This window comes from Haloquadratum walsbyi J07HQW2 (genome assembly GCF_000415985.1).
Taxonomy (GTDB): Archaea; Halobacteriota; Halobacteria; order Halobacteriales; family Haloferacaceae; genus Haloquadratum; species Haloquadratum walsbyi_B.
This window is the reverse complement of record NZ_KE356561.1, coordinates 1,187,362-1,245,032: the sequence shown is the minus strand read 5'-3', so window position 1 is coordinate 1,245,032 and position 57,671 is coordinate 1,187,362. Positions and strand designations below refer to the sequence as shown.

54 protein-coding genes and 3 pseudogenes (1 of these 57 running past the window's edge) are annotated in these 57,671 nt (G+C 47.2%); 21 read left to right on the top strand and 36 right to left on the bottom strand.

The features are described from left to right. Together J07HQW2_RS05620 and J07HQW2_RS05615 are read right to left on the bottom strand one after the other, a co-directional pair. On the bottom strand, positions 1-752 hold the 5' portion of the coding sequence (locus J07HQW2_RS05620) for an amidohydrolase (RefSeq protein ID WP_021054449.1). 577 nt of this gene lie to the left of the window's left edge; 752 of the gene's 1,329 nt are visible here — the first part of the coding sequence; the start codon lies at positions 750-752; its stop codon lies beyond the left edge, outside the window. Positions 753-997: 245 nt separating this feature from the next. Beyond that, positions 998-1,330 carry an uS10/mL48 family ribosomal protein gene (locus J07HQW2_RS05615; RefSeq protein ID WP_021054448.1) on the bottom strand — a complete coding sequence of 111 codons (333 nt, stop codon included), beginning with the start codon at positions 1,328-1,330 and terminating at the stop codon, positions 998-1,000. 326 nt (positions 1,331-1,656) lie between these two features. On the opposite strand from J07HQW2_RS05615, the gene J07HQW2_RS17925 reads away from it, so the two are divergent. Then, complete coding sequence (locus J07HQW2_RS17925) at positions 1,657-2,046, top strand: carboxypeptidase-like regulatory domain-containing protein (RefSeq protein WP_303703986.1); 390 nt, start codon at positions 1,657-1,659, stop codon at positions 2,044-2,046. 34 nt (positions 2,047-2,080) lie between these two features. Continuing rightward, a complete protein-coding gene (locus tag J07HQW2_RS05610) occupies positions 2,081-3,817 on the top strand; it encodes a CapA family protein (RefSeq protein ID WP_021054446.1) in 1,737 nt (578 codons plus the stop codon). 260 nt (positions 3,818-4,077) lie between these two features. On the opposite strand, the gene J07HQW2_RS05605 is transcribed toward J07HQW2_RS05610, so the two are convergent. Further along, positions 4,078-4,266 carry a DUF8178 family membrane protein gene (locus J07HQW2_RS05605; RefSeq protein WP_021054445.1) on the bottom strand — a complete coding sequence of 63 codons (189 nt, stop codon included), beginning with the start codon at positions 4,264-4,266 and terminating at the stop codon, positions 4,078-4,080. A 116-nt stretch (positions 4,267-4,382) separates the two neighbouring features. After that, positions 4,383-5,039 (bottom strand): DUF1684 domain-containing protein, encoded by a 657-nt coding sequence (locus tag J07HQW2_RS05600; RefSeq protein WP_021054444.1) that lies wholly within the window; start codon positions 5,037-5,039, stop codon positions 4,383-4,385. Between the two features lie 225 nt (positions 5,040-5,264). Between J07HQW2_RS05600 and cmk the strand changes: the two genes are divergently transcribed. Both cmk and J07HQW2_RS05590 read left to right on the top strand, forming a co-directional pair. Continuing rightward, positions 5,265-5,879 (top strand): (d)CMP kinase, encoded by a 615-nt coding sequence (gene cmk, locus J07HQW2_RS05595; protein WP_021054442.1) that lies wholly within the window; start codon positions 5,265-5,267, stop codon positions 5,877-5,879. Positions 5,880-6,015: 136 nt separating this feature from the next. Further along, on the top strand, positions 6,016-6,420 hold the full coding sequence (locus tag J07HQW2_RS05590; RefSeq protein WP_021054441.1) for a DUF8072 family protein: 405 nt from the start codon (positions 6,016-6,018) through the stop codon (positions 6,418-6,420). 306 nt (positions 6,421-6,726) lie between these two features. On the opposite strand, the gene J07HQW2_RS05585 is transcribed toward J07HQW2_RS05590, so the two are convergent. Further along, positions 6,727-7,656 (bottom strand): DMT family transporter, encoded by a 930-nt coding sequence (locus J07HQW2_RS05585; RefSeq protein WP_048075507.1) that lies wholly within the window; start codon positions 7,654-7,656, stop codon positions 6,727-6,729. Between the two features lie 307 nt (positions 7,657-7,963). Between J07HQW2_RS05585 and J07HQW2_RS05580 the strand changes: the two genes are divergently transcribed. Next, on the top strand, positions 7,964-8,716 hold the full coding sequence (locus tag J07HQW2_RS05580; protein ID WP_048075165.1) for a ribonuclease H family protein: 753 nt from the start codon (positions 7,964-7,966) through the stop codon (positions 8,714-8,716). A 140-nt stretch (positions 8,717-8,856) separates the two neighbouring features. On the opposite strand, the gene J07HQW2_RS05575 is transcribed toward J07HQW2_RS05580, so the two are convergent. Further along, positions 8,857-11,103: an NADP-dependent malic enzyme gene (locus J07HQW2_RS05575; protein ID WP_021054438.1), complete on the bottom strand. Its 2,247-nt coding sequence runs from the start codon at positions 11,101-11,103 to the stop codon at positions 8,857-8,859. 113 nt (positions 11,104-11,216) lie between these two features. After that, a complete protein-coding gene (locus J07HQW2_RS05570) occupies positions 11,217-12,326 on the bottom strand; it encodes a M24 family metallopeptidase (RefSeq protein WP_021054437.1) in 1,110 nt (369 codons plus the stop codon). 413 nt (positions 12,327-12,739) lie between these two features. On the opposite strand from J07HQW2_RS05570, the gene J07HQW2_RS05565 reads away from it, so the two are divergent. The 4 genes from J07HQW2_RS05565 (at position 12,740) to J07HQW2_RS05550 (ending at position 16,386) form a co-directional block, all read left to right on the top strand. After that, positions 12,740-13,576 carry a COX15/CtaA family protein gene (locus J07HQW2_RS05565; RefSeq protein ID WP_021054436.1) on the top strand — a complete coding sequence of 279 codons (837 nt, stop codon included), beginning with the start codon at positions 12,740-12,742 and terminating at the stop codon, positions 13,574-13,576. Positions 13,577-13,814: 238 nt separating this feature from the next. After that, positions 13,815-14,714: a transporter substrate-binding domain-containing protein gene (locus J07HQW2_RS05560; RefSeq protein WP_021054435.1), complete on the top strand. Its 900-nt coding sequence runs from the start codon at positions 13,815-13,817 to the stop codon at positions 14,712-14,714. A gap of 90 nt (positions 14,715-14,804) precedes the next feature. Continuing rightward, the gene (locus J07HQW2_RS05555; RefSeq protein WP_021054434.1) at positions 14,805-15,659 is read left to right on the top strand and encodes an amino acid ABC transporter permease; all 855 of its coding nucleotides are present in this window, start codon (positions 14,805-14,807) and stop codon (positions 15,657-15,659) included. After that, positions 15,652-16,386, top strand: coding sequence for an amino acid ABC transporter ATP-binding protein (locus J07HQW2_RS05550; protein ID WP_021054433.1), 735 nt, complete (start codon positions 15,652-15,654; stop codon positions 16,384-16,386). Before J07HQW2_RS05555 ends, J07HQW2_RS05550 begins: the two co-directional genes overlap by 8 nt. A gap of 288 nt (positions 16,387-16,674) precedes the next feature. Here J07HQW2_RS05550 and J07HQW2_RS05545 read toward each other — a convergent pair whose 3' ends face one another. From J07HQW2_RS05545 to trmB, 3 genes are all read right to left on the bottom strand, one after another. Continuing rightward, complete coding sequence (locus J07HQW2_RS05545; protein ID WP_021054432.1) at positions 16,675-18,225, bottom strand: replication factor C large subunit; 1,551 nt, start codon at positions 18,223-18,225, stop codon at positions 16,675-16,677. Between the two features lie 455 nt (positions 18,226-18,680). Then, on the bottom strand, positions 18,681-19,109 hold the full coding sequence (locus tag J07HQW2_RS05540) for a ribbon-helix-helix domain-containing protein (protein WP_021054431.1): 429 nt from the start codon (positions 19,107-19,109) through the stop codon (positions 18,681-18,683). Between the two features lie 78 nt (positions 19,110-19,187). Beyond that, the gene (gene trmB / locus J07HQW2_RS05535; protein WP_048075163.1) at positions 19,188-20,249 is read right to left on the bottom strand and encodes an HTH-type sugar sensing transcriptional regulator TrmB; all 1,062 of its coding nucleotides are present in this window, start codon (positions 20,247-20,249) and stop codon (positions 19,188-19,190) included. A 515-nt stretch (positions 20,250-20,764) separates the two neighbouring features. Here trmB and J07HQW2_RS05530 point away from each other — a divergent pair. Continuing rightward, the gene (locus J07HQW2_RS05530) at positions 20,765-21,796 is read left to right on the top strand and encodes a mechanosensitive ion channel family protein (protein ID WP_394324608.1); all 1,032 of its coding nucleotides are present in this window, start codon (positions 20,765-20,767) and stop codon (positions 21,794-21,796) included. Between the two features lie 407 nt (positions 21,797-22,203). On the opposite strand, the gene J07HQW2_RS05525 is transcribed toward J07HQW2_RS05530, so the two are convergent. From J07HQW2_RS05525 to J07HQW2_RS05515, 3 genes are all read right to left on the bottom strand, one after another. Then, the gene (locus J07HQW2_RS05525; RefSeq protein ID WP_048075505.1) at positions 22,204-22,617 is read right to left on the bottom strand and encodes a universal stress protein; all 414 of its coding nucleotides are present in this window, start codon (positions 22,615-22,617) and stop codon (positions 22,204-22,206) included. A 194-nt stretch (positions 22,618-22,811) separates the two neighbouring features. Next, a complete protein-coding gene (locus J07HQW2_RS05520) occupies positions 22,812-24,209 on the bottom strand; it encodes a bifunctional metallophosphatase/5'-nucleotidase (protein ID WP_048075162.1) in 1,398 nt (465 codons plus the stop codon). A 143-nt stretch (positions 24,210-24,352) separates the two neighbouring features. After that, positions 24,353-25,363 carry a PAS domain-containing sensor histidine kinase gene (locus tag J07HQW2_RS05515; RefSeq protein ID WP_021054425.1) on the bottom strand — a complete coding sequence of 337 codons (1,011 nt, stop codon included), beginning with the start codon at positions 25,361-25,363 and terminating at the stop codon, positions 24,353-24,355. Between the two features lie 457 nt (positions 25,364-25,820). Between J07HQW2_RS05515 and J07HQW2_RS05510 the strand changes: the two genes are divergently transcribed. Further along, the gene (locus tag J07HQW2_RS05510; protein WP_021054424.1) at positions 25,821-26,225 is read left to right on the top strand and encodes a hypothetical protein; all 405 of its coding nucleotides are present in this window, start codon (positions 25,821-25,823) and stop codon (positions 26,223-26,225) included. 433 nt (positions 26,226-26,658) lie between these two features. On the opposite strand, the gene J07HQW2_RS05505 is transcribed toward J07HQW2_RS05510, so the two are convergent. The 6 genes and pseudogenes from J07HQW2_RS05505 to hisD form a co-directional block, all read right to left on the bottom strand. Beyond that, positions 26,659-27,021 carry a DUF7116 family protein gene (locus J07HQW2_RS05505; RefSeq protein WP_021054423.1) on the bottom strand — a complete coding sequence of 121 codons (363 nt, stop codon included), beginning with the start codon at positions 27,019-27,021 and terminating at the stop codon, positions 26,659-26,661. 363 nt (positions 27,022-27,384) lie between these two features. Beyond that, complete coding sequence (locus J07HQW2_RS17920) at positions 27,385-27,537, bottom strand: zinc ribbon domain-containing protein (RefSeq protein ID WP_303703985.1); 153 nt, start codon at positions 27,535-27,537, stop codon at positions 27,385-27,387. A gap of 166 nt (positions 27,538-27,703) precedes the next feature. Continuing rightward, a pseudogene (locus J07HQW2_RS17915) lies at positions 27,704-27,916 on the bottom strand (hypothetical protein); the annotation flags it as partial. Further along, on the bottom strand, positions 27,865-28,368 hold the full coding sequence (locus tag J07HQW2_RS17910) for a hypothetical protein (protein WP_303703984.1): 504 nt from the start codon (positions 28,366-28,368) through the stop codon (positions 27,865-27,867). The gene J07HQW2_RS17910 and the pseudogene J07HQW2_RS17915, both read right to left, overlap by 52 nt. A 504-nt stretch (positions 28,369-28,872) precedes the next feature. Next, positions 28,873-29,238: a HesB/IscA family protein gene (locus tag J07HQW2_RS05495; RefSeq protein ID WP_021054420.1), complete on the bottom strand. Its 366-nt coding sequence runs from the start codon at positions 29,236-29,238 to the stop codon at positions 28,873-28,875. 72 nt (positions 29,239-29,310) lie between these two features. Next, complete coding sequence (gene hisD, locus J07HQW2_RS05490) at positions 29,311-30,696, bottom strand: histidinol dehydrogenase (RefSeq protein ID WP_048075504.1); 1,386 nt, start codon at positions 30,694-30,696, stop codon at positions 29,311-29,313. A 190-nt stretch (positions 30,697-30,886) separates the two neighbouring features. Here hisD and priS point away from each other — a divergent pair, with 190 nt between their 5' ends. The 4 genes from priS to J07HQW2_RS05475 all read left to right on the top strand — a co-directional run bounded on the left by priS (position 30,887) and on the right by J07HQW2_RS05475 (position 34,133). Further along, positions 30,887-32,044 (top strand): DNA primase small subunit PriS, encoded by a 1,158-nt coding sequence (gene priS / locus J07HQW2_RS05485; RefSeq protein ID WP_021054418.1) that lies wholly within the window; start codon positions 30,887-30,889, stop codon positions 32,042-32,044. A gap of 246 nt (positions 32,045-32,290) precedes the next feature. Further along, positions 32,291-32,638 carry a hypothetical protein gene (locus J07HQW2_RS17905; protein WP_021054417.1) on the top strand — a complete coding sequence of 116 codons (348 nt, stop codon included), beginning with the start codon at positions 32,291-32,293 and terminating at the stop codon, positions 32,636-32,638. Positions 32,639-32,661: 23 nt separating this feature from the next. Next, on the top strand, positions 32,662-33,618 hold the full coding sequence (locus tag J07HQW2_RS05480) for a hypothetical protein (protein ID WP_021054416.1): 957 nt from the start codon (positions 32,662-32,664) through the stop codon (positions 33,616-33,618). 47 nt (positions 33,619-33,665) lie between these two features. After that, positions 33,666-34,133, top strand: coding sequence for a peroxiredoxin (locus J07HQW2_RS05475; RefSeq protein WP_021054415.1), 468 nt, complete (start codon positions 33,666-33,668; stop codon positions 34,131-34,133). 205 nt (positions 34,134-34,338) lie between these two features. Here the strand turns inward: J07HQW2_RS05475 and J07HQW2_RS05470 are convergent, their stop codons facing one another. Together J07HQW2_RS05470 and J07HQW2_RS05465 are read right to left on the bottom strand one after the other, a co-directional pair. Then, complete coding sequence (locus tag J07HQW2_RS05470) at positions 34,339-36,600, bottom strand: CDC48 family AAA ATPase (protein ID WP_021054414.1); 2,262 nt, start codon at positions 36,598-36,600, stop codon at positions 34,339-34,341. Next, complete coding sequence (locus J07HQW2_RS05465) at positions 36,597-36,845, bottom strand: DUF7127 family protein (protein ID WP_021054413.1); 249 nt, start codon at positions 36,843-36,845, stop codon at positions 36,597-36,599. The genes J07HQW2_RS05470 and J07HQW2_RS05465 overlap by 4 nt, the downstream gene beginning before the upstream one ends. A gap of 420 nt (positions 36,846-37,265) precedes the next feature. On the opposite strand from J07HQW2_RS05465, the pseudogene J07HQW2_RS19930 reads away from it, so the two are divergent. Together J07HQW2_RS19930 and J07HQW2_RS05455 are read left to right on the top strand one after the other, a co-directional pair. Continuing rightward, positions 37,266-37,430, top strand: a pseudogene (locus tag J07HQW2_RS19930) (DUF5822 domain-containing protein); the annotation flags it as partial. A 316-nt stretch (positions 37,431-37,746) separates the two neighbouring features. Then, entirely contained in the window at positions 37,747-38,595 is an 849-nt protein-coding gene (locus J07HQW2_RS05455) for an eIF2B alpha/beta/delta subunit family protein (RefSeq protein ID WP_021054411.1), read from the top strand. 68 nt (positions 38,596-38,663) lie between these two features. Here the strand turns inward: J07HQW2_RS05455 and J07HQW2_RS05450 are convergent, their stop codons facing one another. From J07HQW2_RS05450 to J07HQW2_RS05390, 13 genes are all read right to left on the bottom strand, one after another. Then, the gene (locus tag J07HQW2_RS05450; RefSeq protein ID WP_021054410.1) at positions 38,664-39,164 is read right to left on the bottom strand and encodes a hypothetical protein; all 501 of its coding nucleotides are present in this window, start codon (positions 39,162-39,164) and stop codon (positions 38,664-38,666) included. 512 nt (positions 39,165-39,676) lie between these two features. Further along, positions 39,677-40,156, bottom strand: coding sequence for a GNAT family N-acetyltransferase (locus J07HQW2_RS05445; protein ID WP_048075502.1), 480 nt, complete (start codon positions 40,154-40,156; stop codon positions 39,677-39,679). Positions 40,157-40,430: 274 nt separating this feature from the next. Further along, the gene (locus J07HQW2_RS17895) at positions 40,431-40,577 is read right to left on the bottom strand and encodes a DUF7557 family protein (RefSeq protein ID WP_303703983.1); all 147 of its coding nucleotides are present in this window, start codon (positions 40,575-40,577) and stop codon (positions 40,431-40,433) included. A gap of 206 nt (positions 40,578-40,783) precedes the next feature. After that, the gene (fba, locus tag J07HQW2_RS05440; protein WP_021054405.1) at positions 40,784-41,776 is read right to left on the bottom strand and encodes a class II fructose-bisphosphate aldolase; all 993 of its coding nucleotides are present in this window, start codon (positions 41,774-41,776) and stop codon (positions 40,784-40,786) included. A gap of 111 nt (positions 41,777-41,887) precedes the next feature. Then, entirely contained in the window at positions 41,888-43,597 is a 1,710-nt protein-coding gene (gene ptsP / locus J07HQW2_RS05435; protein ID WP_021054404.1) for a phosphoenolpyruvate--protein phosphotransferase, read from the bottom strand. Positions 43,598-43,601: 4 nt separating this feature from the next. Beyond that, positions 43,602-43,871: an HPr family phosphocarrier protein gene (locus J07HQW2_RS05430; protein ID WP_021054403.1), complete on the bottom strand. Its 270-nt coding sequence runs from the start codon at positions 43,869-43,871 to the stop codon at positions 43,602-43,604. 307 nt (positions 43,872-44,178) lie between these two features. After that, on the bottom strand, positions 44,179-45,177 hold the full coding sequence (locus tag J07HQW2_RS05425) for an isocitrate/isopropylmalate family dehydrogenase (protein ID WP_021054402.1): 999 nt from the start codon (positions 45,175-45,177) through the stop codon (positions 44,179-44,181). A gap of 3 nt (positions 45,178-45,180) precedes the next feature. Beyond that, the gene (gene leuD, locus J07HQW2_RS05420) at positions 45,181-45,789 is read right to left on the bottom strand and encodes a 3-isopropylmalate dehydratase small subunit (RefSeq protein WP_021054401.1); all 609 of its coding nucleotides are present in this window, start codon (positions 45,787-45,789) and stop codon (positions 45,181-45,183) included. Continuing rightward, complete coding sequence (leuC, locus tag J07HQW2_RS05415; protein ID WP_021054400.1) at positions 45,789-47,255, bottom strand: 3-isopropylmalate dehydratase large subunit; 1,467 nt, start codon at positions 47,253-47,255, stop codon at positions 45,789-45,791. The genes leuD and leuC overlap by 1 nt, the downstream gene beginning before the upstream one ends. A gap of 34 nt (positions 47,256-47,289) precedes the next feature. Next, complete coding sequence (ilvC, locus tag J07HQW2_RS05410) at positions 47,290-48,402, bottom strand: ketol-acid reductoisomerase (protein WP_021054399.1); 1,113 nt, start codon at positions 48,400-48,402, stop codon at positions 47,290-47,292. After that, positions 48,399-49,031, bottom strand: coding sequence for an acetolactate synthase small subunit (ilvN, locus tag J07HQW2_RS05405; protein WP_303704310.1), 633 nt, complete (start codon positions 49,029-49,031; stop codon positions 48,399-48,401). The genes ilvC and ilvN overlap by 4 nt, the downstream gene beginning before the upstream one ends. 155 nt (positions 49,032-49,186) lie before the next feature. Continuing rightward, positions 49,187-50,980, bottom strand: coding sequence for a biosynthetic-type acetolactate synthase large subunit (gene ilvB, locus J07HQW2_RS05400; protein WP_021054397.1), 1,794 nt, complete (start codon positions 50,978-50,980; stop codon positions 49,187-49,189). 652 nt (positions 50,981-51,632) lie between these two features. Beyond that, the gene (locus J07HQW2_RS05390; RefSeq protein WP_394324607.1) at positions 51,633-53,006 is read right to left on the bottom strand and encodes a LeuA family protein; all 1,374 of its coding nucleotides are present in this window, start codon (positions 53,004-53,006) and stop codon (positions 51,633-51,635) included. Between the two features lie 186 nt (positions 53,007-53,192). Here J07HQW2_RS05390 and J07HQW2_RS05385 point away from each other — a divergent pair, with 186 nt between their 5' ends. From J07HQW2_RS05385 to J07HQW2_RS05375, 3 genes are all read left to right on the top strand, one after another. Next, positions 53,193-53,489, top strand: a complete 297-nt coding sequence (locus tag J07HQW2_RS05385) for a DUF5779 family protein (RefSeq protein WP_048075498.1) — start codon at positions 53,193-53,195, stop codon at positions 53,487-53,489. A 340-nt stretch (positions 53,490-53,829) separates the two neighbouring features. Then, positions 53,830-54,525, top strand: a complete 696-nt coding sequence (locus tag J07HQW2_RS05380) for a hypothetical protein (RefSeq protein WP_048075160.1) — start codon at positions 53,830-53,832, stop codon at positions 54,523-54,525. Positions 54,526-54,681: 156 nt separating this feature from the next. After that, a complete protein-coding gene (locus J07HQW2_RS05375) occupies positions 54,682-55,113 on the top strand; it encodes a JAB/MPN domain protein-containing protein (protein ID WP_021054392.1) in 432 nt (143 codons plus the stop codon). Positions 55,114-55,382: 269 nt separating this feature from the next. Here the strand turns inward: J07HQW2_RS05375 and J07HQW2_RS05370 are convergent, their stop codons facing one another. Continuing rightward, complete coding sequence (locus J07HQW2_RS05370; RefSeq protein ID WP_021054391.1) at positions 55,383-55,595, bottom strand: ribbon-helix-helix domain-containing protein; 213 nt, start codon at positions 55,593-55,595, stop codon at positions 55,383-55,385. A 351-nt stretch (positions 55,596-55,946) separates the two neighbouring features. Here J07HQW2_RS05370 and J07HQW2_RS05365 point away from each other — a divergent pair, with 351 nt between their 5' ends. After that, the gene (locus tag J07HQW2_RS05365) at positions 55,947-56,273 is read left to right on the top strand and encodes a hypothetical protein (RefSeq protein WP_048075497.1); all 327 of its coding nucleotides are present in this window, start codon (positions 55,947-55,949) and stop codon (positions 56,271-56,273) included. A gap of 491 nt (positions 56,274-56,764) precedes the next feature. Here the strand turns inward: J07HQW2_RS05365 and aglJ are convergent. Further along, positions 56,765-57,667 (bottom strand): annotated as a pseudogene (aglJ, locus tag J07HQW2_RS05360) (S-layer glycoprotein N-glycosyltransferase AglJ); the annotation flags it as partial. Between the last annotated feature and the right edge of the window lie 4 nt (positions 57,668-57,671).

Below are 57,671 nucleotides of genomic sequence, written 5' to 3'. Positions count from 1 at the left end.
GGCCGGGCACCCGCATGTGCGGGCATTCCCGTGAACTCCGCCTCGAAATGAGAAACAGCAAGAAAGTCGTCTATCCCGGCAACCACTTCACCTGAAGGGTGATCAAGCCCAACATGCACAGCAAACAATGCGTCAATATCATCAAGTCGCCCGGATGCCGCCATTGGTTTTCCACCGACGATTTGCTCTTCACCAGGTTGGAAAAATACTTTTAATGTTCCTGTGAATCCAGTTTCATTATTGCCTGCCTCCTGTTGTGTCTCCTCAGCACCTGCGTTAGTCGTTTCAATAATCGCATCAAGAACCCCAACGCCAATTGCAGCATGGGCATCATGACCGCAGGCGTGCATGTGCCCTTCAGTTTTCGAGCGAAATCCCTCGCTCGCTGGATGGTGCTCATTATCCATCGACTCGGTGATAGGAAGTCCGTCGATGTCTACTCGAAGACCAACTGTTGGTCCAGGACCACACTCGATAACTGCACAGACGCCTGTCTGCCCTCCTGGGAGTTGCTCAAGTATATCTTCTCGGGCACCCGCTTGTTCTGCCCGAGCACGCCATGTGGCTATTTCCTCATCATCGGGCACGCCCCGTCTATTATCATCAAGTACCTCAGGTCCAATATAAATCCCATCAAGATCACGAGTCTCTAATTCATCAACTAACCGAGCTGTTGTATAAAATTCTCGCCATGCGGGCTCAGGATGTTGATGTAAATCACGACGTAATGTGACTAAATCAGCACGTGTCATCGAATATACTGTGTAGCCGAGAGACTTAATGTTCAGGCTTCAATTCACAGTTCACGTTCCAATACTGCTTACATGACACAGGATAACCAATCGACAGAGTGAGTATTATCAATTATGTTATGAATCTATAACATCGACACTTGCCGTTTTTTTAGCTATCTTTCCCTACATCCAATAGACCGACTTACTATACTGTTCGTTAACTTAATTTCGGAACTAGAGACCAGTATTATCGATTCAGTTAATCATGATTGCTTGTGACCTGCTGGTTTTCGTTGTTCAAGCTCAATCTCGACATGAATACTGTCCGGAAAGTCCATATGTCCGACTTCGCGGGCAATATGATCATTTCCATGAATCTCAAGATGGCGCGCATACACGATATATTGCCATGAATTGAATTGATCACCTGGGGAGAGATGTCGGTACTGTGGAACGGTTACCTCTCTCGGCGGATCGGCGTGTGGACCTTTGCACTCAGCACCTTTCTTCTCAAGCAGTGTTTTAAGACTTGAAACCTCTTTTTCGAGAACATACCGGTCGCCCGATTGAAAACTAAGCTTCGTAATAAATGTCATTGATTTGCTGTCGATATAGATTGTAGCAACACTGAAAAGAACATCTATCGCTTTGTGACAGAATGCTGGCGATTGCTATGGTATGCACTCACGACTCACAATCTATCCATACTGAATTTGTTTAGCGTGGCTATAGACGCCGCTCAATCTGTAATCCGGTCACTCTCTTTCGCTGCTCAGTCGAGGTACAATCCGGTAAATCTCTCAAGTTGTCGCAGTGGAACCGCGTCTCGTCGGAGTCTCTGGGTTTGTTGAACGAGTTTGTGGAGTGAATAGTAGAGATGATAATCCATCCTTTTTGTATCGAAGAGCCTTTTATTAGGTCAATGGATCAGTGGTCTCGTCGTGAATTTATTCGGATTGCAACGGTCGGAGCGGGAGCGGGAATCGCCGGATGTAACGCTCTTTCGCCGTCCGAGTCGACGGAAAACGATTCCCCGACAGAACAGACCAGTCAAAAACCCGCAGGTAGCTCCGAGCCCATATCGGGGCGAGTTGTCGACTTAGATGGCGAGGAGATAACCGGTGCGACGCTGAAAGCGATCGTCCCAGGGAGGGGATCCGTAGCCGAGACAACCACTGATGAGCAAGGACGGTTTGAATTAGTGGAGGGTGACGGACCCATCTGGCTTCGCGCAACGAAAACGGACTTTATCCGACGGACTGTCGCTGTGGCTCCGGGAACAAGTCCTCGTATCAGACTCTCACCCCCGTGAGGGAACAGTCGCGCTCAGTTTCGGTGGCGACGTAATGTTTGACCGTCGGTTCTACGAGGACGACCACCCTCTCGAACCGCACTTCCAGATTCGACCTGATGACCGGATGGGATCACACCAGACGATACTACAGTACATCTCCCCCCTGCTACAGGACGCCGATATCACGTCGGTGAATCTCGAAACACCGCTGACGACGACGCCATGGAGACACCCCTCCAAACGGTACCATTTCGTATCGCACCCGGACGCCGCACCCGCGATGGTTGATGCCGGGATCGACTATGTCGCACTGGGGAACAACCACACACTCGACGCGTTGATGCCGGGATTGGATGAGACGTTACAGACGCTCTCTGCTGCCGGGATCGAACGGTCTGGTGCCGGCAGATCCAGCACAGAAGCGTGGGAACCGACGTACTTCGAACGGCGGGGACTTACTATCGGCTTGGTCTCCTGTACAACCGTTACGGGCGACCAGTATGATATCGACTGGTCGGCCGACGACAAACAGTCCGAGACATACTCAGTGTCGGGGGACGACGTGGCCGAGGTATCCGACACTGAGCAACTGACGTTTTCCGGGAGTGTCGGGGTAGCAGCGGCGACTCGCGACAGAATATCTCGGACGGTATCGGAGGTGGATGCGAACGCGGACGTAACCGTCGTCCAGATCCACGGCGGCACCGAGTATCAACAGGAACCGATCGAGGAAATCAGACGCCTCACCGAAACGGCGAAGACAGCCGGTGCAGACCTCGTCGTCAATCACCATCCACACGTAACTGGTGGAGTAGAACTACAGGATGGGACACTGGTCGCGTGGACGCTTGGAAACCTCGTATTCGATCAAGAGTTCTGGTCGATGTTTCCATCGTATCTCTTGACTGTCCACGTCACCGACGATGGTATTACCAGAGCGTACGTTGATCCGCTCCTGATCGAAGGCTACGTTCCGAAAGGGGTGGTCGACAAACCGAGGACGTGGCAACTCCGGGAAACAGCTACGTTGTCGTCTGATGAGTTCTTACTCGACCACAACAGGCTGGAACATGTCGCAAAAGACGAGACACCAACCCAGATGGCAACCCGAACGCTGGACGGAGACGGGGCGATATACACGCGGAACTCGGGGTGGGTCAACCGAGTCATAGACGGAGCAGAATCTGCCGAACTGGGTCGCGACCTCCTTCCGACTGGAAGGTTCGACGAGCCAGATATCGACGACGAACGGTACGAAGGTCCGTTATGGCGGTTCAGTCGTGGATCGGATTCCAACGGTCTAGAGTTCGGATACGACGGGAGTGGCGGGATTCAACTTTCCCGAACCGCAGACGACTCACAGCGGTCGATCCTGACGACGACCGAGCCCGTTCCGGTGACCGGGCCGACGACACTTCTCGGCCAGTACCGCCATGAGACGGACACCCGACTGGAACTACTCGTGCGATGGTACGAGTCGACCAGTGGTTCGGCACTGGATTCAGCGTCGATCGACCTCGACCAGACGACCGGCTGGGAACGTATCGAACGGTCGCTGTCGACACCTGAGGAGGCTTTTTATATCCGGTTTTATTTCCGGCTCTACCCTCCCGACGAAGGAGAGAAACGCGTCGCCAACGTTGACAACATTCAGTTGGTCGAATGGACCGATTCAGCAGCCAGCGGTGGCAAAGACTACGATTACCTCCGCGTACACGAGTCCTGCACCATCGAGTTTAGATCAAGTAGCCAATCTGACGAGGCTATCTCGTGGGAAGCTCTCGATTAATATATCTCGGTCCGGAACGAGAGTGATATTGACGAATTTGGGCAAGTGGCGTTTGATTTCTACGGCCTCGAGGATTAAAAATACAGGAATACGTAAACAGGTACAACGGTCAGCACGACTCCGTTCGACCGCTGGAACTAGAGTAGCCTGTGTTTAACTACTATTAGTAGCTGTCTCACTCTACGAACATTGGACGCCGCTTTCGTGATGTTCGTACACTTCTTCGCGCAAATGTATGGATAGAAAGCTGGCCTCGGCACTCATACCGCTGGACCACTCTCTGAGGTTCCAACGAGCCATGTTCCATATACGAGTAGTGCAGCTCCGGGGAGAAGTGCATACGTGAACAACTCTCCAATATTTGGCAGCACTGCCGGTAATAAGAGGATTGTCCCAATGATCATAAATATCGCACCGATGAGCATTCGTCGGTTGCCGAGAAGTCCCATGTAGAAGGGATGCAAACCAGCGAACATGGTATTTGCGTTTTCTTAATTCTATGTATGAGCAATAATTCATCTATTCCATCGTTAAAATATGACAAATTCTGGCGATTACTATTCAGTCACTCGGTGAATACCGCTGTATCCCCCGTCCAGTCCTGCTCACCGGCCCGCACAGGAATATCAAGCCAGTTTTCCTCTGGTGGTCGTGGACATGAAAAAGCATCATTATATGCACAAAACGGCGTATATGCAAGATTAAAATCAATCACGACTGTCGAGCCATCCACAACTGATTTATTTGGGTGTAATTCAAGATACCGCCCACCAGCGTATGTTTCCTGCCCAGTCGTCTTATCACGAAATGGAACGAATAATGCTTCATCCTGATCGTCTGGGCGCTGTCGATAGCCAATGAGTTCATGCGTCGTGCCTCCCCGTTCAAATTTGAATTTGACGACACGAACGTATCGGACTGTCTCACCGGTTGAGGTTTCCATCGGGACTGGCTCATATTCCACGCAATCTGATGAATTCTGTTGCTGTTCATTAGCAGCTATATCTGTCTCATCGTCATCAGGATCAATATCAAGCGTTTCTGCTGTTGCTGTGATGCGCCATGATGAATCTGGCTCAAAATATGATAACCCATCAAATGTCTCACGCGCACTATCCGAAAGCGGCGATTGTGGGTGAGAGTCAAAGAATCCATCTTTCTCATCTCGATTGGCACGCAATTCAGTGATGTACTCGGTATCTGTTGAGTTATGATCGTCCATTAGTATAATTGATATACTCGATCAAGTCAGTAACTACTGACGATCATAAATCAAAAAAAGTATTTGATCTACATGTCTGAATGCGAATTGATATTTCAAGTATAATTGAGATGGCATATTTATTTGAGTTATACATTCGATTATTTACACTTAATACTGTACACTTGAAATTTTATCGTATGTATTTCCACGGGTTTTTTACGATGACGGGAATCCTCAAATACTATGACAGACAAGAGTGCCTCAACCTCGCGGTCAGTTGATAGTAATCTCTTCATTACAGTCTCCGGACCGCCGGGTTGTGGTGCCACGACTCTCTGTGATGGGCTATCAGAGGCGCTTAATTGTGGATATGTCTCTGGCGGGGACATCTTCCGAGATCTTGCTGATGAACGAGGCATGTCTTTATCCCAGCTAATTGCGAAGAGTGACGAGACCGACGACATTGACCGCGCGCTTGACCGTCGACTCCGGACAATTGCAGAAAAATGGGGTGCAGCAAATAATCCATTCATTCTTGAAGCACGTCTTGCTGGATGGCTTGCTGGTAATCGTGCAGACCTTCGCATCTGGCTTGACGCACCGGATGAAGTTCGCGTTGACCGAACGAGCGATCGTAAAGAAATGGAGGCTGAAATGCGTGTTCGTGAGGTAAGTGAAGCTGGTCGGTATAAATCATATTATAATGTTGATGTTTCCGATCAATCGTTCTATGACCTCTCAGTGAATACTGCACGATGGGGAAAGGATGCGACACTTAAGATGGTACTAACTGCTATCGATGAATACGAGCCAACCGGTGATGAAGGCGCATTCAAGACTGATGACATAGCGGTATGATGAATTAATATCGTTATCATCACTTGTGGAATAATAATTCTGTTGAGAATTCTCAGTTTATCTCTATATGAGTGTGTTCTCTTCGTCGAATAGCCGACAATAATTTTTGAATCAATAACAAACATATTGATTGACAATGGCTGAACTGAACCCGGTGGCGAAACAAATTGATAATGTCTCTCCGGCGCCTATCCGGCTATTGTTATCGGATGGAAGCTCAGGTGTCTTTAAAATGCAAAACACCGAGTTTTTACAAGCGGAATTTCAGGCTGAGGGACATCGTATTGATGACGAATCGGCGTATCGATTTATTACGAGTGACGATGGTGAAGAAATTCTTGCTGGACGTCGCAGCGACTCTACAGACGAATGGACGCTTGTCGGTGAAGTACTTCAGGCTGAGGCAGTTGATGAGGATAGTGTTGATCATACCAGTGAGAGTGATGCTGAATCTGATACCGACGCCAAATCAACGACTGAAGAAACAGAAGAGATTACACTTGACCCAGAGAACGTCAACGAGGTGAATATTGAGGATTAACTCATACCGGTTCTGTCTGCTACGACCCTGACTGAACGCATTCAACTAATTTGACGCCTTTTAGCACTGATTCAGATAAATATCTAATGTTTATCACCAGACGAGAACAGACATGGGGTTCAGTTCTAATTAAAATATGAAATATGTTTTATAGTTGTAGCTAACGTATCGTTGTACTAAGTGTATCGATGCGAAAACACGTGTGTCTGAGAATTGAAAGACATGCGAATTAATTTTTTAAATTTTATCTACTCAGTGATGAGACACTCAATCTTGATATTGTATTCATAACGTGATATATTGATCTTACAACTGAGTGAGTACCTGACGAATCTGTGGGAGTTCACTACGGATTGCATCCCGTTTCAGAAGCACGAATCCAGCAAAGATGACAATGAAACCAATGACTGTCGCTATTGTTGGAATCTCGTCTAAGAACACCCACCCAGCTAGAGCTGCAAATACCGGCGCAACATATGAAACAAGATTGATTTCAATCGCCCCAAGTCGTTTTAATAATCTAAAATAAATCAGAAATCCGAGTGCGCTTGCGACCAGTGCGAGATACGCCAGAGCAAGGATTGCCTCAGTCGTCCACTCAATTGCGGTGAATGATTCACCCAATAAGAAACTAATAATATGCATCAGTGCCGCTCCACCGAGCATTGACCAGGCTTCCATCGTTTCAATTGGTAGGCTAGCATCAAGTCGACGTGTTAGCACCGACCCAAGCGCGAATGCAGTTGCAGCAGTGAAAATAAGTAATTTAGCTATAGCCCCTCTAGCGACGATATTCTGTGGGTCTGGCGATGAGAGAATAATAACGCCGATGAGACCAAGAACCACACCAAAGAATCCAATGAAAGTGAGCCGCTCTGCCGGGAGAAACACACGAGCAAGTCCCGTTGTGAGCATCGGACTGAAACTTACAATAACTGCAGCAGCCGCAGAGGTGACTGCCGGATCGGTTTCGCCGATGAATAATAATGCATGGTATCCAGCAAAAATCAACGTTGCACCAGCGCCAACACTCGCCCATCCTGCCCGTGTCCTTGGTACTGGTTGGTTGGTCTTACGAAGGGCGTATCCGAGCATAAGAATACCAGCAATGTCGTATCGTAGTGCCGCAAAGAGAACTGGTGGAATATACGCCAATCCAGCCTTAATAGCCATGAATGCCGACCCCCACGCGCCCGCGAGAATAATAAACAATACAATCGTTTGATACCGTGTCACATGTGTGCTCATATGGATGACTGTCTGAATATTGTACTCTGCATTTTCATTTTCATTACCTGGGGTAATTATATATTCTGTTTGATTGAGAGACTGTTCGTCCTGAAAGGGTGGTATTGAACTCACACTATCTCACTGAGAAAAATATCATCAGTTAGGATGATTGACTCTCAAACAATGAGCACCATCGATTTGTTCTTTAGTTGATTGCAGATGACTGAATCAAGCGAAGTAATCCGGAATAAAGCGCGGCGCTTTGTCTTGTTTCGACAGTATATTTATGATTACTCGTTCACTAACAGTGATTATGGGCGCGCACGGTCGGCGAACGCTCCGTGACTTGTTTGATGACTCTCCAACACCCCACATTGCTCATCCACCACAGACACATCATCGACACTTCTATGTCGCGACTGATGGCTCGTATCGACGTAATGGTGGTGGACTTGGTGCTGTCATCGAGACACGCGATGGAACGCGGGTTGCGCGAGTATCTCTCCCTGATGTTGCACCGGATAACAATGTTGCTGAATATCGTGCACTCCATCTTGGGCTTGATGTTCTTGCAGCGCGTACTCCAGCAGACGTTCGTGTTGGTGTTCTTGTTGATCATGATGACTTAGCTGCGACAGTGAACGGTGAGGTCCTTGCTGCCGGAGATCCTGAATGGCGACCCGTCGATCCATACTGTGTTCCTCCTGGAAGCGAGCATCACTGGCGGGGAATCCGCGCTCGGATTGCTGGCTTTGAATCACTTCGCGCAGCTCGCATTGATGGTCGTGAAAACCCGGCTCATCCGCTTGCGAATGCACCACATGAGTATGGTCATGTTAATCACCGCAAGAAGCGATGTGTTATTCCAGACGCAACGTATACTTCAGATTCTATCAGCGAACAACGGATATCTCCATCACAATCAGTACGTGAACGACAGCGCACGCAGACAGAATCAGCAGTGTCGGCGCATACATCCACTGGTCAATCTCATAGCAGTGATAGCGACGATGATGATATTCCACCACCATCGCGCTTTGAGGGACGTGGATACGCGAGTGATTAATTCATCATAACCCAACATCCTGAGTACTGAGTACGTAATTAACCAGATTATATCGATATCCGATGGATATGATCTAACTGTTCGTGGTTTGTTCTATCGGGAAATTGGAAATTGTAGTATGTGATCTGTGGCGCGGACTGTCAGTCGTTCTGTGCGTCAACGACAGCAACACCGGCTAAATTCACAATATCTTTGACTTCGTCACCGCGCTGAAGCACGTGAACAGGTTTGTCCATTCCAACGAGCATCGGACCAATGGCTTCTGCACCACCGAGTCGTTGGAGTAATTTATATCCAATATTTCCAGCCTCAAGATTTGGGAAGACTAAGACATTCGCTGGATCATCGAGTTCTGAGAAGTCATACGTCTCTGTAAGTATATCTTCAATCACTGCAGTGTCGGCTTGCATTTCTCCATCGACCGGGAAGTCAACTGCAGGATCGTCATGCAGCGATGCGACAGCATCCTGTAATTTCTTTGTCCCCTCGTTTTCCACACTCCCGAAGTTTGAGTATGACAACATTGCTGCTCGTGGTTCAATATTAAACCGTCGAGCAAGATTTGCTGTGTGTTTAGTAATCTCTGCCAACACATCTGCTTCCGGTGCAAGATTGACTGTCGTGTCGGCAGCAAACACGACCTGATTCTTGAACGTAAGGAGATACACACCAGCAGCGTAGTTTGCCTCGGGTGCGGTTCCGATTACCTGCAATGGGGGACGAAGTGCTGATGGATAATGATGAGTGAGCCCAGTTAGCATTGCATCCGCATCACCCTCTTCGACCATGATGCTCGCGAAATAATTACTATTGCCATGAATGAGCTCTTCAGCTTCGTTTCGGGTCACTCCTTCTCGACGTCGTAGTTCATATAATCGATCAGTGTAGTGATCCCATGTTTCATCGCTCGGGTCAACAATTTCAGGACCGAATTCAAGTCCTAATTCATTCGCCGTTGCGACAATTTCTGATTTATTACCAACAAGAATTGGCTGTGCAATATCTTGTTCATACATCTGATGGGCTGCTCGGATAATTTTCTCATCATGTCCCTCTGCTAGCGCGACGCGTTTTGGATTGGACTTTGCCTTATTCAGGACAACGCGCATCATCTCACGGGACTTCCCAAGACGAGCCTCAAGTTGTTCTTCATAGACAGCCGTATCAGTATCACGCCTCGCACATCCCGAGTCAATAGCCGCCTGTGCAACCGCTGGGGCGACCTCAAATAGAACTCGAGGGTCAACTGGCTTTGGAATAAGATACTCAGGACCAAACTGCAGCGGTTGGTCACCGTATGCCTTCACAACAGCATCAGGAACATCTTGACGAGCAAGGTCGGCAAGTGCCTCAGCAGCGGCACGTTTCATTGCCTCATTAATCTCAGTCGCGCGGACATCAAGTGCCCCACGGAAAATAAACGGAAACCCAAGGACATTGTTCACTTGATTTGGATAATCAGACCGACCAGTTGCCATCACGACTGTGTCATCACGAGCTTCTTTAGCTTCCATATACCCAATTTCAGGGTCTGGATTTGCCATTGCAAAAACAATTGGATCCTCAGCCATCGAAGCAACCATTTCCTGTGAGACAATTCCACCGACCGAAAGTCCAACAAAGACATCTGCTCCTTCCATTGCCTCCGAGAGCGTTTCTTCAGGAATATCTGCTGCGAACTCTGATTTGTATCTGTTGAGTGACTCCCGATCGGAGCTAATCACACCGCTTGAGTCACACATTGTAATATTCTCTTTTTTAGCACCAAGTGAAACGTAGAACCGGGCTGTCGAAATTGCTGAGGCACCAGCACCTGAAAAGACAATATTTAGCTCAGAAAGATCTTTTCCAACGATATCAACAGCGTTCAACAGCGCTGCGCCCGAAATGATTGCTGTTCCGTGTTGGTCATCGTGGAACACCGGAATGTCCATTTGCTCCCGGAGTTGGGATTCGATTTCAAAACATTCTGGTGCTTTAATATCTTCAAGATTTATTCCACCGAACGTTGGCTCCATTGCACTGACCGAATTAACGATATCTGTTGGATTTGTCAGATCAAGTTCGATATCAAACACATCAATATCGGCAAATCGTTTGAATAAGACGCCTTTGCCTTCCATAACTGGTTTCGATGCTTGTGCCCCGATATCACCAAGTCCAAGCACGGCACTCCCGTTTGAGACAACGCCAACGAGGTTTCCTTTTGCAGTATACTCATATCCACGAGATGTGTCTTCGGAAATATCTCGACATGGTGCAGCTACTCCAGGTGAGTATGCAAGCGAAAGGTCGCGTTGTGTGTTTGTTGACTTCGTCGTTGAAATCTCGAGTTTGCCAGATGGTTCGTCGCGATGATATTCACGAGCGTCATCTTCCAGTCCCATACTCGCGGGACGAAGCCAGGATTCAAAAAACTGGCTGTCGAAGCGTATTTCGACAGATAACGAAAGATATACTCAAAACTGAGTGACTTCTTTCACTGATAAAAATGCAAATATCATGTTGAATCAAGTACTTTGTGTCGGTCAATGCCAAACGAACTCTGACAGGACATGACACGCTGTGTTGGCCAGCTGCCAGTTATTGAGACTATCTCTATGCTATCATCTATCAGTAACGCCGTATCTTCTGATTTTGCCTCTCGAAAAGTCGGATTATATGCGTATGCGAGTGGTGAGTTGATTTTTTCATCACTATCAGGTGTTGCAATCCATTCTCGACCTGCAAAGCCTGTTGCACCTCCATGGTGGTGTTGGCGCCATTCCTCTGAGTCTCCAAGTACCTCATACGCGTCAGTGATCGCATCAAATACATCGGCTGCAGTTCCATCGCTTCGTGCTGCCTCTCGAGTAGCGTCGAGCGCTGTCACTTCAATCCGCATAGCGATATTATGATATTCACGAAGTTGGTTTAGCACTGACTCCTCAAACGCTATCGCTCGTGTCGCACTCACATGTCGCCCGTGACGCTCCGCTGTCACTGATATTACTATATATGAGCCCACTGTCGTTGTGGTTGGAGTAAAGTGACGATACGTTGATACACGATCATGTCCGCCAACAAGAACAACTGGTGTCTTGATACCACGCTCAGCATGTGTAGCTTTGATTGCTGTTGCCACCTCTCGTTCTGTATCGCCCGGGTTGACTTTCTTTGCAACCCGCTCAATCGTGGCCGCTACTTCATGTGATAACTCTCGATACGGCTGTATATCGCTCGCTGCGAGTGGTCGACGGAACTGACTTCCATCGACCTGCTTGGTATCCGGTACGTCAAAGTCTGCTACACTCGCTTTTGTTGTGTGCATCGCAACAGCGGTAGCAAGTGACTGTTCGTACCAATCATATGACATAATCGTGAATTCATCCGGGAGTTCCTCATCACGGAGTCTAGCTGCCTCAGTATTGTTAGTGATACAGACAAATCCATCAGTTCGTGTGTATCCGGCAGCGGCAACACCAATCATGGTGGTGTGGTCGATAACATTGCTTCCACCCGTCAGCCATGCAAAGTTTCGCGGGCGTGCAAACCAGATCCCGTCAACCGATTCAGTATCAAAAAACGTTTCAATCGTATTTTGACGATATTCAAGCCGATCCATGCTCATATGATTATCATTAGCGTATCCATCTGAAGTATATTGACTATTTCAAGGGTGGTTTATATCAAATATGTTGATCCATTAATAACAAATGACAGTCATAAGTCGACTGTGGTAACTTACCCGTTCGCCATTTATTACGTTCGTTCGTCGCAGTCAGGACTTCCATAGCTCAACTCACTCGGATGTTACATTTGTCTAACCTGATGTCGGGATAAGATCCATTTCTACTACGATAACACTCACAGGGAATTGATCCATAAGAAACACTTCGAACTAGATCATTGTAATCTAGTTCAAAAGTGTGAACATATCTTGAGTTATTAATTATATACTATTTAATAATTGATGAATCAGTCCCCACTTATATATCAACAGCGAAAGAGCGATTCAAGTAATTGTAGCTTAGATACCTGAGTATGGCTGTTGGTATACGACTTCGTCGGCTTATTTCCGCTTCAACACTTCTCACAGGGGTGTTGATGGTCCTCGGTGTCTACACTGCGGCTGCAGGTGCTGGATTGACCTGTGCTGGTCGGTGGCCTTTCTGTGACGGTTATCTTGGTCTTTTCCCAGCAAACTGGAGCAGCTTTATCGAATGGTTCCATCGATTTGTTGCGATGATAACCGGGTTCATGATTCTTGGGACAGCTATCACAGCATGGCGACGTGGCATTGAACGCCGTATTCGGGTTGCTCTTGCTGGCGCGACCGTATTGTTACCCTCACAAATTATTCTTGGAGCACTGACAGTCACGACGTATGAATGGGTAGTTCTAACAGCGCACTTCCTCACCGCCTCGTTGATCTTTACTGGGGTCGTGCTTGCGACTGTTTGGAGCCAGCCTGTGGTTAATCAATCCAGTCTCTTCCGAACAGGGACGCTTGCTGTGGTTGCTGCCCCGATCCTTATGCTCCTAACACCTCACGCGTTCATTATATTTGACCCGACCGTTCAATCAGTCTACTACGGAGTCGGGCTGATGGTATATACAGCTCTCATTACTGTAGCAGCATGGGCACCCACCGTGGTTGACAATTCAATTTCCGCATTGCGTGCACGCGTGACAGCCAGTCTTGCGGCTGTGACAATGATCATTTTACTTATTATTGGACGTCAGGTCTACGGTGGGATGTTACAGTACCTTTCGATGGGTGGTACTTTGATTATTCTTGCTCTCGCTATTGGTGCTACTATTATCCTGCGAGAAAAGGATACTCAGCTACCTTCTCGCGGTATCCCGGGCAGTGATTGATCACGAATACATTTAGATTCACATCATCAATCAATAATAACTACGCTGCCAATCTCCGCATCAGACCTGTTGTATGTCACCACTGTTTCTGGAATTTGAATAATATACTTACATATATCAATATATTAAGATTCTTGCCGAACGTTTGGTAGATACGTGCATACGTTTGTGTTTCAACCGGCTTATTGTTCGTTGAACCGATGCTTTGTTATAGTCCTGGAAAATACCAATCGATAGCATGGACAGACGTAGCTATATAAAATCCGGCGCTGGTGTCATTGCTGGCGGTCTTATTGCAGGATGTGCGGGATCAGATTCTGGATCGGACTCAACGGCGACTACCACTGAGGCTTCGAGTGAGACAGATGCATCGATGGAAACTGATACTGCCACTGCGACCGCAGAATCAGTTGTTCCGTCAAATGTTGTTATTGGATCTGACATTCCATATCGACCTTTTGAATATGAAACAACAAGTGGCGAACTAACTGGCTTCGATGTTGATATCGCACAAGCGGTGTTCGAAGAGCAGCTTGGTGTCAGCTATGAATTTAAGCCGACAAGTTTTGATTCAATCATTCCATCATTAAATAATGGGAATTTCCGCATTATCATGTCGGCAATGACAATTAACGAAACTCGCGATGAGAAAGTTGATTTTTCCGACCCATATTTCACCGCATATCAGACCATCATTACTCGGGCAGATAGTTCAATCAGTTCACGAGCAGATCTTGAGGGCAGTGTCGTCGGCGTGCAAAAAGGTACAACTGGTGCGAATGCTGCAGAGGAACTCCAATCTGAGTTTGATGGAAATATTGAATTAAACCAATATGACCAGATCACCGGTGCGTTTTCAGCCCTAAAGAATGGTCAGGTCAATGCAGTAATCAATGATAATACGGTGAATGCCGAATTCGCAAATCAAGAGGATAATATTGAATTTGTCGAAGGCGAGGGTGTTGCAGCTGAATCCGATCAGGACGCACCCCCATATCTGACGTTGACTATTGAGAACTACGGCATTGCATTCCGACAGGATGATACTGAGTTCCTCGAAGAAGTAAATGAGGCTCTTACAACAATTAAGGACAACGGCACATACGACGAGATTTATTCAGAGTATTTCTCAGGGTGATAGGTGCACTACATTGAACTACGGATCTGTTGACCACGAACTACGATACACACCCACACTTCCCGCATACGCTTTCGTTGCTATTCAATAATGGCTGATTCATACTCAGGCGCGGCTTCAGACACGGAGACAGGTACGGATACGCAAACAGTCGTTGCAGATGATCGATTCCTGGATGACGCGGTTCTCAAACGCGTTGGTGCTGCAGTGTCGAGTCTGTTTGCACTTGGTGTTGTGTTATTAATCACGTATATCCTGACATCACAGGTTAATTATGGGTTAATCCCGACAATCCTCCCACAGTTTATTGAAGCATATGGGCTTGTACTCGGGATTGTTGTCACTAGCAGTGTGTTTTCTGTTATTGCGGGTATCTTTGTTGGATTAGCTCGCGTATCAAAAACAACTGTAACACGAGGAATCTCGGCAGCATATGTTCAATTCTTTCGCGGCACACCATTGTTATTTCAGATCTTCGTGGTTTATTTTGGTATCCCGACTCTATGGCCGGGAACCTTTCCGATTCAGGGGTGGGGACTCCCTACCGCGGTGATTTCACTGACGCTCAATCATGCTGCATATGTCGGTGAAGCAGTCCGTGGCGGTATCGGTGCGGTCCCAGACGGTCAAATGGAGGCTGCACGGTCACTTGGTATGGGATATATTCAAGCAATGCGTGAAGTTGTCATTCCGCAAGCATGGCGAAATGCCCTCGCAGCTATCGGTAATGATCAGATTATTTTGGTAAAAGACACTTCGTTACTCACTGTAATTGCAATTCCAGAGCTTATTCAACAGTTCCGCGATGTCAATAGTGCAACGTTCGATCCATGGACACCACTTTTGCTGGTAGCAATCGCATATCTCTCGATTACTGTTCCGATGGGGCAACTTGTTGAGTATCTCGAAGCGCGTGCGGACTGGGGTGGTGATACGAATGGATGACGCACTGTTACAGTTTGATAATATTGATAAATACTTTGGAGAAACACACGTTCTGAAAGATATTACACTAAATATCGATAGTAGCGAAGTGTGTGTCGTTGTTGGTCCCTCTGGGTCAGGTAAATCAACACTACTGCGATGTGCCAACCGTCTTGAAGAGATTCAGAACGGTGAAATACGTCTTGATGGGCAGTCGATCTCAGCACCGGACGCCGATGTCAATCGACTTCGCCAGCGGATTGGAATGGTGTTTCAATCATTCAATCTGTTCCCACATAAGACAGCACTCGAAAACGTCACGCTTGCACCAACAAAAGTCAGAAGCCTTCCCGATGAGGAGGCAACACAGCGTGCTGAAAATTTACTTGATGAGGTTGGTTTGCTTGATCAATCATCATCTTATCCCAATCAATTATCTGGCGGGCAGAAACAACGTGTCGCTATTGCCCGTGCACTTGCGATGGATCCCAAAGTCATGCTTTTCGATGAGGTGACAAGCGCTCTTGACCCGGAACTTGTCGGAGAAGTGCTTGGTGTAATGCGAGATCTTGCGACTGATGGTATGACCATGATGGTGGTTACTCATGAGATGGGATTCGCTCGTGAAGTCGGTGACCGTGTCGTATTAATGGCTGATGGTCGAACTGTCGAAAGCGCTTCCCCAACCTCATTTTTCGATAGTCCATCGACTAAACGCGGACAACAATTCCTCTCAAAGCTACTCTAATATATCCCTGAGTTATGACAGAAATGCCCAGGTAAGTAGCAAATACGCTATGCCGGGATCATATGCATCTTATATTACAACCGGAGAGACTGCTTGGCGCTCTCATCAAGCTAGAACCGTGTTGCATCTGATATTGAATATTCTATATATCATAAGAGACTCGCACTTCTATTTTCATACGTGCTTATTGTTTCACTTCACTGTCAATCGTTGCTCGCATATCGACTGCATCTATCCGCTAGGAGTCGATTGTTCGTTAAGATTGTAGTCTTGTAACTCAAACAGGTATTACATGAATTCTGAAAGACCAGCTTGACTGTCATCATCATCAGCATCCGCATCTACACTTGCGTCCGCATCAGACGCTGACTCTGTTGCACCGGCGTCTGCGTTCTCTGTTTCCGATTGTCCATGATTTTCAGTGGCAGCATTACCCACAGTGGTGGTCTTATGCTTGTCTTCAGTGTTATTACGAGACGCTGTCCTCTCACTATCGTCCACAGGCTGATCTGCTTTTGTCTGCTCTCGTTCTGTCTCGGTAAATGCACTCCCAGCGTGCGCCTCGATAGCTTCTGATTGACGCTCGCTTGCATCCTCGACAATTGAAGCTACTTTCTTCGTTGTTTCACCACTGCCTGTCACATACGATACACCAGCCTCATCAAGCTCATACCACGCTGCCATATCAACAGTTAGCGACCGTGGCTTGCATAGACGTGTTATTGCAGTCAGAAACGGCATCACTGCTGTGCGGGCTGTCGCCATCGAAAATCCACCGGTCCCTGCAACTTCACGTACTATCTTATCTCGGGTAGAATCACGTGTCGAACGATATGGGGCACCACCGTACCGCGTCCATCCGCCTCGCTGTGTTTCACGAGCAGCTGCAACCCCTCCAGCGAGATTATCAGTTGCATACCGCCACCAGCGATAATTGTAATCAGTTGCATACACGCGGTTTGTCCAGACATCTGCATTCGAGAGAAACTCATAGGCTCGTGCTAACTCAGCACCATCATACACTAACGGTGCCTTATCTTCAATCCACTTCAGAAGATCATCAGGCGTTTCATCTACATCATATGAATTCTGAAGTGCTTCTTCAGCCCCGTCTTCTTTTAATACACTGTCAAGGAATGAGAAGATATCCATTGCTTGGTCGCGACCGCCTGTCATGACATCGTCAACAGTGATCTTATCACTGCCCTCAACGGTTGTTTGTAGATCCTTAATTGCCGCACGGAGGTCACCGCTGTTTGCCTCGGCAATCTGTTTGAGTGCTGCTTGCTCAAATTCAATATTTTCTTGTCGGAGAATATTTCTCAACACAGGCACAATTGAACGGGCGGAAATATCACGAAATTCAATCTCCTGAGCAGCATTACGTAAACCTCTTGACATATCATAATACTCATTCGCGATTAGAACGATTGGCTGACTCGCATCCTTCAACAGGGTTGTAACTGCCTGTTTACCTCCACGATCATACTGATAATGTATGTTATCAGCTTCATCCATGATGATCAGTTGTCGAGCGCTTACACCTCCATTCGCAGCACCAGCGAGGGTTGCATTTTTTGCTGCTCGTCCGGCAAGTCGCTCGATTACATCGCTTGTCCGCTGGTCAGAAGCGTTGAGCTCGACGGTCTCCCATCCCATGTCGTTTGCAAGCGCGTGTGCGGCTGAGGTCTTTCCAACCCCAGGTGCACCATGAAGAACGACCGGTTCACGGTGCTCATCCCAAGATTCTGCCCATTCAACGAAATCATCACGGGCAGTATCATTTCCTCGGACTGCCGATAACGTCGATGGTCGGTACCGCTCGGTCCAATCAGTCATATTGTATTGATGGGGTGGATATGATAGTCCAGCTCTTTATTTGATCACTGATAGCAGGACAAAAATTGGCACAATCCAAATCATCAAACGACCAGAGTGACCTCTTATAGGAATTTGTCGAGCAAGCCATATGTATAAATAGAGATGAGTAGGACACACAAGATGGTATCGGACGGTAACACATACTAGAAACATTCAGATGGATCAGTCAACCCGAACTTTTTGTATCCTGCCCCCGTCCGCCACTCTCAGGAACGGATTTTTCTCATTTATTCTGCTGAGCCACCCCGCCATACTCAGCGGGTGATTCTGCTTCCTTGATCTGGAGTTTTATATCTTCATGATACAGCTCACAACAACAGTCGAGTTCAAAAAAGACCGAGATTGAATAGAAATTGAAACATCTCATATCAAGAATAAAATAAGCCCCTCAAACAACCTGACCACGGAGCAGTTCACTCGGAGTGTAACGAAGAGTGGTCGTCGGTAGATGATTGCGTTCCTGCAGTCCCGCGAACAATTAAATCGAGGAACATTGCCATTGGACTACTCGGTTCATATCGATTGTCGATAAGATCATATGCTGTTTCAATATTATCGCGTAGTGCATATTGGCGGACGCGACCGGCTGTCTGAAGAAATTCACCTATATCATCTACTCGTCCAACACCTTGTGATGTTGCTGTCTTTCCCGCGTACACAGTCGAGCGTTCGATTTCATCGTACTCTTGAATAACTGGTTCATACTCAGTATCAATCTGACATAATAAGTGCTCAATTGCGAAACGATGGAACTCTGACATACTAGTAAACTCTTCATCACTTACGTGAGACTCTACCGACTCGACGACTTCATCAGGGAAGCGGACAGTTTGCTTTGACACTATATTTGATGTTCTGAGATTGAATATATATCTTTTGTGCCGAATACGCGCATGCGAATACACTTGATTTTCACTTTTTTACTCAAACTGTGTGCGTGTCGGGATCCCATCACGGTCGAGAACCACCTGTTGGGCTTCGATATCTTCAAGCGCTGCAACACGTCCACCGATATCAATAACCTCATCTTCGGTTTCAAGCCGAATTGCCGCCACCTCTTCTGTTTCTTCGAATTTTGTGGTCACAACCCGGCCCTCAGCAACGACTGGCTCGACCGTTTCAATATCTCGACCTGACACTGATGCATAAAATGTCCCCTCAAGTTCACGAATGTCTTTCACAGCGCGGCGAATCGACGCATATCGGCGTGGGAAAGGTCGCTGCTTACCGTCGTCTGCAAGCGTTTCAGCTGTCGACCAAAGCACTGTTCCAAAGAATCCTGAAACAAGAAATCCAAGCGCGGAGCGATTGAAAATAACCCCATATCGATCACGGTCATCCCGAAGTGCATCCTGTGTTGCATAAATTGAGTAGTTTCCATCTGCAACCGCGAGCACAGGTGTTGTAATTCCTCGACGTGCTCGAGTAACTGTCGCAACCTCAAGATAATCAAACTCTGATGGGCTAGGAGCTCGCGAAAGCGGTGTCAAGAGAAGGTCAATGCTTACCCCTGCATCAATCGCAACTGCAAGATCATCTTGAAACCGCCTGAGTAACTCCGGGGTAAGCGAAAGTACGAGCTCATATTCAGCATTGTGAATTATCTCTTCGATGTACCGAAGGATCGTTGATCGCGATTTAACAAGCGAAACAGCTTCCGTATCTCGTGCTGGGGCAGTATACCGAGCCTCAAGCTCAGCAATTAATTCTTCAAGGGACGTTTGAACATTTTCAAATGCATCATCGGGGTCAACAGCAACAATCTTCATTGGTCGTGATTCACGTAACTCGACAAGTCCCCTATCAGAAAGGCTGCGAACCGTATCATAAACCCGTGGCTGTGGGATTTCGGTCTGATCTGCAATCTCAGAAGCAGTCAATTGGGCATGCTCAAGTACTGCAAGATATGCATCAATCTCATATTCACCGAGATTAAATCGATCGCCTACTTGCTCCATCGTCACATGCAAATCTTCTGGCATATGAATATATCTTATCTGAAATGACTTACTGTTTACTATATTTCGAGTAGCATAATATTCATAATCTTGTACCCAATGTGCGATATTTATTTCCCAACATACATATAGCAATCCTGTCATTTCGCGGCATATTATAGCATAGCGTGATGTAGGATGTTAGTATGGCAACTATATGATATGTCTCACGTATATACAGCTCACATTCGATATGGTGAGAATTATTATTGATTATCCAAAGATATTTTATATTATATCTGACAAATGTCAACAACGGGTACAGTGTAGTGTCTAAATAAGTTGTTGGAATCAATTTACCTCACAATACTGTGAATGTAAGCGTATAAGCAGTATTTCATGATATCCGAAAGCAGGGAATTGACTCATCATTGACGGTTAAGTTCTACATATAATGCGGAAGTACCAGCAGTTACCATGTGATTATTATCATGGCACCGATTACTGCGATAGGAACGGATATAATTCAGTATCTATATTTACTGGAATCACCGGCATCTATGAGTCTATTTATTACAGCGATGTTGTCAGATACTTTAGTGCCGATTCAGACGCAGACACCGACACCCTCGGTGAACACATCAGCTGCGGGCGTGATTCCACAGTGGCTTCAGTTCCCAGGGTGGCGATGGGTGATCGCACTTGCAGTTGTAATCGTGGGTGTTGTTATTTCACGATATATCACCCGTCTGATTGGACGTCCAATCGCTCGTCAATTTCAGCGACAGAGCGTTGCGCAGACAGCCCTTCGCCTTGTTCGATTAAGCATTGTTCTGCTTACGATTGCGCTCGGAGCGAGTGTCGTTGGGTTACGACTCGGTGATATTGTTCTATCAGTGACTGTATTTTCTGCAGTTCTTGGTATTGTTCTTGCACCAATCGCAGGTAGTATTGTCAATGGACTGTTCATTCTTGCCGATCAACCGTATGAGATTGGTGATATGATTGAACTTGATGATGGACGACGTGGCTTTGTTGATGACATTACAATTAGATACACCAAGATATTTACACTCGATAACACATTTCTCGTGGTTCCAAACTCATCTATTCGCGAACAACTTGTGACAAACTTCTCAGCAGAAGATGAACGTGTCCGACAGACACTTGATATTGCTATTACTTACGAGTCTGATCTTGAACGAGCTCGTGAGTTAATTCAACGTGCCGCAGCAGACATCGATGATGTCATTGAGGGTGGCCCTGATATCCGCGTTGGCAACGCTCGATATCCAGCCCGCCCAACCGTGTTTCTCAATTCATTTGGTGACGATGGCATTATTCTTCGACTTCGATACTGGGTCATGCGACCGTATAAACTTCCATCAGTTGAATCCGACGTTGCAGATGCTGTTTGGTCACGATTTAATGAGGATACAGCAGAACTTGAGTTTGCATACCCTCATCGACATCTCGTCTTTGATCACACAAGCGGGTCTCTTGACGCGACTGTCGAAACCGGTCCAGCCAGTAGCAGATCTCCGTCTCCCTCAGAAGTGAATACAGATGTGCATGAAGACCGTGACGCTTGACTCAACACGCGGGTACTGACGCCGACTCTAAATAATGTACCTTGTATCCATAGAGTATCTAATATGACAGTGGAGACAATCCTGTGATGTCGATAGTATATTGATGATATCTCCTTGTGAGTTATCTCGTGGACTTTCTTCTTTAGTTTCTATACTATGTCACGATATCTGTATTGAGGATATAAGAGCCGAGTATCAGACCACAGCGATGCACATCACGCTAGTCAGGATATATGGGCTGATATTTCTCACAATGTCACATGGTCACTGGACTGGATATGATAGAATTTCGCGCTTGCGTGTGCAAGTGCATAATCACTACACGGAATGTGACTTCCGTGCTGGTATGTCAACCCTACTAACATCTGAGTTCACACACAGTAATTCATCCATAGAAAATGAGGAGCCTACTCGATGCTATCATGTTCTACAGTAATCACCGCACACTCAAGTTTATCTTTCAGATATGATTCGATATTAGGGTCATCAATCACCCGTCGAAGCATCTGTCGCCATCGGCTTACTTGCTTTGAGCCAATGATGACAATGTCAGCGTCATCTGCTGCGACTTCCTCAAGAATCGTCTCCTCAACGAGAAATCCACGACGAACAACATATCGTGCCCGACCAATTGAACCGAACGCAGTCTCAACAGCATGTTTTAATTCCGCTCGAGTAACATCGTCGCCTTGCTGATATAGATCAACATGAAGAACGGTTAATTCCGCAGTTCGCTCGCGTGCAATGGAAATAGCTTCGGCGAGCGTTGCTTGCGAGTGCTCTGTCAGTGGATATCGAACCGGTACAACCACACGCGTCATCATTGACATAGACTCTCTCACGCATCCTGAACGTTTCCACTTGCAAAAATCAAATTTCTACCTCATTGTGACTGTGGATCCAGATCATACGCCAATCACATACACTCGAAAGTATGAATCATCATGACAATTTATTTGAGTAGATACATTCATATAGTAGCAATTCACATTCGTATAGCATCATTATTCGAGTTCTATGATACAGACTCATCATTGATTGTTCCAATTCGCTGCACGCGTCCCTCCATTGCAGCGTCGATTCCTCGCTCACGAACGTACTCTATCAGAACCTCGAATTGAATATCACCCTCACCCACACGATGACGATTACTGAGTGTTGGAAACTCATGATCGCTATGTAAAACATATGCTGATGTTGCGAGCGTATACGATTGCTCAGGATCAATTAGCTCATTGTCAACGTAGGCTGTTTGCAAGGTCTCAGCATCGTCGTCCCATACAACTGTCACCCCTGAGAGATGACTGTGCCACCACTCTGGTTCACCAAAATCAACGACCGATGCGGCTGATTCACGTAATACTGCACGTAACGTTTCTCCGGTTAGTTCTGCACGGACGATGTGTTCGTTAAACGGAATAACCCCGATAAGGTCAGCAACTGTGATATCACCGCACAATGCTGGACCATTTCTAATTCCACCACTATTCTGCAGTCCAATGTCGGTATCAAGTGCCCAGCGATATGCGTCAGCAACAAAATTCCCTATTCGTGACTCACCACCGAAGACTGCACTGTCAGTCCGCTCAAGTGGCTCTGACACATGAGCAACGACTTCATCAAGCCCAGCGGTTTCAATCCGACCCTGAAGTGCTGAGACAACATCATCTGCTAGTGGCGCATTAGCTGTCTCATGCCGTGTTGCAGTAATCTCTCCTGTATCGAGTGTTACCTCAATGATTGCCTTACCGTTCGCACCTGGTCGTAAACAAAGCGTCCCATCAATCCATTCATGCCTTTTTCTGTGAAGATGTCCGCCAAGAATAACATCAATATCTACTTGTTGAGCGAGTTCACCATCTCCGCTTCCGAGGTGTGAAAGCGCAACAACATAATCAACATCGGCTGCTCGGAGCGTTTCAACCGCGTTTTCAGCTGCATCATATGGATTAGTAAAGTAGAGATCATCAGCCATCGGATTCAATGATGGTGTTGCTGGGTCTGTTATACCCATAAACCCGACTGTTTCTCCATCCACGGACTCAATTATCGTTGGAACGACATCGTCAGCCGCAAATCGGTCTCCGGAAGTTCCGTTACTGTCTCGGTGATAGACGTTTGTTGATACCCATGTCTGTGGGCTTGCTGCGACGATGGACCGTGTGGCTGCGGTCCCGAAATCAAAATCGTGGTTGCCAAACGTCTCAACATCTGTACTGACCGCTTCAAATAACTCTAGTGCTTGTTGTCCACGGTCGATCAATGCGAGGACACCTGGTGCAGTGTTGTCTCCAGTCCCACAGACAATTGTATCACTATCACTTCGAGTCCTGATTGCTCCAGCGAGATGTCCTGCTTGACGTGGATTGTCAAATACATTCTCAACATCTGAGTACTGAAGCAGTCGCGGCATCTCATAAATATGAGATACCAGCGCGAAAGTATTCATCGATATGTATCAATACTCGCAGTACAACGGAGAGTCGTCAGTCGACTCAGGTCGAGATAAGATCATATGATCTCATCATCATCAATTGAACTGCAGCTAATCAATAATTATTCATCGAATTCTACGTTCGTAATATCGAACCGTGCACCGTCATCGGAACTTTTCGTGACCCCTATATCCCAATCATGAATAGTGACAATTTGTTGAACGATGCTTAATCCAAACCCGGTTCCGTCCTCCTCAACCGTGTATCCTGTCTCAAAGATACGATTATGCTTATTTGGCGAAATACCAGACCCATCATCGGCTACGTAGAACCCATCCTCGGTAGTATCAATGCTCACATCGACCTCTGGTCCCTCATGTTTGATCGCATTCCGGAGGAGGTTCTCAAGAAGTTGCTGTAAGTACGATTCGTTAGCCACAATTTGTGCGTCTGTCTCAGGCGTGCGCAGGACTGCCCGTTTGGCTTCTACATTTTTCCACGCGTGCTCTACTGCTGTCTCTAATGAAACTGACGACATCTCATTAATCTCAGAATCCTGTGCGAGTCGTAAAAATTCAGTAATCAACACACTCATGCGATTAAGCGCATCATCAGCAAGTTGTAATTCACCTCGGTCGATATCATCTTGTAAAACATCAATATACCCTTGAGCAACAGATAATGGATTACGTAGATCATGACAGACGACACCCGCAAAATTTCCGAGCAACTGACCTTGCCCATTACTCACTTGTGCTTCGTGCTTGGACTCTGAAATATCGGTAACCGTTTCAAAATGATACACGGTATCATTAATTGACCGCTGGGTCGTGGTTGATGCTACGGGGACTTCCTGATTATTATATTTGTGTATTGTTTCAGTTTTCCTTGTTTCACCATCTTCGAATGATATCCAATACTCATCAAAATCATCCGCACCGATTTCAGTAACAACCTCCCACAGTGACTTTGTATTCAATTCTGATGGTGTGACATCAAATAATTCGGCGTATGACTGATTAACGTATATATACCGACCACTTTGACCATAGATAGCGACGCCCACCTCAATTGAGTCGGCTAGTTCATCGAATGGTTCCGTTTCAATATTATTCTGATTATGATGGTTCATAGATACTTATGTCTCACATCAATTGATTGCCCTCATTATTGTCATTTTTAAACACTAAGCTAGCTCTCTCAGTCCCGTCTCGTATGCTCTCAGTTGTAGTACCAGGTCATAGAACACACTGCTCTTCGTGACACTCTCCCACGGCTAAAGCCGTAGGTTTTCTGCCACAATCTCTATAATTAAACTGAGGAGTGCGATTCGATTCTTACTTTCCTCAATTCATATCATGACAGCAAATAAATTTTTCTGAAGCACTACTTCTGTAGATTATAGTATAATGTATTATCTAAAGTAGATCAGATTCAGAAGATTTATATACTGAATATAAAGACTCATACCAGTAAGTAGTGGTATAGTACTCATAGACAGCCATACCTACGAAACCGACGTTTCAGATGTTGCTCAGATAATCTCAACTGAGACCCGGATATCTTATAAACAGGCGACAGCGCTCTTAATGCGTGATATTCTGGATAAAAGTGATAAACATATTGCTGAGACTCTCGAAGTTGCCCCCGCCAGCACATCTAGTTATATATCTGTGTGTAAGTCAAAATTCAATTCGATTGATGAGAATATCACCGAACTTGAACAGCAAATCAAAGAGTGGGAAAAAACTGAACACCTCGAAAGCATACTCAATCAACTCGAGGGGACAGATACAGACACTGTGATAGATGACCTCTTAGAAACTGTCCAAGAGGAACTCGTTAATGACGAAGATATAACATATTTGATCGCATACGCCGATGATCAGGGACGGAAACAGATACAGACTGTTGATGTGCACCCTCGCGATCTCTCAGGTAAAGATATTCTCCAATATAAGCGCATTAGCTCAATTGAGGATGTATTTAATTAATCCGTCATTTGTGGGGGATAACTGATGAAAGTCTCAATATCGAATCAAAATCTGTAGATCTTATTTACACCCGAATAGTCCGTAGATATCTATTTGCGCGTAGCGACTCCCTATTTTTATCTAATAATATGGCTGTTTGAATTTGGTTATCCTGATGAGTATCGAACTCCGCTGTTATTTTAGGCTGTGTGGTTGATGCGGCAGTTGCCTAACACGATATTTGACCGAAGTACCGAAATCCAATGATACTGAAAACATATGATCATTCGGTCCCAGCGGACTACCCCGACCTACTCACTCACGGCTCGTCGCCGTCCGTTCCTTGAGGAAGGGGTCTTGCGCTTGAACTTAGATAATCGACATACTGTCGGGTTTCATTGAGTTGAGACTGTATCTAGTTGAGAATATCTTTATATTGGACAACTATGTGTTGTTAATCTGCATCCGATAGTATGACATCATATTCGTTTGTATTCCATCCCCCGTCTTCATCGGACTCAACACCAATAATCGCCCACTCGTAATTAGGATCACTCGTCGTGAGTTCTTCTTTAAGCCATGTAGTCTTAGCTTCAGGAGTAACAAAACATCGCAGTTGGTACTGATCTGATATCGTGCCGCCATCTGTTCGTGCGTGTCTCTCGTTCAGTGCTGTGTCGGAACAAAACGCTGTCACGTGGACACTTCGCCATTTTCGTTTAGCGATGAACCCTGATTCGTCGCCCGATACACTGTAGCCAAGACGTGCGAATATCGTCTGGGCTTCCTCTAGTAGAGGCGTGCTAACAGTGGGCATACAACAATATACATAGTAGTACAGAATATAAAATTTTTCACAGGTTATTAGATTATGATTAGCAACGTCATTGATACAGTGGAGTATACAATCAGCGATGACACTAGTATGATGAATGATTCCTGCAATGATATCCCGGATGGTGAACTGCCTCGGGGTCAAGCCCCGACTCCGACTCCGAGAGCTTCCTGTTTCTGTTTCAATGACGTGACTTGCAGACACCGACTCCCGAACAGAGTCTTCATCCACAGCGGTCACAGTCTCCATAGGCGTGACTCTGGTCTGTCCCAGCCCAGCCCTGCCCTAAGTCTCAGTATAATTCCCGAAGACCACGAGACAGAGACAGAACATTATATGACGCGTTCAAGTCCCTTCCCCTTCCCTATCCGCTTCGAACCCACGGTTCGGGCACGAGTGTTCCCTGACCCACGACGGCTTGTCGGTCTCGACACCACACTTAGCGCACTCTCTTGTCGTCCCATGCGGATTCACTTGTACAACATGGGTGCCGTGCATGTCACCCTTGCCTTGTATTGTACTCTAGCATATCAATAAACCCACGCCACGCGGCGTCCTGGTTGTTTCGAGCGTTCCCACTTGACTGGAGCATTCCCGAGACACTCAACTTTAATTCCTTCACAAATACGGCGTCGTACTTGTTGCCGAGACATGTGGAGAGCTTGTGCTGGAAGTCCTCGATCTTTCGCTTAATCTGACGTCTGGCTTTGGCTACTCTTTGTCGCTGGTTCTCCCAGTCCCAGTTGTTACTGCCACGTTCTTTTCGTGAGAGACTGTATTGTTTGCATTGTAAGCGTTCGTGCTCATCTGAGAGGTCGAGCCAGCCTACACTCTCACTATCACCATCCGATGTGTAGACATAGTTATAATTCTGTATGCCGAGGTCAATGCCGACACGATCTCCAGCTCAGGGTTCATGTCGTCTATTTCTGACTTCTTGGGAAGCTCGACATCTTCGATTTCAAGACCGACTGTGACGTACCACTCACCAGTCTTCTCTGTTTTCAGCGTGACCTCTTTGACGATGGCGTTGTCAGGGACTTCCCGGTGATATTGAATTGGGATGTCGTCTATCTTGGAGAGCCAGAGAGTCGCAGTTTGACCACTCGTACTCGTGTGTTTGAGTTCGAAGCCAGACTGCGAATACGTCATACTCTGGAAATCTCGTAGCAATTTCCACTTGAGCCACCCGACTGTGTGTCCGTTCTCGTTCTGTTTCTTTGCGGAGAGGTTTGAGAGGGAGAGGTTCTTGTAGAATTGTTCGACGGTTTCCTGCATTGCTTTTGAGTGGACTTCCGAGGATATGCCCCACTCGTCTCGTTTGTCCACTCGGTAAGTCGCTTCTGATGCTGGGACGCACTCCCGAGTGTATGTTTCTCCGTATTGAGTTCTTGATACTCGTAGCGGGTGTGATCGTAGGCTTGTCAGTGGATGTGGATGTTGACATGACGTTCTGCTTCCGTAGCTACCCCTATTCTGTTCGGTCTGGGTAAGCACGGAAGCGGTAATCATACCACATCTCTATATCTGAAACTGGCACTAAGACGTCTGAAAAGCTGTGGTCTGTGGCAATAGTGTCGGTTTCATCCACGGTCACGGAGTCAAGCCCCGTGGCATCCGCCTCGTACCGCTTGTAAATACTTGAGTTAATTCTGAAATAAAATCAGGTCGATATCAGTGTTGAGTGTGCCGATATATTCCATTATTACGCATGAATATCTCTACACATAATGCTCTAATCTCAAAGTAGTTGTGAATATAACCGACGCCGTCCAGAAGAGTTAGCTGTCATTACCATACTCATCAACGGATATCGATACCAGTCCCTATATACTACGTTCGGAATGACTCGCCACATCCACATTCACTCACAACATTCGGGTTTTCAACATGAAAGCCAGCGCCCTGAAGCCCGCCTTCATATTGCAGCTTTGATCCGCCAATATAATTCTGACTCGCAGGATCAACAAACACACGCAACCCATGCTGTTCAACGATTGCATCATCAGACTCTGGCTCATCGTCGAATCGCATCCCATAGGATAATCCCGCACAACCGCCCTGTTGAACGAATAATCGTAATCCTGCTTTATTCGTATCAAGACCCTCCGATTCAATCAATTGGACTGCCTCGGACGCAGCTTCTTGGGTAATTGTCACAGTTGTCTCACCACCCGTATCATCTGCTTCAACACTCATAATCTACGGTACCATATCTACCGAGTTAATGGTGACGCTATTTTTTATATCATCATACAAATATTCATATTCTTATTTATTTGATTCGGTAGCAGTAACACTGCTCTCCGACATTCCACCACCATCCATATCTGTATCAGTAGTGCGTTCCGGCGTCGATTCGGATTCGGCTCTGGCTGTTTCAGTCCGTATTCGAACGCTCTCAGCATGCGCTTCAAGTCCTTCTGCTGTTGCAAGCGTTTGAATCGTCTTATTGAGTCGATCTAGCCCTGTCTTATCAATACGTTGGACTGTCGTTGACCGGAGAAATGTATCGACAGATAATCCACCATATTGACGTGCTCCACCAGAAGTCGGAAGAACATGGTTCGTTCCTGAAGCATAATCACCGGCTGCGACTGGCGTGTGTGAGCCCAAAAATACACTTCCAGCATTTTTAATTCGGTCAAGAATTGCTTCATCATCTGCAGCCTGAATTGAAAGATGCTCCGCGGCGTATTCTTCAGCGAATAAAATCGCCTCTGACATAGATCGAGTTACAATGACACCTGATGCGGCCTGTTCGAGCGCTTCTGTAATAACATCTAACCGCTGTCGGTCACTAATTTGTGCTTCGACCGCTTTTATGATTGCCTCAGCAGTATCTTCATGATCTGTGACAGCCACTACTGATGCGTTTGGATCATGTTCAGCCTGTGCAAGTAAATCTGCAGCAACATATTCAGGCGTTGCAGTCTCATCAGCTATCACAAGAACTTCCGACGGACCAGCGAGAAAGTCAATATCAACATCACCTCGAACTTCTGCTTTTGCTGCTGTCACCCATCGGTTACCGGGTCCAACAATCTTCTGTACAGCATCAATTGATTCAGTTCCGTACGCGAGTGCTCCAACAGCCTGAGCGCCGCCAACAGCGTAGATTCGATCCGCACCTGCGATGTGAGCAGCCGCACGCGTCACTGGATGTACCGGGTCCCCTGGTGGCGTTGCAAGTGCAACGTGTTCAACACCGGCCACAACGGCTGGAATGACGCCCATTAATACACTTGAGGGGTATGCTGCGGTACCACCAGGGGCGTACACACCAACCCGGTCAAGCGGACGAAATCGACGTCCTAATTCACGATGGTCCTCCTCATATGTACTCCGCCAGTCATCTGGAATCTGCTCTTCATGAAATGTGCGTATGTTTGCTGCTGCTGTTTCAAGTGACGTGCGAACTGCCTCATCAATCTCATCATATGCTCGCTCTGCAGTATCAGTCACATTGATCGTCCCGACCTCGACATCGTCGTGCTCGCGGGCGAGTTCACGAAGCGCTACGTCACCCTCATCTTGCACACGACTCAAAATTGTGCGGGCGTCCGCACGGGCATCAGCTACCCCAGCATCTCGATCAAAAAATGCCGCCCGCTCATCTGGTGCTAACTCTGAAAGTGTGCGGGCAGTGAGTGTCATCGTCATACATTTGATTTGATGTCTGCCGACAAGGATATTCCGGATACAGACTCAAACGATACAATATCTTTCTGTTGTTCAATGATCCAATCACAAGCTGTTCGTACTCTTTTTCAAAACACGGCGGAATAGATTATTAACAAGAATGAGACGCAATCAATTTACCCCCGCCTTGGATATACCCTGAGCGATGGAGGACCGTACTCGGACGTATCTGAAAGGCCGTTTCGGTGATTACTATGCTCGCGCTAATATAGATACGCCGCCAGCAGCCAATCGTCGTGAGTGGGGACACATTCCGTGGACTGCTGGAAGCACAACAATGGTCCGTCATCAGTCATTGCTTGAACTTGGGAGTCTTGATGACTTCCTCCACCGGACTGCGCCAAGACATGTGTATTTCTCTGCAGCACGATTTACTGATCCGGGTGCAACAACAATGGATCAAAAAGACTGGCAATCCGCTGATCTTATTTTTGATCTTGATGCTGATCACCTGCCAGGGATTGACCCTGATACCACATCATATGCAGATATGCTCACAGCGTGCAAGGCGGAACTCCAAACACTACTTGCGTTTATTGACAATGACTTTGCTTTCGATGAAACACAGGTCGTCTTCTCTGGAGGGCGGGGATACCATGTTCATGTTCGCGATGAACGGGTTCGTCGTCTCGATAGTGCTGCTCGTCGAGAGATTGTCGATTATATCCGCGCAATTGATCTGAGTGTTGAGATATTCATTGACACAGAATCAAACCAAGGAACAACACAGCGGACCCTCAGACACCGTGGCGGATGGGGGTGGCGAGTTCATAAACGCCTACTTGAGCTTGTCGAGGAGCTTCAGGCGAGTAATGAAACAACAGCCCTCAAGCGATTACAGTCATTCGAGGGAATTGGAGAAGGACGAGCGGAGACAATTCTCGGACAAATTAACGCAAATCCAGAGGCAATTCAAGCAGGGAATCTTGAAGCTGGCGGAGCTGGGATCCGTATCCTTGTCGACGCACTCGCACAGACAGCATTTGAACAAGAGACCGCACCGATTGACGAACCAGTGACGACTGATACAAACCGTCTGATTAGACTTCCTGGGAGTCTCCATGGCGGCTCAGGACTCCTTGTTATCCCACTTACTCGTGGGGAAATCGCTTCATTTCATCCGCTTGAGGACGCCGTTCCCGAACGATTCCGAGGTCGAGATATACGGGTGCGAGTCACTGACCCAGGAGCAACAACATTCGATGGTGACACATTCAGCATCACTGAAGGGATACACTCTGTTGAAGAATGTCTGGGAGTCTTTCTGATGACTCGCGGTCGAGCCGAAAAGGTAAGCCAATAACTGATGATTATGAGTGTATTTTTGGCTTATATTCACTGTCAGCGGATAAACACCGGATGTCCGAACCCACAGTTACATCAATGTACGAATGGAATGATTCTATAGTATAAGCTCTGCTTGCAACTGTGAAGTAAACTATTCACCATAATGATTGGTAGTCTCAGTCAGATATTAGTATAGCTCATCTCCGGCAGTATATTATGAACGCAACCTATTACCCACGATACCTGGATTGAGTCACAACAAATGGATCTAACCGAACTGCAGGATGTTCAACGGACAGAACGACAGATGGATAGCCTGCAACATCTGTCTGATACATTTTATGAAGATGTTGCTGAATATATCGCTGAACGGAAAGCTGAACGGCGACGTCTTGCGGAAGCAACTGATGACCCCTTTGGTGATCCCTCCATCGGACGATTGACTGATGAGATTAAGACTGCTGAGGAGGTCGTTAAAGCGATTTATGAACGCCGGATTGGTAAGGTAGTCAAACTCGCCTCTTTCGATGCAGCCGATATGAAAACCGATACTGGAGGGCTCACGAGTGAAGAACGCGCGCTGTTTGATGATCTTGTTGAGCAATTATAACAAACCGTGAACACGTACTCAGCGTGCTTGGCGGAGAGGGAACAGAGGATTCAGCACACACAGAGACACCGATACCCGAAGATGGAGATACAGCTCAAAAGAATCCAGATCAATCAATACCTACTGAATCAGCTTCATCCACGGAATCCTCAGATACTGAATATAGCGTCTCGGCTGCGTCTCAATCTCAGAACAGTGACCCAAACTCTGAAATCAGCGCTGGTGTGGAAGATACTGCCAATGCTGATTCGACATCAGATTCGCGTGCACAAGACGGATCGAACGCTGATACCGAGACTGAAACTGAAAGGCAACGCTCAGATCCAGCTGATAATTCAACCCCACCAAATCCAGATGATGTTCTTGCCGCTGCAATGGGTGATGGTGGTAATATTGTGAATGCGGTTGACACATCACCGGTGAACACGGATCCTGATAATTCCGATAATGCTCAAGATGATCCGGTGACTGATGGCGATACGGCAGAACCGACACCGACACAACCACAGTCAACTCCGCAAAACCCTATTAAGAGCGATTCAGACGTGGAGACACCGAGTGACACTCTTAATTCTGCATCGACAACTCAGACAGACTCAAATTCCCAGTCTATGCCTGAGCCTGAAACTGTATCCCACTCTCATCATACGGATTCCACCAATACACCTTCTTCGGAGCTTGGAAGCACGGACATCAATCATAATTCAGATGAGATATCCGGGATGCGCACAGATGAAAGTTATAATATCTCGGAAGGAGAGACGGCGACAGAGCCAGGTGCTGAGTTGGAATCAGATATAACACCAGATACCACGTCTGATGATCCAGATCGTGTTATACTTCGTATTACCGCTGATGTTGGTCGTATCCTGGGCGTTGATCAACGTGAATACGACCTTGCAGCAGAAGACATCATCATGCTTCCAGAGACGAACGCTGAGCCGCTTCTCTCTCAAGACGCCGCGGAGCGGCTGGATTGACCAAATAAAACCGTATTGTTGAAGCACTGTCGCGATTGCATATCTGTATGCTCGAAACTGGCTCGTCTGCTCCGGAGTTTTCACTCCCATCGAATGATGGAGCGACAGTCTCATTATCATCGTATCGTGGTCAACATGTTATTGTATATTTCTTTCCTCGCGCTGATACACCGGGATGTACCACTGAGGCATGCGAGTTTCGCGATACAGTTGGTATATTTGAGGAAAACGAAATTGCTGTGATCGGTATTAGTGATGATCCAGTCGCTGATCTAGATATGTTTGCAGGTGAATACGATCTCCCGTTTCCACTACTCTCGGATGACGGGACTGTTGCTAGTGCGTATGATTCATATGGGGAAAAAAATATGTTCGGTAACAGCTTTGACGGCGTATTTCGAAATACGTATGTTATTGATCCGACAGGTACAGTCGCGTTTATGTATGAGGGCGTTTCACCCACCGACCACGTCGAGTCGATTATTGCTGATCTCGGTGCTGCCGGTATTGTCTAATACCGAGATTAATATTATTTTCAGTCGCCACTGAGCCGTGTTTGTCGTCATTACTGGATTAACCATATCAATGAGAGATCAATCATGCACGATTTCTCAGCAAGTGACATGACGTTTGCTTCAGTGACGCTCAACAGAATAGAATAGAATAATATAAAATCAGCGAGTCGAGTAACAGTATATTCCTGAGGGAGTGACTGACTGCTTACTGGAAAGTTCGACCGATACCAGCCTCTGGCTGTCGTTCGACACTACTCGTCTCAAAGCGTTGCTCGATCTGCTCGTATTGTTCGCGTGTCTCCTGAGTGACGCTTGGACCGACCTCATTGAGAGCATCCTCAAAGTGTCCCATGGTCACTCGAATGTTGCTGATTGATTCATCAACCTCCTCAGGTGAGACGCTGTTGATGAATTCTCGACTTGCAGCCATCGATGCCTCACGGCATACTGCTTCGATATCAGCACCAACGTACCCTTCAGTGCGTGCGGCGAGTCGTGAGAGGCTGACGCTGTCTGCCAGTGGCTTCTCCTCAGTGTGCACCTCAAAGATTGCTTCTCGCGCAGTCTCACTTGGAACGGGCACATGTACATGCCGATCCAACCGTCCTGGGCGTAGTAATGCAGAGTCAATAAGATCAGGTCGATTTGTTGTAGCAATCACAACTACATCTTCGAGCGATTCGAGACCATCAAGTTCCGTCAGTAGTTGTGAGACAACTCGTTCTGAAACGCCTGAATCGCCCGTTGATCCTCCTCGTTCAGTCGCGATTGAGTCAATCTCATCAAAGAACACTACTGTTGGGGCATTTTCTCGTGCTTTCTTGAAGATATCGCGGACACCTTTCTCTGATTCGCCAACATATTTGTTCAACAGCTCTGGACCTTTCACCGAGATGAAATTCGATTCAGACTCGTTTGCAACGGCTTTTGCAAGCATCGTCTTGCCTGTTCCAGGCGGACCATACATCAACACGCCCTTAGCTGATTGTATGTCCATCTCATCAAAGACATCTGGATAATCAAGTGGCCATTGAACTGTCTCGCGTAATTGTTCTTTCGTGTCCACAAGACCGCCGACATCACCCCATGTCACATCAGGGACTTCGACGAATACTTCACGAAGGGCAGATGGCTCAATGCCTCGGATCGCCTCCTTGAAGTCTGTCTCAGTCACCGATAATGATTCGAGGATGTCTGCATCAATCTCATCAGCCTCAAGATCAAGTTCTGGGCGGATTCGCCGAAGCGCATTCATTGCAGCTTCTTTGGCGAGACTCTCGATATCTGCACCGACGAACCCATGCGTATTATCGGCGTATCCATCAAGATCAACATTATCCGAGAGTGGCATGTTCCGTGTGTGCACCTGGAGAATCTCTTTTCGACCCTCCCGATCTGGGACGCCAACCTCGATTTCGCGGTCAAATCGACCACCACGGCGCAGTGCCGGATCAAGTGCGTCGACACGATTCGTTGCACCAATGACAACGACTTCACCACGCTCATCGAGACCATCCATCAACGAGAGTAACTGTGCGACGACGCGTCGTTCAACGTCACCACCAGCTTCTTCGCGTTTTGGTGCAATCGAGTCAATCTCATCGACAAAGACAATTGATGGAGCCTCTTCTTCGGCTTCCTCGAATATCTCACGGAGTTGTTCCTCGGACTCTCCGTAATATTTCGACATAATCTCTGGACCAGAGATCGTGTGGAAACTTGCATCAATCTCATTGGCAACCGCTTTGGCGATGAGTGTTTTTCCGGTTCCCGGTGGACCGTGCAACAACACTCCCTTCGGTGGTTCGACCCCAAGCCGTTGGAACAACTCAGGATGACGCATCGGCAGCTCAATCATCTCTCGAACCTGCTCAAGTTCTCTTTCGAGACCACCGATATCCTCGTAGGTAACGGCTGGAGTATTCGACCCGTCACTCCCGTCAGATTGGATGTCTTCAGCTGGTTGCTGGCTGAGTGTTACTTCTGTCGAATCGGTGACAATCACCGTTCCTGACGGCTCTGTCGATGCAATCTTCATCGGGATCGGCTGTGCCGATGAAGACATGAATCCGAATCCGAATGGAACTCGGATGTTCTGTCCTTGCGTTACCGGCTGTCCTGAGAGTTTATCTCGAAGGTGTGCTCCAATGTTCCCACTGATTCGAAGATTCTGTGGGAGTGCAATTGCAACGTGCTTTGCCGGGTTGATATCAGCTTTTTCGACATCAACGCTATCATCAATGCCAACGTCTGCCTGTTGACGTAGTTGTCCATCAATCCGAATAACACCTGTACCCTGGTCATCAGGATAGCCAGGCCATACTCGAGCAATGGCTGTGGCATCTTCGCTCTCGATTCGGATGTAATCGCCGCCCTCGAGATCAAGTTCAGTGGCAACATCACGATCGATTGCGGCTAATCCTCTACCAGCGTCCTTCTGTTTGAGTGGTTTGACAGTGAGCTTCATTGTTCTATTGTAATTGTAGTTATTCCGTTAGCGGTTGTGACCGTCGTCTCACCCTCTGGGAGTTCAAATTCCGTCTCAATCACATTATTGTCTGTCTTCGCAATAATAATTGCTGTTGTTCCGACGATATCAACATCAACGGTGGTCACACTGGGACCTAATTCGACGGCGAGGACCCAACTATCGTCATACTCGTACCGGCGGCTGAATCGTCCGCTCTCGCCGGCGAACTGTTGTGTTTTCATCTTGTTTCCTAACCACAAGTTAGGGAGTATAATATATAAATCTGTCGCACAATAATCGCATTACGGCAGCGGACATGCCAAAATAGTGGTTGTGTTGCGGTTCACAGTTATCGGTCCAAAATCGTACTTCCACGAAGATATTAGTCGTTATAGATCTGAGCTCAAGTCCACTAAATTACAATCGTAAGATTCTATAGCATCTCACACCACATATATCAAAATATCATATAGTCGATGCGAATAATCATGTCCAATAGATAATATATCTATACACAGTCATCCACTGTGCTATTGAGGTTCAACGTATTGTACGGACGGCACCGGCATCAGTTGAATCGATATTACTTTTAATACTGCGACGAATACTACTTTGTGGAACCGGCTGAGATAACGGATCCAGGCAAGGTCAACTACGGATGGATGATGCAAATAACATTTGTCCTGACAATTATTATCGGTGCACCAGTCGTGACTCTACTTTCTCTCGCTGCGACACTTCCAACGTGGGGAGCCCACGTTGAGTTTGCTATTCGAGTTGGTGCTATGATTTGGATCATTACTGCAGTCTCTGTATTCAGTTACGCACACTGGAGTGATACTGACACTAATATTGATATGTATGCCGATGTCGGTCTTGCCGCTGGTGTTGGTATTGATAATGCTGACACAGATGCTGTTTCAACTCCTTCGCTGAATAAGGAGATAAAAGATAATTCCTCACGTATTCAATTGGACGCAGACTAAACCCCAAATTCACACTTACATACTGAGACAGACACATCACAAACGACACAACAGAGTTCAGATACAAGAAGAACAATTACTGAGGAAATATCGTGAGCGAAAATTACACACGCCGTATATTCAGAACGGTTTTGATTATTGTTGGTGAGGCTGATATATGATAGATAATACAATTGAAGAGATTCAAGAAATGCAAACGCATAGTTCCTCAGTCGTTGCTGTCAAAGCGGCTAAAGCACTCACTGATCTTCTTAATCGAGATCATACCACAATTGAGAATTTTGAACGTGATCTTGAACGTAATGTCGGGGCACTCAAACGAGCAAACCCATCTCATGCGTCATTATTCAACGCCATGCAGACGATCAAAATCAACGTAGTTGATCGTAAAGACGACCTTGATGACGCAAAGGAGCTTCTCGAGGAGGTCATCCATCGTGTTGTTGAAGATGTCACTGAGGGAAAATCCCGAGCAGCCGCCAAAGCTGCCCCAACTCTTGAAGCTGATGAGACGGTTCTAACACATGATTACTCATCGACGGTGCTTGAAGCGATCGAGCGTGCAACTGGAACAGAGACGCCGCTAAAAGTGTATGTGACAGAAGCACGACCTCGATATCTCGGTCGAAAGGCTGCTCGTCGGTTTGCTGAACTGGACAATGTAGAACCACATTTGCTTATCGACAGCGCTGCTGGATCGTTTCTATCAGACTGCGACCGGGTTGTTGTCGGGATGGACTGTATTGTCAACGACACGTTATATAATCGTGTTGGGACATTCCCGATTGTCGCAACAGCAGCCGCAGTCGATGTCCCTGTCACCGTTATTGGCTCAGCCGCGAAGGTTGTTGACGGAAGCTTTGTATTTGAAAATGAATACCGATCACCGGCTGAAGTGTCGCTTGAACCACTTGAAAATATTATGATTGAAAACCCCGCATACGACGCAACGCCTGTGTCACTTATCGATCGAGTGATTACAGATAATGGTGTTGAGTCATTCTGATAGCTATTTTCAATATCAATTAGATTTACACGGAGCTATCGAAACGGCCGAAACAGTCGCTTTAGAATTCACTGAAACACCTGCATGATCTTGTTTCGCTCGCTGAATGCTCCCTCAGTTGCACGGTACAGTATTTGTCGTTGCTGTGATCCATCTCTATTGAGCGGTCGTTTACCGGATGCGGCAGTGTCCCGATCGATGTCTGAGTTTGAGCTATCATCTGTATTACTCTTAATATCTATCATATCTCTATTTTCATAGTCAATTCGCTCTACCATACCGCGATTACTGAGAGTTTTGAGTGCCATTGTCGCCTCTTTTTTAGAAACTCCAACATCTGCCGCGACTGCAGGTGGTGTCTGCAGACGCTCACGAACCGCACGCATGATCCGATCCGATTGTTGTACCCGTCTAATTTCCTCAATACTGCTCCAGGTAGTATCAAAATATGGATCAGCCGATTTATTGAACGGTCCATCACGATACGTCCTGTATCCGTCGGCAACAAGCCAAATTCCGCATATAAAAGCGATCGCGGCAAGCCATGGTCGGTTTAAACCACGACCCATCGATGGCAGTGAGGACCATTCCAGTAGCTATCCCGTCAGTTCCCGATGGAATATCATACGGCTTGGCAAGTAACTCAACTCCTCGTCATATAACAATAAAGATGACCGGAACTGCGATTGTGAGAAGTGAACGATTAGTGAAAACCCAGAGTCCGATGATAAAAACAGCGGAATACGTTCCTGCTCAAAAAGCGTCCGAGCCCGCTCATCAACATTCAACCCAAGCATAACTAGACACAATTTATCATGCAGATAAAAATCTCATGTGATAACCAATTATCCTGAAACACTATGATCGTACATGTATCTCATTGATATCTAGATACTCACAGTATGATTCATACATCAGCACACTCCGTTATTGGTGAGTATACTCCGAAAGACAGCAGTACCGATGCGATACATCAGACCATCCCGACGAATGAGCTAATTTAGTGTCAATGGACATCCCAGAAACACTCATTGTCATTATTCAGAGGGTAGATTACACCCACACGCATACGCATAGCCGCTCACGACCGTCGGAGTAAGTCTGCAAACCGATCTCGTATCGAGGGCGTGTCACCAAGCTTAAGATAGTATGCATCACCACCATCTTCATAATAGCCGGTGATTCGTCGGACAATCTCAAAACTAAGATACTCATAAAATGAAAGTGCGGATTCATTCGTCGCACGTGCATGGCATGAAATCGATTCATGATCATCTGCTGCCTCTGCAACTAACCGTTTTCCATGTCCCTCACCACGATAAGAAGGAGCAACAGCAAGAAACAGAATATACCCATCACGCCGGACCGAGGCGAATCCAACAAGATCGTCATCCTCGAAGAGCAGGTGTGTCTTCGAACGACGATACGCGTCGGTAAAGAAGGGTCGTCGCTGTTTAAGTACCCCCTCCTCTGTTCGAATCTGTTCTTTGAGGGTCCACGCTGTTTCAACGCGGTCATCCTCCCCTGGAGGGTCGACCTGCACTTCGACGTTGACGCTCACACACATGGTTAACGGCACGATTAATATAATTCCACCGTCATTCACATCCCCTATTCACGAGAGAAAGTAATGAGATGGCTGTATTTCACTATTATCGCTATTTCTATTACTGCCAGTGTCCGAATCGAAAATACAGAATTATTTAAAAACGACACTCACAGTCTTGTCTCTGACTGAGCGGTCAGGGATGGCGTGATTACGCACTGTATCAATAATATTCTGAATCTCGTGCTTGCCCACGATGGATTCAGACCAAATAAACAGGTACGATAGGCTATCCATCACCACTGTGGAATAATGTCAATTCTTCTGTTTCGTATATATTCAATAGTTCAGTGACAATCGCATTATAATCCTCATCATCTTCCCGGAGTGAATCAAGTCGTGCAATCGTCTCATCATCAACATGTATCTGTGGCATATTCGCATGTATACACTCAATCAGAAAAATATCAAGGGATGGATTGTCTCTACTCATATAGTTACGATTCATTTATTTCATAAGCTGTATGTCGTAGAATACGAATTAATTCAATTTGAATGACCGTAGTCGCGAGTTGAATTGGACTGGACTGGATCGGAGAGGGTTGAATAATCTATTGTTCTTACCGCATATCATGCTCGCGCTCAGGCAAATCGACTATGTCCAGCACTGCCGGATACCTCTGTAAGTTCTGCGTGAACATCTGCAATCCGACCACGAATTTCTCGACCGGCGACTCGTGGGTCAAAAACATCTTTATTTGGTGACCACTCAGTATCGTTGAAAAATGTCTCTCGATTTGCATTAGTATCCTCGGGCGGAACAATTGCTGTTCCATCCTCTCGGTATAAATCGAATGCTGTTCGAGTGTACTCATACTGATACCGGGTATCTTTATTCACCTTACAGATGCCGTGTTGAAGCATTTCCTGAAGTTGCTCCGGTTGGACACCTGATGATCCATGAAGTACGAGTGGTGTATCTAATCCATGATCCCGAAGTGTCTGTCGAATCTCTTGAGCAAGGTCGGGACGAAGTTCTAAGTTCTTGCCTTTCGCAACACCATGTTGGGTACCAACAGAAATAGCAAGTAGGTCGCACCCAGTTCGGTCAACGAACTCGACAGCTTGCTCTGGATCAGTATAGAACGCCTCAGCAGCTTCGATATTATCTTCTACACCCTTGATCTGTCCAAGTTCAGCCTCAATGAGAACATCTGCATCTTTGTCCTGTTTCATTTCAACCACTTCACGACTTCGCGCAACGTTTTCCTCAAACGGCTCATGCGATGCATCGATCATGATTGAGGAGGGAATTCCAAGATCCATCTGCGCCTCGATGAATCCAAGATCTGATTGATGATCCATATTGAGAAATACGCCAATATCATACTGATCAGCAATCGCCTCGATATACGTTCCCATTGTTCGAAGCCCATCAACTGGATCTTCATTTCCAGCAAACGTGCTGGCGCCCCCACTGAGTTGTAATAGTAAATCTGAATCCTTTCGGGCAGCACCCTCAATTAGCCCCATCATAATATTTGGCTCGGCAATATTGGATGCAATAAGCCCAAATCCCTCTGTGAGCGCATCGTCGTAGACGGTTGCAAGTTCACTCCCGCCGTAGAACGGCACTTTTTGTCACCTCATACATCTGTTTTATCGCCTCCATCATAAGCAATGTGGAGCGACATGTCTCAGACATCAGATAGGCGTTTTATATGTCAAATTACAAATATAAACTATCTATTCAGTATTGAGCAACGATGTAATCATATCCTGAGTCGTCGCCTCACGTACGTTCTCAACAAGTGCTTGAGCTTCCGATACACTCGTGGTTTGAACTGCTGTTTTCACACGCGGAATAGAGACAGCACTCATACTTAATTCCGTCAGCCCAATTCCAATGAGTAACTCTGTCATCGATGGGTCACCTGCCATTTCTCCACACATTCCGACCCATGTGTCCGTTCCTTCAGCGGCGCGCACTGTTGCATCAATCGCCCGAATGACAGCTGGTTGCTGATAATCACCAAGCGCCTTCACGCGGTCATTTCCCCGTTCTGCTGCCATTACGTATTGCGCAAGATCATTTGTTCCGATACTGAAAAAATCAATGTGCTCGGTGAGTTCCGGGGCAAGGAATGCGCTTGCGGGTGTTTCAATCATCACACCAAATTCTGGCGTTTCGACCCTCCCACCGGTGTTATCATCGACACTGTCTGTCTCCACTGCATTCGCGACCGTCTCAATCATCGACTGTGCTTTGGTCACTTCTTCGACTGTTGAGACGAGTGGAAGCATCACCGCAAGATCACCACTGTCAGCATCACGCGCGGCACGCAATAATGCACGTAATTGTGTGTTGAAGAGATCCTCATCAGGTCCTAACGATCGCCGGATCCCACGTTCGCCAAGGAATGGATTGTCCTCAGCTGGGAGATCCAGATATTCAATTTGTTTATCACCACCAACGTCCAGCGTACGAACAACAACTCGACCATCGGGAAATGATTCAATTGCAGATCGATACGTTTCGTATTGCTCGGCTTCTGTCGGTGGCTCTGCGCGATCAAGAAACAGGAACTCTGATCGAAATAGTCCAACCCCGTCTGCACCATACTCCGTTGCTGTCTGGACATCATTACTAGTCCCAACATTTGCAGCCACCTCAATTGAGCGTCCATCTATCGTCGACACTGAGTCAGCTTGTATCGTAACGGATTCACCTCCAACGTTTGCTTGTGTCTCTGTGGTGGGATCATTGATGACTGTCCCCGCTATGCCATCGACGACTACCGACGATTCAGCTTCAATTGTGTTGAGTTCTGCACCGACACCAACGACAGCCGGAAGTGCGAGTGATCGCGCAAAGATGGCTGCATGTGAGGTGCGTCCACCGGTGACTGTTGCGAACCCTGCGACTCGGTCTGGATCAAGCTGTGCGGTATCACTCGGTGTAAGTCGCTCTGCGAGAATAACGCTATCTGGTGGGACTGAGCTTAGGTCTGCGCGCTCACCATTAGTTAATATTCGAATTAGACGATCGCGTACGTCACGCAAATCATCCGCCCGTTCTGCCATCTGTCCGCTCATCTCTTCAAACTGTTCAATAAACTTAGCGAATGTCCCAGAGGCAGCATGTTCTGCTGGACATCCTGAGTTGACCGCCGACTCAACACCTGATTCTATCTGTGGGTCCTCAAGAAATTGAATATGTGCATCGAACACCTCTGCTTCTGACTCACCAACTGCCGCCGCGGTCCGCTCGCGTTCGTCCTGTAATTCTGATTTTGCTGTCTGTTTGGCTGTCAAGAAGCGATCCAACTCGGTGTCAGTATCAACTGTCTCTGGGGCTGGCGGATCAGCAAGTTCTGGCTCTGGTGTATACCATACTGCCGTTCCAACAGCTGATACTGGTGAGACACCAACACCACTGAGCCGCTGTTCTTTCATTTGTTCAAAGGTCCTCCTCTTGGGTAGAGAGAATCCGCGTAAGTTCGTCAAGTGCAGCGTCTGCGTCTGGTCCCTCCGCGCGCACTTGCACGTCATCACCGCACGTTACCCCAAGTCCTGTTACTGCGAGCATACTTGCTGCGTTTACCGGCGTATCATCAATATGTCCTACCTGCACCTCCGAATCAAACTCATTTGCTGCTTCAACAAATTTTGAGGCAGGGCGTGCGTGAAGTCCATCTTCAGGCACGACAGTGACAACTTGCTCAGGCATTACTACCACGCTCCCTGTAGTGATCGATAAACTGAATCCTCTGTGTCTGCCCCTCTAACCCCGTGGGAGTGCGTGACCATCGCATACATTGTACTGCTCGCTGTAGGGATTTTAATCATTGTAACTGTTCCTCGTGCCCACGGCGATTAATATTACCTCAGTGAGGTACATAGCATAGAACATTCCTGATACTGTGTGATATCCTAGGTATCTTTCAGTATCACTATTGTTGATATCTGATGGTAAGGTATTGTATTATTTTAAAATATGCTTCATCGTGGTCGACATCATTATTGCAACGTCAGCTTCACTGAAGTTGCTCGAGAACGGCACTCACAACGCCCTCAGTGTCCGCATCGCCTCCAAGGTCAGGCGTGCGTGGTCCTGAATTAAGCACTGATTCAACAGCCGTCTGCACATTTGTAGCTGCATCCGTTTCGCCAAGATGTTCAAGAAGCATTCCCGCTGAGAGGATCGACGCGGAAGGATTTGCGATACCATCACCAGCAATGTCGGGAGCGGTCCCATGAACGGGCTCAAATAGTGCGTTTGTCTTGCCAATATTCGCTGATGGCAGTAATCCAAGTCCGCCAACTAGTCCAGCAGCAAGGTCAGAGAGTACATCACCGGCAAGATTTGGACACACAATAACGTCAAATTGTGTTGGATTAAGACAAATTCGTGTTGCGAATGCATCCATAAGCACCTCCGTCGTCTCAACGTTACTGCTTGTAGCCACGCGGGAGACAGCATCACGAAATCGACCATCTGTCTCTTGCATTACATTTGCTTTATGAACAATATGGAACTCATCGATACTGCGTTCAGTGACATACGAGCAAGCGTATTCCGCGAGTCGCTCTGAGGCTGATGTCGTAATAACTCGTGTCAATGTTGAGAGATCCTCAGAAAGCCGGGTTTCATGTCCTGAATAAACACCCTCTGTGTTTTCCCGAAGGAACACCAGATCTGTCTGTGGATGTAATGCATCGACACCAGGGTATGCCCGCACTGGTCGAATATTTACGAATGAGCCAACTGCTTCACGAAGTGGCAGAATAACGTCAGCCGCTGTCTCTCCAGCAGCCCCAAATAGCGTTGCATCTGCATCAGCGGCGGCCTCATATGTTGTTTCCGGTAGGGCAACTCCCGTGTCATCTCGAGTGGCATCACCAGCTTGTTTCTTGCTAAAAGAAAGGCTGACATCATCAATGGCTTGTAGTATCGTCACTGCTGCGGGAATAACCTCCTGACCAATCCCATCGCCCTCAATCACAACAATCTCGTGTTCACCACCGCGACTCATCGCTTATCGATCCTCAACGTACGGTAACTCATTTACTGCATCACGAACGCGATCCATATTTGAATGCATCACTGCGGTCGTATCCCAGATTCCATCAATAAGTGCTTCTTGCATCGCACTGTCAATCTCAACAGCAACTTCCTTTCCATCATAGATGACAGTACTATCCTTGACATCCATCTCGAGTCCAGCTCCAGGATCACTCTCAACAAATGACTGAAGATGATTAATCGTCTCCTGGTCGGTTGTCATCGCTGGGATCCCGAGTGATTTACAATTATCTGCAAATATCTCTGCGAAGGATTCACCAATAACTCCGCGGATTCCCCATCGCATCAATCCCTGTGGTGCGTGCTCACGCGAGGACCCACATCCGAAGTTTTTGTTCACAATCAGAATACTAGCACCTTTGTACTCATTGAGTGGGTGATCATTCAAATCCCCACTGTCATCTCGGCGTGCATCATAGAAGACGTACTCACCCATGTTATCGAAGGTGACCTCTTTCATGAATCGCGCCGGCATGATTTGATCAGTGTCAACATCATTTCCGCGGACAGGCACACCGGTACCTGCAACCCGCCGAATCTCCATTGTGTCGTGAACCGACATCAGTAATCACCTTTAATAACCGCGGTTGGATTTCTCTCAGCGTCAATATCTGTGAGATTACGCTTACGAACATCAACAATCTCACCCTCGATAGCTGCTGCAGCAACCATTGCGGGCGACATCAACACCGTTCGACCCTCTTTATCACCTTGTCGACCGATGAAGTTCCGATTCGATGATGATGCACATACCTCACCAGCTTCAAGACTATCATTATTCATCGCCAAACACATTGAACAACCTGCTTGACGCCACTCAAAGCCAGCCTCACGGAAGATTTCATCGAGACCCGCTGCTTCGCACTGCTTTCGGACCGTTTCAGACCCAGGAACCGCAAGCCCATGAACATCTTCGTCAATCTGTCGCCCCTCAATCACGCGTGCAGCTTCTTTGAAATCCGAGAATCGCCCGTTTGTACAGGTGCCCAAGAAGGCAACGTCAACGTCATACCCGACCATCGTCTCACCAGGCTCAACTTCCATATGATCGAATGCTTTTCGTGCGGCTTTCTTGGCTGTCTCATCAGCCATTGAGTCAAGATGTGGAATTTCCTCATCAACGTTAACGACCTGACCAGGATTAATCCCCCATGTGACCATTGGAGCGAGATTATCGGCGTTGATCTCAACAACATCATCATATTCGGCATCATCACCTGATCGAAGCGTATTCCAGTACTCAACGTGCTCATCCCATTCATCTGCATCAGGTGCATACTCACGATCTTTCAGATACTCATATGTCGTCTGATCAGGATTAATGTAGCCAGCGCGTGCACCACCCTCGATTGACATATTACAGACTGCAAGTCGACCCTCCATGTCGAGATTCTCGATTGCTTCCCCACCATATTCATACACATGCCCGACACCGCCGCCGACACCGAGGTCCCGGATAATCTTCAGAATAATATCTTTTGCGTACACCTCGTCATCGAGTGTTCCGGTCACATTGATTCGGCGAACTTGCTGTTTTTCAGCAGCGATACATCCGGTCGCCAACACATCACGAATTTGTGAGGTTCCGATTCCAATTCCAATCGAGCCGAATGCACCATGTGTGCTCGTATGCGAATCACCGCAAGCAACGGTCATTCCTGGTTGACTCAATCCTAATTCCGGTGCAACGACATGGGTAATACCCTGCTTTTCACCATTTAATCCAAAAAATGTAATTCCATTATCAGACGTGTTCCGCTCAAGTGCCTGCAGCATATTCTCAGCTTGACTATCCTGCAATGGTCGCTCACGACCTCGTGATGTCGTTGGCGCGATATGGTCAGTCGTCGCAAACGTGCGATCAGGAAATGCAACATCAAGATCCCGTTCGCGCAGCATACCAAACGCCTGTGGACTTGTCACCTCATGAACAAGATGTAATCCAATGAATAACTGGTCTTGTCCGTTCGGCAAATCAGCGACCTTGTGCTTCTCCCAGACAGTGTCGTACAGCGTATTTGAACTCATTATAAAGTTAATCGTTAATCGGTTATTCTAATTCTTAATCGTCAGCAGTAGCCTCTGGCTCGGCTACGGTCTCACTTTCGCCATTGCTCTCGTCATCGTCACTCCAGGCAAATAGATCACGTAATGGTTCACCGACCGTCTCAATCTCATGCGCTTCCTCAGCGTTCTTCAACTGTGTATATGACGGGCGGTTTGTCTGATTCTCTGAAATCCACTCACGTGCGAATGAGCCATCTTGGATCCCCTCAAGAATTGACTCCATTTCTTCACGGACAGATTCATCAATCACTTGATTTCCACGCGTAAGTCCACCATACTCAGCAGTATCCGATACGGAATTCCACATCTCACTGAGACCACCCTCATACATCAGATCAACAATCAGTTTGAGTTCATTCAGACACTCAAAGTATGCCATCTCCGGTGAGTACCCAGCATCGACAAGTGTCTCGTATCCTTGCTTTACAAGTGCTGTTGCCCCACCACAAAGCACCGCTTGCTCGCCAAAGAGATCAGTCTCAGTTTCTTCACGGAATGTTGTCTCAATCGTACCGGCACGCGTGCAACCGATTGCATGTGCATATGCTACTGCTTCCTTGCGCGCGTCTCCGGTTTCATTCTGATACACTGCAACGAGACCGGGTGTTCCTTCACCGGCTTCATAATTCCGGCGGACAAGATGACCCGGTGCTTTTGGTGCGACCATCGTCACGTCAACATCTGCAGGCGGCTGAATCTGACTATAATGAATGTTGAATCCGTGAGCGAACTGCACTGTGTCGCCTGCATCTAGACCATCGCGAATCGTCTCGAATACGTCCGGTTGAACTGTATCCGGGACGAGCAGTGAAATGATATCTGCTTCATCAGCAGCTGTTGCTGGTATCTCAACACGAAGTCCATCCGCTATGGCAGCGTCTCGAGAGCTTGAATTCTCGCGTAATCCGACAATTACATCAATACCACTATCGGCGAGATTCTGTGCGTGTGCGTGTCCTTGGCTTCCGTAGCCAAGTACGGCTACCGTCTTGGTATCGATATACTCACGCTCTGCATCATCATCATAATATATTGTTGTATCTAATGCCGTATCCGTACCTTTCTCTGTTTGTGCTTGCGTTTCTGTTTCTGGTTCTGGTTCTGTCATCGTGTATTTATTGGTTTTGTTGGTTCATTTGCTGTTCCTGGCTTTTCGCCGGGAACGGTCGCTGTATCACCACGCGCCAACGCAGTATATCCTGTTCGAGCTATCTCAATGATTCCGAACTGTTCGAATGCGTCGATAGCGCTGTCAATCTTCTGTTCATCACCGGTAAGTTGGATTGTAATCGTCTGTGGGTCAGCATCCATGGTCTTACCCTCATACATCTGTGTTATTGCATTGACCTTATCAGGCTCATTTCCGCGAACTTTCAATAACACAAGCTCAGTCCGAATTGCATCATCAGCGAGTTCCCCAACGGCAATCACAGGTTTGAGTTTATCGAGCTGTCTTTCAATCTGGTCAATATTTGGTTCCGTTTCCTCGACAACCATCGTGATTCGTGAATGCCCATCAATTGTTGTCGGTCCGACTGTTAAGCTTTCAATATTAAACTGTCGTCGTGAAATCAGCCCGGTAACCCGTGACAGAACACCAGGGTCATCCTCAACAAGCGCAGATAACACCGCACGTCGTGGGTCATATTCTGCTGCGGCTTCTGGGTCGACGCGGATCCCCTGCTCATTGCGTCGTCCAGATGGATGCGGTCGATCAGCTGGCTCAGCCCCTTTCATCCCCTGTTCTGGAAGATCACCATCTGTGTCAGGGGTTGGATTTCCTCGTTCGACCATCTCAACTGCCGACGTGTCTGTCGACTCCATTTCGGCGTCTGCGCTGGCGTTGGTATCACTGTCAGTGTCAGTATCGGCATCGGCATTCGATTCAGAACTCATAGTTGATCCTCCGTCAGAGCGAATTTCCCATTCGCACCACCAGAAGGAACCATCGGATAAACATTTGCTCCGGGGTCGATATGACAATCGATCACTGATGGACCATCGTAATCGAGTGCTGCTTCGACGGTCTCTGCAACCTCATCGTACTCATCGATTCGGAATCCGTTTGCTCCAAATGCTTCTGCGAGTGTATCGAACTCTGGACACCAATTATACTCTGATGCCATTCGTCGACCCTCAAAGAAGGCATCCTGCCATTGTCGCACCATCCCGACATATTCGTTATTCAGGACTGCAACTGTAATATCAAGTTCCTCACGCACAGCCACTGAAAGCTCCTGGATCGTCATCAGGAAAGAGCCATCACCATCGATACACACAACATCTTGATCATCATCAGCCGCGATCCGTGCACCGATTGCACTGGGAAGTCCATATCCCATCGTTCCAAGTCCGTGACTCGACACCCATGTTCGTGGCTCAGTGTACGTCCAATACTGTGATGCCCACATTTGGTGTTGTCCAACGCCGCTTGTGACGATTGTATCCGGCGCTGTTGCTTCATCCATCACCTCAACGATGAACTGTGGTTTCAGCGGTTCATCCTCCGGCATCGCATAATCCATCGGGTAGGACTCTTGCCACTCAACACACTGCTCGCACCACTCATCTGTGTTTGGAGCCGTCTCGATGGTCGTATCAAGTTGTTCAAGCACCGTCTCGGCATCACCAATCAATGGATAATCTGCGTAAACGTTCTTTGAAATCTCTGCAGGATCGATGTCGATATGTATGATCTCTGCCTCGGGCGCGAAAGTATCAACGCCACTGGTGAGTCGATCATCGAAACGCGTCCCAACACCAATCAGAAGGTCAGTGTGGGTGATTGCCATGTTTGCATAGCCGGTGCCATGCATTCCTGCCCAGGAAAGACACAGGTCATCGTCCTCAGGGAAGGAACCAATACCAGGCATTGTGGTGACAACAGGAATCTCGTGCTCGCGAGCGAACGCGCGCGCTTCCTCAGTTGCACCGGCCTTGATTACACCGCCACCAAACAATAATAACGGTCGTGATGCCTCCTCAATCGCGGTTGCTGCAGTAAGAACCGAATCCTCATCAGCGCTATATTGTGGTCGTGTTGTTGCTGGCGCTTTGCCGGGAGTAGGCTCACGCTCGGTATCAGCGCTTGTAATATCTTTTGGAAGGTCGACAAGTGTTGGACCTGGTCGCCCCTCATCGGCAAGTGCAAGCGCCTCACCAACTGTACTGCCGATTGTGTCTTCATCATCAGCAAAATAATTATGTTTGGTGAGTGGTGCGGTCATACCAATCGTATCTGTCTCTTGGAATGCATCTGAACCGACCATATCTGATGGAACTTGTCCAGTCAGCGCGAGCATCCCATCAGAATCCATATTTGCGTCAGCGATTCCAGTCACAAGATTTGTTGCACCAGGACCTGAGGTGGCCATACAAACACCTGGCTCATTCTTGACGACACCATAGGCATCAGCAGCATGTGCGGCTCCCTGTTCATGTGCCATTGTTACATGACGAATATCAGAATAGTATAATGCGTCATACACTGGCATGATTGCGCCGCCCTGCACACCAAACGCGGCTTCGATACCCTCATTTTCAAGTGCCCGAATAACTGCATCTGCACCGGTCTCAATCGGCAAGACATCACTCGTCGTCTCCGGTGATGGTTGTTGTGCCTGTGGCTGTGCGTCTGTGTCTGCTTCTGTCTCGATATCTGGGTTTGTTGATGCTTGTTTACTCATTGGCTCATATGATCCTCGTAGTTGTGATTATGATTTGACCGTGATCGCGACTGCTTCTGTAGGTTAGTTGGTTGTCTCAACGTCGTGGTAGTACGCTCGATTGCTTCTGTCCGGGATGTCCTCATAACTTCAGTCGGATGCAAACACATACATTCAGAATCGCTTCCATTACCACCTACAGCGTCATGCGGCAGTGGAAGTCCTGATACCATATTGTATCGCTCATGTTGTGACATCAACGGCGGACAAAGCAAGCAACGAGGTGAAAAATGGGTAAGTGATGGGGCTAAAGAGCCCCTACAATACGAACGTCGACGCCGATACCGCGAGCGCTGTCCAGACGATCTTGAACAGTGTTTATGATAGTTTGAAACACAGTGGGAACTTGAGTCCAAATTCGAGCCTGACCTTGCAAGACTCCCACGGTATTTCGCTGATAATATGCTCGCATTAGTGTTACTACCTGGAAGTTGCTTTCGAGCATAAAGAACGTTGTGCCTCCGATTAGACTGTCTTGATATGCGCTCTTTACTCAATATCCCATCGGTACAGTGTTGGGCTTGTTCCTCGTATCCCTGTGTTATTTCGTAACCGTGAGATGAGTAATTACAACCTGACCACTTGGTACTGCAATCGGTCCGCCGTAAACGCATTAGATACGGACCTCCCCATGGTCGGGGTCGGAATCAGTGGAATTGCTATTGTCGGGTCTAGTGTCATCGTGCCCATCATCGTCATCATCACTCCGAGCGGCTTTTTTTCGGTCGACACCATTTTCACGAGCAAATCGTGTCAACACATCAATAGTAACCCGTTCTTTCTCCGCGCCATAATCTTTGATCTGTCTGGTGACTGTCCGGACTTCTTCATCTGTCGGGGCAAATCCGGATTCCTCCAGTCGTTTTCGCACTGAATGTGTCCCGGTATGTTTTCCAAGAACAAACTCACGTTTTGCACCGACCATCTCTGGAGTCATCACGCCTGGTTCGAACGTATCAGTGTTTTCGATAACACCAGCAGCGTGGATCCCACTTTCATGTGAGAAGGCGTTCTGACCAACGACAGGTTTGTTTCCAGGAACTGGAATATTACTCGCATTCTCGATCAGTCGCGATACCTCGGTGATCCGTGTTGTATCAATACCAGTGTCAACGTCGTATAGCGATTCAGCCGCCATTACAACCTCCTCAAAGGCAGCATTACCGGCTCGTTCACCGATTCCGTTGACAGAAACCTGTGCTTGTGCGGCACCTGCCTCGAATCCAGCCAGTGCATTTGCAGTGGCTAGCCCGAAGTCATCATGTGCGTGAACATCAATTTGAGCGTCCGTATGTGCTCGCACTTTCCGGATTAACCCGGCAAAACGCGTCGGGGTCCCGACCCCACAGGTGTCTGGAATATTTACCCAATCAACGCCTGCATCATCAACTGCTTCGAGGATTTCGCTAAGGAATTCTCCGTCGGTTCGGGTCGCATCCATCGGCGAAAACATTACCTCAACGCCGGCGTCTTTCACACGCTCAACGGCTGAAACAGCACGGTCGACAGCCTCCTCTTGAGAAGCATGCATTGAATCGGCTAACTGAACATCGCTCGTGCTAACGAATACATGAACCAAGCCAACACCAGAATCAAGCGCGGCCTCGACGTCGGTGTCAACTACGCGGGCTAACCCGCAAATTGTGGTCTCCGTTGCAGATGCGATGTCACTAACAGATTCGAACTCAGCATCAGAATTGACCGGGAAACCTGCCTCAATTACGTGTGTTCCCATCTCATCAAGCGTTGCGGCGATGTCACGTTTCTCATCATAGCTGAATGATGTGCGCGGTGACTGTTCGCCATCACGAAGCGTCGTGTCGAAGATTCGGACCGTGTCAATTTCCGAATCAGTAATGTGGGCTAATGTGCCCTGGAAGAACTCGACCAGCCGGGGTGTCCGACTGAACCTCCATATCGTCGTTAGACATTGTACTTGTGACCTGCATGGACATACACATAAACGTTTAGGAATCGATATTGACAATCACTGAGTCTCTACACCTTTTGATAGAGAAAATGGCATAATATATTATATTTTTTATATTCGATCTCACATTCTCATATTATTCAATTAAGGATACTCGTTTAACGATAATAATCCAATAAGATATGTGGAAATTTTCCTTTCGTTGTCAGAATGCTTTTCGCTATCGTCTCTTTCTACCAGCGTATGAGTGATTTCAATCTTAATCTCTCTGGGGCTGAGTCCCATCTTGAGGAAGCAACCGGTGATAGATTCAGCGGAAACGTGATCCTCGGGATACTCGATGGTGACACTGACCCTACTGAATGGCTTGCGGCAATTGAGGCTGGTAATGTACTCATGCTCAATGTTGATGGTGATCTCAATGAATTGGCTGAACCATTCGCCCGACCTGTCGTTGATCTTGGTGGCAACCTCACACACTTTCGTGGCTTCCTTATTGTCACGCCGCCCGATGCCGGGATCGACACCGACCGATTGTAGTGAATGATACTTGCTCCTCGGTTAGCCGAAATGATACAAAGTTGCACTTCTTGACCACGCGAGTTGGTGCCCCGACTCAGTATCATCGCCGTGTGATTGCTATTGATTCGCAGGACGGTATCTGACCAGACTCATCATATCCACGCCCACAAGAGTACAGAATTCAATTCTCTGTAATATATCGAATAGATATTCAGTAAGTTAGCGCCTGGGGGGGAGAGCTTGTCCCGTCATTTCGGGATATGGACTGTAGAATAACTTCTAATAGTTCGTTTCGGTATTATCCTATCTTTGCGTCTATCCCAATTACTGTTATATCCCTACCGCATTGAGCGTAAATATGAGTATGAAAGGTCGTGATGCGAGTACATACCGCGAGGTCAATCGGTGGAGTGAGGGCGTTGGATGGATTGCGCACCCGGACGAGATGATGCAACGCACCAGTCATGCAGTTATTGGTGATGATGGCGATCTCTGGGTGATTGATCCTGTTGATGCACCCGGTGTTGATGAACTATTGGCGACGTTTGGTTCGGACACAACCGAGATTGCTGGTGTTGTTGTAGGGCTCGACCGACACACCCGAGATGCGACAGCACTTGCATCTCGACATGATGTGCCAATCTATATTCCAACATGGATGTCGGGTGTTGTCGATGGGTTCTCCGGCTCAGTTGAGCGATTTCGGAATCAACTCGGAGACTCTGGATATGAAGCCTTTGAAATTGTTAATCGAGGGATTCCACCGTGGCAGGAGGTTGGACTGTTTCATCGAGAAAATGGCACACTCATAATTCCAGAAACAGTTGGAACAGTCCCATACTACTGCGCTCCAGGTGAACGTCTCGGCATTCATCCGATGCTGCGCCCATTCCCGCCGCGTCAGGCTCTTTCGAGATGTGAACCTGAGCGCGTTCTTGTTGGTCACGGTACTGCTATCATGACAAACGCAGCCCGATCACTCGCCGCCGCGGTTGATAACTCTCGTTCAAATCTCCCAAGTGCGTATACTCGTGCATTTAAACAGATGTTCTGATAAAAAGAATGCGCGCACACACAGGATAGCTCAACGACAACGATGTCAACTCAGCGATTTTTGATTCCATATCCGTAATTAGATCCAGAATTATACATCTGATATTAAATTGTTCATGGGCGATGATGTTTTGATTGTGCACATGCCAATTATAATATGATTCATATCACTCGTGGGTTAGTTGATGGACTATTAGCGTTGAGCGCTGACCGTGATCCTGAGTCAGTAAGTGCTGTTCTTGCATCGACACCCGCGGGTGAATTTGCAGACGCAACGAGTGTTGATTCATCCACACCAGTTCTCACACATTTTTATTTTCCTGAGGCAAGCGGGTCTGTGACCGCAGTATTTGGCGTTGACCTGGGGACGCCTGCAGGGAGTGGTCGTGCTCGATTTGTCTCACACCCACAGGGACCACTTGCTGCAACCCGTGAGGATACGTTTGCTGCTGCAGTTATGATTGCGATTCCACCATGGGATATTGACGCGTGTGCGGCCTTCGATCGCGATAATCAGAAACTCTCTGTGAATATTATCGACGCTGACCCCCCAGAAGAAACGCTTGCGGAAGATATTGGGCTTGAGTAAATCTTATTCATCTACTGCATGAGACTGTATTTGAGAGCAGATGAGCACACACTGCTCACGAATTAATCATTCTGTTGTTCTATAATTGAGCGTTGATAGAAGGGTAAATAGTGAGTTTATGAAATGATGACCTAGTAGTATCATCATAGATATCTAACTCTAATGTTTGTGTGATTAAATCATGCAAATATATGAAATAGGGATGCTCTGTCACTCATTTATATTAGCACATTGTTGAGCATGTGGGGTGTTCGTGGCAGTGTTTTACCTCACTGATCGAGATATCCGAGATCAGTGAGTTGTTCAGCAATATCCTCAAATTCTGACTCAGTTAATTGTCCCTCGCGTTGATGCTGAATAACAATACTGCGAAGGAGGAACCGTACAAGATCGCTCGTACTTGAGAAACTTGTGCCCTCGATGGTATCATCGACACGAGCAGCGAGATCCTTCGGGACAGAAACAGTCGTATACTCGGTCATCTCTGCAGACTGATAGCGTGTCGATACTCAAAATATGTCCGGTCTAATCCAGTCTGAATGAGTTTCAGCCTACTCTTTGATACTGTACATGGTGCATCATCAACATACACTTTGATATCACACGAGATCACGACATCTCTCTCAGTCAGTTGAGATTAATTCAACCCAGCTTGACTGTATATACAAGAAGGTATCATCAAATATCTTAGACATGTCCGACTTATCGTATTTCTATATTTACTGTAAAATATCGACTATAGTGTATTTAGCACATATACTGATAGCGCAATTGCTCTAACATAACTATAGAGAAGATAGCCTTTTTGAATGGCACTCCCGTATATCTCTACAATGGCTGTTAGACCACCGCAGCAAGATGATGACGACCCGGACACGCTCACGTTCGGTATTGCCGCCCTTGACGCTCACCTTTCAGAGGCCGACCTCACGTTTCCGGCAACGACACGGGAAGTTGTCCTCGGACTTGGAGATCCCGCCGTCCCATATGATGCATCTGGTAGCACTGTTTCTCTTTCTGAGGCGTTTGATGACGTCGAAAAAGGAGAATTTGATAATAAAACCGAATTACTCAATGCACTACATCCAGTGTTCGAAGAATACCGGGTGACATCTTCAGGTGGCTTCTTGAAACAGCTTCGAGCCATGCTTCCATTCTGAGTTACGAAAATACCAATATAAAGCAGTCAATTACCACTGCATAGACACTACACTTGGTATTTAACACGATCATAGTATGATGCCATTAAGAACCGCTCGTTAATGAGTCTTCAAAGCCGTCCGAGAAACTATATTCGTGTGACGGTATGGCGATCTCGATAAGATATCCCGTATAGAATCATAAAATCGCTACTGAGATTCACGTGTATTATTATTCCCGTCCTCAGGACTCCCGTTCATTCCGTCTGTCATCTCTGGTCCCTCACGCTGTGTACTGTCCAATTCTGCCGGGATTGCTGCTTCTTTATGAGACTTCTCTTCCACGTTACCATCAGATGACGCCGCCGATACTCGTTCATTGTTATCGTCCACGCGGGAGGATTCCGTCCTTGATCCCCGCCTTTGTGAGTCTGTTTGTCTGTCTCTATCGAATCTCGACGGTGAGACACTCCACTCGTCATCTGTCCTGGCTGCTGTATCGCCATCGTTGACTCGATTCGAGACATTGTTTCAGAGTGTAACGAATAGATTAGATCCGCAAGTACTCCAAACATCAATAACTGCACGCCAAAGAGCACTCCAGCCGCGGCAACAACAGCTAATATTTCATGTGGCACACGGACGGTAATCCACTCGACAACGACATACACTGCAACACCGAGCCCTGTAAGTGTTGAAACGGCGCCGACGCTTCCAAAGTAAAATAGTGGATTGTTGGTCTTTGCTTGCCGGAATAACTCAAGAAAAATAATGCCGCCATCACGGACCGGTCGAAGATTTGTCTCAGATCCTGATGGACGTGGATAATAGGTAATAGGGGCGGTAGCCGTTGGGATATCACGCCGTGCACACTCAACTGCCATTTCAGTTTCAATACCGAATCCATCAGCAGTGAGTGTCATTTCATGAAATGATGCACGGGTAAACGCCCGATATCCAGAAAGGATATCCTGAATTTGATCACCATGGACTGCACGAAATCCCCAATTAATGATCGAATTTCCAATCTGGTTGAATTGTGTCATCGCATCTTCACGAAGGTCAGCGAATCGGTTACCAACGACATGTGAAGCATCTCCATCAAAAAGTGGCTCAAGCATTGCTTCCGCATCATCAGCATGGTACGTTGCATCACCATCAAGCATCAAAATATATGTTCGATCAATATGTCGCTCAACAGCCTCACGGACGGCTTGTCCCTTTCCTGTGCCGGATTGTGCGATGACTCGAGCACCATGGTCGGCTGCGACACGCTCAGTCTCGTCCGTGGAGTCTCCATCAATAACAAGGATATCATCGAATCCTACCTCCCGAAAGTCATCGACTACTTGACCGACTGTTTCAGCCTCATTATACGTCGGCACAAGAACGGTGACGTCGTCGAACGATGCCATCGTT

Bases quoted from the DNA above. Each gene is read 5' to 3' on its own strand.
- ilvC (WP_021054399.1), bottom strand. From the start codon at position 48,402: ATGACAGAACCAGAACCAGAAACAGAAACGCAAGCACAAACAGAGAAA.
- J07HQW2_RS05560 (WP_021054435.1), top strand. From the start codon at position 13,815: ATGGACAGACGTAGCTATATAAAATCCGGCGCTGGTGTCATTGCTGGC.
- J07HQW2_RS05525 (WP_048075505.1), bottom strand. From the start codon at position 22,617: ATGACGCGTGTGGTTGTACCGGTTCGATATCCACTGACAGAGCACTCG.
- J07HQW2_RS05465 (WP_021054413.1), bottom strand. From the start codon at position 36,845: ATGAAAACACAACAGTTCGCCGGCGAGAGCGGACGATTCAGCCGCCGG.
- J07HQW2_RS05565 (WP_021054436.1), top strand. From the start codon at position 12,740: ATGGCTGTTGGTATACGACTTCGTCGGCTTATTTCCGCTTCAACACTT.
- J07HQW2_RS05375 (WP_021054392.1), top strand. From the start codon at position 54,682: ATGATTCATATCACTCGTGGGTTAGTTGATGGACTATTAGCGTTGAGC.
- leuD (WP_021054401.1), bottom strand. From the start codon at position 45,789: ATGTCGGTTCACGACACAATGGAGATTCGGCGGGTTGCAGGTACCGGT.
- J07HQW2_RS05425 (WP_021054402.1), bottom strand. From the start codon at position 45,177: ATGAGTCGCGGTGGTGAACACGAGATTGTTGTGATTGAGGGCGATGGG.
- J07HQW2_RS05615 (WP_021054448.1), bottom strand. From the start codon at position 1,330: ATGACATTTATTACGAAGCTTAGTTTTCAATCGGGCGACCGGTATGTT.
- J07HQW2_RS05450 (WP_021054410.1), bottom strand. From the start codon at position 39,164: ATGGGTCGTGGTTTAAACCGACCATGGCTTGCCGCGATCGCTTTTATA.
- J07HQW2_RS17905 (WP_021054417.1), top strand. From the start codon at position 32,291: ATGGATCTAACCGAACTGCAGGATGTTCAACGGACAGAACGACAGATG.
- J07HQW2_RS05550 (WP_021054433.1), top strand. From the start codon at position 15,652: ATGGATGACGCACTGTTACAGTTTGATAATATTGATAAATACTTTGGA.
- J07HQW2_RS05430 (WP_021054403.1), bottom strand. From the start codon at position 43,871: ATGCCTGAGCAAGTTGTCACTGTCGTGCCTGAAGATGGACTTCACGCA.
- J07HQW2_RS05530 (WP_394324608.1), top strand. From the start codon at position 20,765: ATGAGTCTATTTATTACAGCGATGTTGTCAGATACTTTAGTGCCGATT.
- hisD (WP_048075504.1), bottom strand. From the start codon at position 30,696: ATGACACTCACTGCCCGCACACTTTCAGAGTTAGCACCAGATGAGCGG.
- J07HQW2_RS05470 (WP_021054414.1), bottom strand. From the start codon at position 36,600: ATGAAGCTCACTGTCAAACCACTCAAACAGAAGGACGCTGGTAGAGGA.
- J07HQW2_RS05505 (WP_021054423.1), bottom strand. From the start codon at position 27,021: ATGCCCACTGTTAGCACGCCTCTACTAGAGGAAGCCCAGACGATATTC.
- priS (WP_021054418.1), top strand. From the start codon at position 30,887: ATGGAGGACCGTACTCGGACGTATCTGAAAGGCCGTTTCGGTGATTAC.
- J07HQW2_RS05495 (WP_021054420.1), bottom strand. From the start codon at position 29,238: ATGAGTGTTGAAGCAGATGATACGGGTGGTGAGACAACTGTGACAATT.
- trmB (WP_048075163.1), bottom strand. From the start codon at position 20,249: ATGCCAGAAGATTTGCATGTGACGATGGAGCAAGTAGGCGATCGATTT.
- J07HQW2_RS05455 (WP_021054411.1), top strand. From the start codon at position 37,747: ATGATAGATAATACAATTGAAGAGATTCAAGAAATGCAAACGCATAGT.
- J07HQW2_RS05580 (WP_048075165.1), top strand. From the start codon at position 7,964: ATGGGCGCGCACGGTCGGCGAACGCTCCGTGACTTGTTTGATGACTCT.
- J07HQW2_RS05570 (WP_021054437.1), bottom strand. From the start codon at position 12,326: ATGAGCATGGATCGGCTTGAATATCGTCAAAATACGATTGAAACGTTT.
- J07HQW2_RS05600 (WP_021054444.1), bottom strand. From the start codon at position 5,039: ATGGACGATCATAACTCAACAGATACCGAGTACATCACTGAATTGCGT.
- J07HQW2_RS05510 (WP_021054424.1), top strand. From the start codon at position 25,821: ATGCGTGATATTCTGGATAAAAGTGATAAACATATTGCTGAGACTCTC.
- ilvN (WP_303704310.1), bottom strand. From the start codon at position 49,031: ATGAAAGGGGCTGAGCCAGCTGATCGACCGCATCCATCTGGACGACGC.
- J07HQW2_RS05605 (WP_021054445.1), bottom strand. From the start codon at position 4,266: ATGGGACTTCTCGGCAACCGACGAATGCTCATCGGTGCGATATTTATG.
- J07HQW2_RS05475 (WP_021054415.1), top strand. From the start codon at position 33,666: ATGCTCGAAACTGGCTCGTCTGCTCCGGAGTTTTCACTCCCATCGAAT.
- cmk (WP_021054442.1), top strand. From the start codon at position 5,265: ATGACAGACAAGAGTGCCTCAACCTCGCGGTCAGTTGATAGTAATCTC.
- ptsP (WP_021054404.1), bottom strand. From the start codon at position 43,597: ATGAAAGAACAGCGGCTCAGTGGTGTTGGTGTCTCACCAGTATCAGCT.
- J07HQW2_RS17920 (WP_303703985.1), bottom strand. From the start codon at position 27,537: ATGCACGGCACCCATGTTGTACAAGTGAATCCGCATGGGACGACAAGA.
- J07HQW2_RS05555 (WP_021054434.1), top strand. From the start codon at position 14,805: ATGGCTGATTCATACTCAGGCGCGGCTTCAGACACGGAGACAGGTACG.
- J07HQW2_RS05385 (WP_048075498.1), top strand. From the start codon at position 53,193: ATGAGTGATTTCAATCTTAATCTCTCTGGGGCTGAGTCCCATCTTGAG.
- J07HQW2_RS05370 (WP_021054391.1), bottom strand. From the start codon at position 55,595: ATGACCGAGTATACGACTGTTTCTGTCCCGAAGGATCTCGCTGCTCGT.
- J07HQW2_RS05545 (WP_021054432.1), bottom strand. From the start codon at position 18,225: ATGACTGATTGGACCGAGCGGTACCGACCATCGACGTTATCGGCAGTC.
- J07HQW2_RS05520 (WP_048075162.1), bottom strand. From the start codon at position 24,209: ATGCCGCGACTGCTTCAGTACTCAGATGTTGAGAATGTATTTGACAAT.
- J07HQW2_RS17895 (WP_303703983.1), bottom strand. From the start codon at position 40,577: ATGCCACAGATACATGTTGATGATGAGACGATTGCACGACTTGATTCA.
- ilvB (WP_021054397.1), bottom strand. From the start codon at position 50,980: ATGAGTAAACAAGCATCAACAAACCCAGATATCGAGACAGAAGCAGAC.
- J07HQW2_RS05575 (WP_021054438.1), bottom strand. From the start codon at position 11,103: ATGGGACTGGAAGATGACGCTCGTGAATATCATCGCGACGAACCATCT.
- J07HQW2_RS05610 (WP_021054446.1), top strand. From the start codon at position 2,081: ATGTTTGACCGTCGGTTCTACGAGGACGACCACCCTCTCGAACCGCAC.
- leuC (WP_021054400.1), bottom strand. From the start codon at position 47,255: ATGAGTTCAAATACGCTGTACGACACTGTCTGGGAGAAGCACAAGGTC.
- J07HQW2_RS05590 (WP_021054441.1), top strand. From the start codon at position 6,016: ATGGCTGAACTGAACCCGGTGGCGAAACAAATTGATAATGTCTCTCCG.
- J07HQW2_RS05365 (WP_048075497.1), top strand. From the start codon at position 55,947: ATGGCTGTTAGACCACCGCAGCAAGATGATGACGACCCGGACACGCTC.
- J07HQW2_RS17925 (WP_303703986.1), top strand. From the start codon at position 1,657: ATGGATCAGTGGTCTCGTCGTGAATTTATTCGGATTGCAACGGTCGGA.
- J07HQW2_RS05380 (WP_048075160.1), top strand. From the start codon at position 53,830: ATGAGTATGAAAGGTCGTGATGCGAGTACATACCGCGAGGTCAATCGG.
- J07HQW2_RS05515 (WP_021054425.1), bottom strand. From the start codon at position 25,363: ATGAACCATCATAATCAGAATAATATTGAAACGGAACCATTCGATGAA.